The sequence below is a fragment of the Rathayibacter sp. VKM Ac-2929 genome (assembly GCF_022815495.1).
Classification (GTDB): domain Bacteria; phylum Actinomycetota; class Actinomycetes; order Actinomycetales; family Microbacteriaceae; genus Rathayibacter; species Rathayibacter festucae.
Map to the genome: position 1 here is coordinate 890,381 of NZ_JALGRV010000002.1, position 56,116 is coordinate 946,496.

Here is a 56,116-nt window from a genome sequence, read left to right on the forward strand (position 1 = left end):
GCCGAGGATGAGGCAGAGGTCGATGTCCTCCGCGGCGTGCACGACGTCGTCGTCCAGCATCCGCTTCACCTCGTCGGCGAGGCCGGTCTCGACGCGCAGCCGCAGCTCCTCGGCGGTCATCGGGTCGGAGCCGCCCTGGACGATGGCGACGGCGCGCTTGTCCACGCCCTTCACCCGGCCCTTGGCGTCGCGCTCGAAGACGTGGCCGAGCTCCGCCAGGCGGTGCAGGTTCGCGCTGTCGTAGAAGCGGTCCGGGAAGGCGGCGTGGTGGGTGTCGAGCACGTGCGCGCCGACCTTGAGTCCGACGAGCTCGAGCAGCTCGAACGGCGTCATCGGCAGGCCGAACGGCTCGAGCGAGGCCTCGACGACCTCGAACGGGGTGCCGGTGTCGACGGCGTGCATCGCCTCGCCGAGCACCTTCGCCAGGACGCGGTTGACCACGAAGCCCGGGGTGTCGCGGGTGATGACGGCGTTCTTCTTCAGCTTCGCCGCCGTGACCATCGCGGTCGACAGCGTCTCGTCGTCGGTCTGCGGCGTGTTCACGACCTCGATCAGCGGCATCACCGCGACCGGGTTGAAGAAGTGGAAGCCGACGAGGCGCTCCGGGTGCTGCAGCCGCTCGCCGATCCGCTCGACCGAGAGCGACGAGGTGTTCGTCGCGAGGACGGCGGTGGGGGACACGTAGCGCTCGATGTCGGCGAAGACCTCCTGCTTGACGGAGAGCTCCTCGAAGACGGCCTCGATGACCCAGTCGGCGTCGGCGAAGTCGGCGCGGTCGGTGGTGCCGGTGACGAGACCACGGAGGCGGTTCGCGTCGTCCGGCGAGAGGCGGCCCTTGGCGAGCAGGGTGTCGATCTCGCCGACGATGCTCGCGACGCCGCGGTCCACCCGCTCCTGGTCGAGGTCGGTGATGACCACCGGCACCTGGAGGCGGCGGACGAAGAGCAGCGCGAACTGCGTGGCCATGAGACCCGCGCCGATGACGCCGACCTTGGTGACCGGCTTGGCGAGGCTCTTGTCCGGCGCGCCGGCGGGGCGCTTGGCCCGCTTCTGCACCAGGTCGAAGGCGTAGATGCTCGCGCGGAACTGATCCCCGGAGACGAGGTCGGCCAGGGCCTCGTCCTCGGCGGCGAAGCCCTCCTCGCGGGTGCTGCTCTTGGCGGCCTTCAGCAGGTCGAGCGCGCGGTAGGGCGACGCGGCGACGGTGCCGATCTTCGACTCGAGCTGCTTGCGGGCGATCGCGATCGCGGCGTCCCACTTGACCAGCCGCTCGATCTTCCCGGGCACGTTCGGCCGCTTGACCTCGACGGTCCCGCCGAGGACGCCGTCGGCCCAGACCAGCGAGTTCTCGAGGAAGCTCGCGGAGGGGAAGATCGCGTCGGCGATGCCGAGGTCGAAGACGTCCTGGCCCTTGAGGGTCCGGTTGTTCTTCAGCGGGTTCTCGACGATCACCTTGAGCGCGTTCTCGATGCCGATCAGGTTCGGCAGCAGCCAGGCGCCGCCCCAGCCGGGGATGATGCCGAGGAAGACCTCGGGCAGCCCGAGCGCGGGGATCGAGGCGTCGACGGTCCGGTAGTCGGCGTTCAGCGCGATCTCGGTGCCGCCGCCGAGCGCGAGCCCGTTGATGAAGACGAACGAGGGAACGCCGAGCTCGGACAGCAGGCCGAGGGTCGTGTGGCCCAGGCGCGCCAGCTGGCGGCCGATCTCGTGGCTCGGGATGCTGCCGACCTTGCTGAGGTCGGCGCCGGCGGCGAGGATGAACGGCTTGCCCGTCACTCCGACCGCCTGGATCTCACCGGCCTTCGCGCGCGCCTGCTGGGCGAGCAGCACGTCGGCCAGCTCGAACAGCCCGGCGGGGCCGAAGGTGCTCGGCCGGGTGTGGTCGCGGTCGTTGTCGAGCGTGATCAGCGCCAGGACGCGGCCGCTGGGGAGCGGGACGTCGCGGACGTAGGAGTGGGTGACGACCTCGCCCTCGGCGAGTTCGACCAGGTCCTCGAATCCTTCGAGCATGGGTCAGCGTCCCTTCCGTCGTGCGCGCTTGCCGTCGAAGTGCGGGTTCTCCCAGATGACCGAGCCGCCCTGGCCGAGACCGACGCACATCGCGGTCAGGCCGTAGCGGACCTCGGGGTGCGCCTCGAACTGGTGGGCGAGCTGGATCATCAGCCGGACGCCCGACGAGGCGAGCGGGTGGCCGATCGCGATCGCGCCGCCGTACTCGTTGACCCGCGGGTCGTCGTCGTCGATGCCGAAGTGGTCGAGGAAGGAGAGCACCTGCACGGCGAACGCCTCGTTGAGCTCGAAGAGGCCGATGTCCTCGATGCCGAGCCCGGCCTTCTTCAGCGCCTTCTCGGTCGAGGGCACCGGACCGATGCCCATGATCTCGGGCTCGACGCCGGCGAAGGCGAAGCTGACCAGGCGCATCTTCTCGGGCAGGCCCAGCTCCTTCGCGGCGTCGGCGCTGGCGAGCAGCGAGACGGCGGCGCCGTCGTTGAGACCGGAGGAGTTGCCGGCGGTGACCCGGCCGTGCGGGCGGAACGGGGTGCGCAGATTCGCCAGCCCCTCGAGCGTGGTCTCGGGGCGGGGCGCCTCGTCGGCGGTGGCGAGGCCCCAGCCGGCAGCGCTGCGGGTGGCGACCGGGACGAGATCGGGCTGGATGTCGCCGTTGCGGTAGGCCTCGGCCAGCTTCTGCTGGCTGCGCAGGGCGTAGTGGTCGGAGCGGCTCTTGGTGAGCTGCGGGAAGCGGTCGTGGATCTTCTCCGCGGTCTTGCCCATGTTGAGGGCCTCCTCGCCGACCAGGCGCTCGGAGAGGAAGCGCGGGTTGGGGTCGGCGTTGAAGCCCATCGGGTGGCGGCCCATGTGCTCGACGCCGCCGGCGATCACGACGTCGTAGGCGCCGAAGGCGATGCCGCCGGCGGTCGTGGTGACCGAGGTCATCGCTCCCGCGCACATCCGGTCGATCGCGTAGCCGGGGACCGAGCGCGGCAGGCCCGCGAGGAGCGCGGCGGTGCGGCCGAGGGTCAGGCCCTGGTCGCCCTGCTGGGTGGTCGCGGCGATGGCGACCTCGTCCACGCGCTCCTTGGGCAGGGCGGTGTTGCGCTCCAGCAGACCGATCATGGCCTTGACGACGAGGTCGTCGGCCCGGGTCTGCCAGTACATGCCCTTCTCACCGGCTCGCCCGAACGGAGTACGGACTCCGTCGACGAACACGACTTCGGATCTCTCGGCCACAGTGCCTCCTGAAAACGGGACGCCCTCTCGGAAACCGGACGTCGTTCCGATCGTAGGAAGGCGGCGACGGGCGCCGGAATCCTTTGCTTCTTCCTACGAAGCGGGTTCCGTGCCCTCGACGGGTGCTTGCCCGGCTTCCACAAACGCGGTGGCGAGCGAGCCGGCGGTCGCGTCGATCTGCCAGGAGCGGGCACCGGCGCGCTCCAGCTCGGCGGCGACGGAGTCCCGGTCGAGCGGCTCCGGCGGGTTCCAGGCGAGGCGGCGGACCAGCTCGGGCGTGAGCAGGTTCTCGACCGGGAGCGAGAGCAGCTCGGCGATCTCGCCGACGACGGCGCGGGCGGCCTTCAGCCTGGCGTCGGCGGCCGGGTTGCGGTCGCCCCAGGCGCGCGGCGGCGGCAGGGTGTCGGCGGCGGGACGGACGGGGCCGGGCAGGTCCTCGGTGCTCTGACCGCGCTCGATCGCGGCCCACCAGCGCTCGACCTCGCCGCGGCTGGCGCGGCCGGTGAAGTCGCGGCGGCCGGAGAGCTGGCCGAGGCTCGTGGGGACGTTGCGCGACACGGCGATGATCGAGGAGTCGGGGATCAGCCGGCCGGGCGCGATGTCGCGCTCGCGGGCGAAGGCGTCGCGGGTCAGCCAGAGCTCGCGGGCGATGGCGAGGGCGCGGGGCCCGCGCAGGGCGTGCATGCCGGAGAGGCGGCGCCACGGCTCGGCCGGGACCGGCTTGGGCTGCCGTGCCAGGGTCGCCTCGAACTCCTCGCGGGCGATCCGGGTCTTGCGGGCCTCGACGAGCATCTCGGCCATCCGGTCGCGCAGGTCGGGCAGCAGCTCGACGTCCTTCGCGGCGTAGACCAGCCAGCTCTGGGGGAGGGGGCGGGTCGACCAGTCGGCGGCCGAGTGCTCCTTGGCGAGGTGGATGCCGAGCAGGTCCTCGACGACGGCGCCGAGACCGACCTTGGGCAGGCCGAGCAGGCGGGCGGCGAGCTCGGTGTCGAAGATGCGCACCGGGTCGAGGCCGACCTCGCGCAGGCAGGCGAGGTCCTGGCTGGCGGCGTGCAGGATCCACTCCTCCTCGCCGATCACGGCCTGGAGGGCGTCCATCCGGCCGATCGCGGGCGGGTCGAAGAGGAACGCTCCGGCGCCGCGGCGGTAGACCTGGATCAGGTACGCGCGCTGCGAGTAGGTGAAGCCGGAGGCGCGCTCGGCGTCGACGGCGACGGGACCCTCGCCGGCGGCGAGGGCGTCGACCGCGGCGAGGAACTCGTCGGGGGTGGAGAGGACACGGTAATCAGTCACGGTTGTTCCGTCGGAAGGCGAGCGAGGTCACACCGTCGCCCGATACGGGCGGGAGGCCCGCGAGCATGCACAACAGCTCCCCCCAGCCTTCCACGTGGGGAGCGAGCTGCGCATCCTCGGGGCTCCAGGAGGCCCGGATCTCGATCTGCGCGCCGTCGCCCTGGGCGGCCAGCTCGCCGAATCCGGTGGAGAGGACCTTGGTCGCGGTGCCGGAGGCGGCGGTGTAGAAGGCGCCGCGGACCTCGAGCGCGTCCATCAGCCAGGACCACGCGACCTCGGCGAGGAAGGGATCGGTGCCGATCTCGATCTCGAGCGGGGCCTGGGCGAAGCAGACGACGCGGAACGGGCCGCCCCACTGCTCCGGCTCCTCGGGGTCGTAGAGCAGGATGAAGCGCCCGGTGCCCAGCTCGGAGTCGCGGCCGTGGGCGCGCGGCGAGACGTCGCCGGAGAGGGCGACGGCGTAGGGCGCGAGCCCGGCCGGCGAGGCGATCTCGGAGACGGTGAGCTCGGAGCGGGTCGTCGCCCGGCGCAGGGAGTCGACCGCGGCGCGGAACTCCTCCGGGAGCTGGGACGGCGCTGGGAATTCGGGCACGCTCGCAGACTAGAGTTCCCGCATGCTCGAAGCCCGCAGGCACGCCGCGGAGAGCGCGCACACCGGTGTCGTCCTCGCCGCGGTCCTCGCGGCCCCCGCCCTCGCCGCTCTGACGGCCCTCGGCGGCGCCGCGCTCGGGACGGCCTTCCTCCGCGGAGTGGTCACTCCGCCCTCCCGGCGCGCTCAGGACGTGCGGGTCCTCGCCGTGCGACCGGAGGTGCACGAGATCGAGCTGTCGGAGTCGGTCGACACCGCGGTCCGCGGCGGCTTCAGCCTCTGGTTCGACCACGGGCGCGGGCACGCGCGGATCGGGCGGCTGCTCGCGACCGGGCGCGGCCGGGTCGTGCGGGAGCTCGGGCAGGTCGATCGCGGGACGCTGCGGCCCGGTGCCCGCGGGCGGCTGAACGGCTGGCTGCTGCTCTCGCCGCGCGAGACCGGGCTGCCCTTCACGGCGGAGGAGGTGCCGACGCAGTTCGGCGCGGCTCCGGCCTGGCTCTTCCCGGCCGAGGAGGACGGCGGCGTCTGGGCGATCCACGTGCACGGCCGCGCGACGACCCGCGAGGAGACGCTGCGCGGGATGGCCGCGTTCCACCGGGCGGGGCTCACCTCGCTGGTCGTCTCGTACCGCAACGACGGCGACGCTCCGGAGAGCCCGGACCGGCGCTACGCGCTGGGGGAGACGGAGTGGCGCGACGTCGACGCCGCGATCCGGTTCGCCGAGCGGCGCGGCGCGCGCCGGGTCGTGCTCGTCGGCTGGTCGATGGGCGGTGCGATCGTGCTGCAGACCGCGCTGCGCTCGAGCCGCCGCGAGCTGATCGCGGGGCTGGTGCTCGACTCGCCGGTGATCGACTGGCGGGTGACCCTGCGGAAGCAGGCGCGGCTGAACCGGATCCCGGCGCCGATCGCGGCGCTCGCGCTCACGGCGATGCAGCGGCCGTGGTCGGCCGCGCTGACCGGGCAGAGCAGTCACGTCCCGCTGGCCGCGATGGATCTGGTCGAGCGGGCCGCCGAGCTGACCGTGCCGGTCCTCCTGCTGCACAGCGTCGACGACGACTTCGTGCCGAGCGGCCCGTCCGAGGCCCTCGCGGCGGCGCGCCCCGATCTGGTGGACCTCGTGCTCTTCCACGGGGCGGGGCACACCCGGCTCTGGAACGACGACCCGGAGCTCTGGGAGTCGTCGGTCGAGCGCTGGGTGGCGGAGCGGGCGCTCAGCCGATCCGGGTCCAGCGCGCGTAGGTGAAGCCGGCGTCGTCCGCGGCGAGCGACGTCAAGGAGTAGGCGTCGTCGATCCGCTGGCCGGTCGCCGCGACGGGGAGGCCCGGCAGCACGACGCGGGGCGCGGTCGTCAGGCAGAGCTCGTCGACGCGGCCGGAGGCGAGGAACTGGCCCGACAGCGAGGCGCCGCCCTCGCAGACCACGCGCTCCAGCCCGAGGGCGCGCAGGGCCGCGAGGATCGCGTCGACGCTCATCCGCCCGCCGGTCGCGGCCACCGGGACCACCTCGACGCCGCGGGGGAGGTCGCCCGGAGCCTCCAGCCCCTCCGGCAGCAGCAAGAGCACGCGGGCGCCCTCCTGCACCTCGAGGCGGTGGCCGGCCAGGTCGCCGGAGGAGGAGACGACGGCGAGCGGCGCGCGCTTGGGCACGCGGTAGCCCTCCGCGCGGACGCTCGCGGCGCCGACGAGGACGACGTCGGCCTGCGCGCGGATGACACCGAGGATCGTCCGGTCGACGCGGTTGGTCAGCGTCTCGCTCGTACCGTCGGAGCCGATGCTCGAGCCGTTGACGCTCGCGATCATGTTGAGGCGCACGCGGACACCGGCGCCGGGGAGGTAGGCCGCCTCGATCGCCGCTCGCGCGCCGTCGTCACCGAGGCGGATCGGCTCGCCGGCGGGGACGAGCGGCTGCAGGATCACGGTGCCGGGCTCTCGCGCGGGACTCAGGCGGCCAGGTGGGCGCGGATCTGGCGCTTGGTGCGGCCGAGCAGCGCGCTCATCCCGCGCAGCCGCAGCGGCGAGACGGCCTCGGACAGGCCGATGGTCTGCGGGAAGTCGTCGGGAACCGCGAGCACCTGCTCCGGCGTCAGACCGTCCAGGCCCTGGGCGAGGATCGAGGCGAAGCCGCGGGTGGTCGGCGCCTCGCGCGGCGCGGTGGCGTGCAGGTGGATCACGTCGCCGTCGAACTCGACCACGATGAAGACCGGCGACTGGCACTCCTCGACCCGCTCGAACAGGTCGGGGTGGTCGCGGTAGCGCTCGGGCAGCTCGGGGAGGTCGTTGGAGAACTCGAGGAGGAGCTGGAGGCGCTCCGGCTTCTCGAGGGCGAGGAACTCGTCGCGGATCTCGCGGAGCGCGGGGCCGAGCAGGTCGGTGGCGGGGGTGTCGGTGGTCATCGCTTCCATTCTTCCCTACGCGGGGACGACGGGGCAGGACGCCGAGGGCCCCGGCACAGGTGTGCACGGGGCCCTCGGGTCACGGTCGGAGCGGGCCGGTCAGCGGGGCGCGGGGGCCTCGCCGGGCTCGGCGCCCTGGACGATCGGGACGCGGACGGCGCTGCCCCACTCGGTCCAGGAGCCGTCGTAGTTCTTGACGCCCTCGAAGCCGAGGAGGTGGGTGAGCACGAACCAGGTGTGCGAGGAGCGCTCGCCGATGCGGCAGTAGGCGATGACGGTGTCGCCGTCGGCGAGGCCGGCGCCGTCGCGGTAGATGCCGTTCAGCTCGTCGAGGGAGCGGAAGGTGCCGTCCTCCGCCGCGGCCTTGCCCCACGGCACATTCTGCGCGCTGGGGATGTGGCCGGCGCGCAGGGCGCCCTCCTCCGGGTAGGCCGGCGCGGTGGTGCGGGCGCCGGAGAACTCCTCGGGGGAGCGGACGTCGATCAGCGGGTTGCCGAAGTGGGCGAGCACGTCCTCCTTGAAGGCGCGGATGTCGCCGTCGCGGCGCTCGACCGCCGGGTACTCGACCGAGGCCGGGCTCGAGGCGTCGGTCGTGGTCGGCCGGCCGTCGGCGATCCACTTGTCGCGGCCGCCGTCGAGCAGGCGGACGTCCTCGTGGCCGAAGAGCGTGAAGACCCAGAGGGCGTAGGCGGCCCACCAGTTGTTCTTGTCGCCGTAGATGACGACGGTGCTGTCACGGGCGATGCCCTTGGCGCCGACGAGCGCGGCGAAAGCGGCGCCGTCGATGTAGTCGCGCTGCACCGGGTCGTTGAGGTCGGTGTGCCAGTCGATCTTGACCGAGCCGGGGATGTGGCCGGTCTCGTAGAGCAGGACGTCCTCGTCGGACTCCACGACCACGAGGCCGGGGGTGCCGAGGCGCTGCTCGAGCCACTCGCCGCTGACGAGCCGTTCGGGGTGCGCGTAGGCGGCGAACTTCGGCGACGGATCGAGTTCAACGGGCAAGGGGGACCTCCAGGATGGTGCGCGGGGCGCAGACGTGGTTCTCGGATGGGCGGCGGTGCGGGCGGGCTACGCTGGAGACCGCCCTCAGCGACAGTACGCGCCCTCGTGCGCGGGTGCACGGACGGCCCCGTAAGAGTTCGACACAGTGCCGCCGGCGTCCGCCGCCGTGCGGCTCGACACAGTACTGCGACCCTGGATGCGAGACCGCGTGACCCCCGACGACGTCCGTTCGACGAGCAGCCTGACCGCGCGCTCGCCGCAGATCAGCGGCCACGAGATCGCCTCGACCCTGGTGCCGCCGCGGCAGTTCGAGGGCGCGACCTTCGAGAGCTACCGGCCGGACCCGGAGTACCCCTCGCAGGCGGAGGCCGTCGAGGCGCTGCGGGCGTTCGCGGCCGGCGGCGGCTCCAAGGGCGGCGGCGGCGGGTTCCTCGGCTTCGGCCGGAGGAAGGCGCCGGCCGTGAAGCCCGGCGTCTACCTCGACGGCGGCTTCGGCGTCGGCAAGACCCACCTGCTCGCGGCGATCTGGCACGCGGTGCCCGGCCGCACCTACTTCGGCACCTTCATCGAGTACACCGCCCTGGTGGGCGCCCTCGGCTACGCGGCGACCGTGTCCCTGCTCAAGGGCTCGGCGCTGCTCTGCATCGACGAGTTCGAGCTGGACGATCCGGGCGACACGATGCTGATGACCCGGCTGCTGGGCGAGCTGGTCGCCTCCGGCACCCGCATCGCGGCGACCTCGAACACCCCGCCGAACGCACTGGGCGAGGGGCGCTTCGCCGCCGCGGACTTCCTCCGCGAGATCCACGCGATGGCCGAGCACTTCCAGACGATGCGGATCGACGGCACCGACTACCGCCGCCGCGACATCGAGGGGCACGCAGTCACCCGCTCGGACAGCGCGATCGACGAGCTCGTCGCCACGGCCCCCTCCGGCGCCGTCGTCACCGACGACTCCTTCCGCGCCGCGGTCGACCACCTCGGCTCGGTGCACCCCTCGCGCTACATCAAGGTGATCGACGGGGTCGACGCCATCGTTCTGCGCGACGTCGCCACCCTCACCGACCAGACGGACGCCCTGCGCCTCGTCGCCTTCATCGACCGCGTGTACGACGCGCAGATCCCGGTGCTGGCCTCCGGCGTCGCGCTCGACGAGGTCTTCGGCGGCGACATGCTCAGCGGCGGCTACCGCAAGAAGTACCTCCGCTCGATGTCGCGCCTGATCGCGCTGACCTCGATGCGCCCGTTCGCCTGACGACGGACCGGCGCCTGACGACGGACCGGCGCCTGACGACGGACCGGCGCCTGACGACGGACCGGCGCGCGGCGTCGGTCCTCCGCGGCATCTCCCCGGCTCGTGCGCGGGGGATCCGCGGCGCGCTGTAACGCACTGTTCACACGGGAGCCGTGCTCGTAACATCCGCGAAACCTCGTGCCGCACGGGTCGTAACGTCGCGCGGCCAGACTGTCGGCTACCCGAGGTGACCCGACACCCCGCGTCCTCCGAGACGCCGTGTCTTCGGGGTCGTGCAGCGACTGCCGGCCCGCATCGGGCTCTGCACTGCCCTCACTCACGACTCCTGCACGACTCTGCTTACTCACGAGAGGTTCAACAATGGATCAAGGCAATACCGCGTTCCTGCTCCTGGCGGCGGCGCTGGTCCTGCTCATGACCCCCGGGCTCGCCTTCTTCTACGGCGGTCTGGTCCGAGCGAAGAGCGTCATCAGCATGATGATGCTGAGCTTCGGCGCGATGGGCCTGATCGGCGTGCTGTGGGTGCTCTACGGCTACGCGATCACCTTCTCCAACGCCGGTGTGGGCGACTTCGTCGGCATCGACGGCGTCCTCGGCATCGACCTCAGCCAGCTCGGCCTCGCCGGTGCCTACGCCGAGGCCCGCGGTGACGTCGAGTCCGCGTACCCGACGCTCGCCTTCGCGGCCTTCCAGGCCACCTTCGCGATCATCACCGTCGCGCTCATCTCCGGTGCGATCGCCGACCGCGCCAAGTTCGGCGCGTGGATGGTCTTCGCCGGCGTCTGGGCGACCATCGTCTACTTCCCGGTCGCCTCGTGGGTGTTCAACTTCGCCCTCGACCCCGAGACCGGCGCCACCTCGGACGGCGGCTGGATCGCCTACAACGTCGGTGCGATCGACTTCGCCGGCGGCACCGCGGTGCACATCAACGCCGGTGCGGCGGCCCTCGCCCTCGCCCTGGTCCTCGGCAAGCGCGTCAACTTCACCAAGGGCGCGCACCAGCCGCACAACCCGCCGTTCGTCCTCCTCGGCGCCGGCCTGCTCTGGTTCGGCTGGTTCGGCTTCAACGCCGGCTCCGAGCTCGCCGCCGACGGCATCGCCGCGATCGCCTTCCTCAACACCATCGCCGCTCCGGCCGCCGCCATCATCGGCTGGCTGATCATCGAGAAGATCAAGGACGGCAAGCCCACCTCGATCGGCGCCGCCTCCGGTGCCGTCGCGGGCCTCGTCGCGATCACCCCGGCCTGCGCCGTGCTCTCGCCCTTCTGGGCGATCGTGCTCGGCCTGATCACCGGTGCCGTCTGCGCCCTGGCGATCGACCTCAAGTACAAGCTCGGCTACGACGACTCGCTCGACGTGGTCGGCGTGCACCTCGTCGGCGGTCTGATCGGAACGCTCTACATCGGCTTCTTCGGCACCGATGTCGGCCTCTTCCTCACCGGCGACGCCAGCCAGCTCGGCAAGCAGGCCCTCGCGGCCTTCACCGTCCTGATCTACTCCTTCGTCCTCACCTACGCGATCGGCTGGGTCATCCAGAAGACGATCGGCTTCCGGGTGAAGAACGAGGACGAGATCGCCGGCATCGACACCGCCATCCACGGCGAGGCGGGCTACGTCCTCGCGGACTAGTCCTCCCGCTGCCTCGTCGCGCTCGCCGCGACACCCCGGTGGAGCCGGCTCTTCGGAGCCGGCTCCTTCCGTTTCCGGGCTAGGGTTTTCAGGTGCCCTCCTCACGCTCCGTCGTGTCCCTGCTCCTCCGCCTGCTCGGCCGCGCGAGCGCCCCGCGCGCCGACGCCGGCGCCCCCGCGCAGCGGCCGTACCTGAGCACCACGGCGCCCACGCCGGGCGCGAACGGCATCGGCCGGACCTCCGAGGTCGACCCGACCCGGCTGCGCGGCGTCCACCTCGGCTACGCGCCGACGCCGGACGGCGATCCCGACCCGGGCGAGGTCGTCTGGACCTGGGTGCCCTACGAGGAGGACGACGGCCGCGGCAAGGACCGCCCTGTCCTCGTCCTCGCGGTCGAGAAGGCCGGCACGGCGCTGGCGATCCGGCTGAGCTCGAAGGAGCACGACGGCTACCTCGCGGTCGGCGCGGGGCCCTGGGATCCGGAGGGGCGGCCGAGCTTCGCGGATCCGGAGCGGGTCTTCCGCGTGCACCCCGCGGGGATGCGGCGCGAGGGCGCGGCGCTCGAGCGCGCGCGGTTCGACGCGGTCGCGCGGGTCGTCTCGGCGCGGTACGGCTGGCGCTGAGCCGGCTCCGACCTCCGGCTGCTCCGCCTAGGCGCTCGGGGCGATGCGCACGAGCTCCGGGTACTTGGCCGTGCGGCCGTCTCCGGAGGACGTGCCGGTGAGCCGGCGGCGCAGCCACGGCGCGACGTGGGTGCGGTAGTACTGCGCGGAGCCTCCGCTCGCGGCGGTCGGCCGCTCGGGCGCCTCCTGGGCGGCGGGCGGGACGGGGAGGCCGAGGGAGGAGAGCACGCGGGCGCTGACGCGGTGATGACCGCGCGGGCCGAGGTGCAGGCGGTCCTCGGACCAGAGCGACGGGTCGGCGAAGGCCGGATCGGTCCAGTTGTCGGCGACGACGATGTCCGGGCGCTGCCGCGTGCGGCGGAGCACGGCCGAGGTGAGGGCGTCGCCTCGGCGCTTGATCAGCCGGCCGAGCGGAAGCCGCGCGGACGGGTCCGGGGCGGAGAGGGCGATCAGGACGACGCCCTCGGCGTCGCAGCGGGCGAGGACCTCGAGGTAGCGGTCCGCGATGCGCTCGATGTCGGCGCGTGGTCTGAGCATGTCGTTGCCGCCGCCGTTGAAGGAGAGGTGGGTCGGCCGCAGGTCGAGCGCGGGCTCGAGCTGCTCGTCGACGATCGGGTCGATGAGACGGCCGCGGATGGCGAGGTTGGCGTACTCGATCGGCTCGCCGAGCGCATCCGCCCAGCTCTGCGCGGTGAGGTCGGCCCAGCCGCGAGCGGTTCCGTCGGGGAGCTCGTCGCCGACGCCCTCCGAGAAGGAGTCGCCGATCGAGACGAAGCGGACGGCGGTCATCGGCGCGGCGATCGGGGCGGGGTTCCGGTGCGGGGCATCGTCGCACTGTAGCCCGGGAAAGCGTGTACCGTCGGCCGCATGGATCAGGACTCGCCGACCTCCGTCGAACTGCCGGACCGGGTCGGGCGCCTCGTCCTCCTCGATCCGGCCACGCCGCCGCGGGACGCGCCGCGGCCGTATCTGCATCCGCTGCGGACGCCGGCGGGCCGGGTGGTCAGCGATGTGCGGCCCGCCGACCACGACTGGCATCTCGGGCTGTCGCTCGCGGTGTCGAACATCACGATCGGGGACGCCGAGCTCGACACGAACCTCTGGGGCGGGCCGACCTGGCTGACGGGGACCGGCTACCGGCAGGTGGACAACAACGGGTCGCAGCGGCCGGAGGGCGCGGACCCGGGGGACCTCGCGCTCGGGTGGTTCGATGCGCGCGGGCGGCGCTTCCTCGACGAGCGGCGGCGGCTGAGCGTCCGGCGGCTCGGCGACGCGACGGTGCTGCGGATCGAGAGCCGCTGGCGCGCGCTCGGGGAGCGGCTGGTCTTCGGGTCGCCGACCACGGCGGGGCGACCGGACGCGGGCTACGGCGGGCTGTTCCTGCGGCTGGACCCGTCGTTCGAGGGAAGCATGGTGAGCGGGCCGGACGGGGCTGTCGCGGAGCCGATGGGGGTCGCGTCGCGCTGGCTCGCGGTGGCGGACGGGAGCGCGACGGTCGCGCTGCGGGCGGACGAGGGCAGTCCCGTCGATCCGTCGACGTGGTTCGTGCGGACGAGCGGGACGCCGATGCTGTGCGCGGCGCCGTTCTTCGGCGCGACGTGGACGCTGGACGCGGGGGCGGAGGCGAGCTGGAGCTGGCAGCTGCTGCTCGCGGACCGGGTGCTGGGTGCGGAGGAGATCGAGGCGAGCTGGGGGCGGGGGGCCTGAGTGCTCGCGGGGCGGGTCTCGATACGCCGCTGCGCGGCTACTCGACCAGCATGAGGCGGCTGCTCGGTCATCATGAGGCGGCTGCTCGATCATCATGAGGCGGCTGCTCGATCAGCATGAGGGGGCTGCTCGCTCAGCAGGAAGTGAGGGGGTGGTGCCCCCCGGGACGAGGAGGAGGCGGACATGGAGCGGACCGGGAGGCTGGTGCTGCACGGCGCGCGGAAGGTCGACGCGGGCGGGACGGTCGAGGGCTTCTGGCTGGTCGCGGTCGACGGGGTGATCGTCGAGGTCGGGGCCGGGCGGGGCTGGCAGCGGGCGGCGGAGGGTGCTCGGGTGCACGACGCGGGCGGGCTGACCGCGACTCCGGGGTTCGTCGATCTGCACGTGCACGGCGGGGCGGGCCGCAGCTTCGACGAGGGTGCGGACGGGATGCGGGCGGGGCTCGCGCTGCACCGCGCGCAGGGGACGACGCGCTCGCTGGTGAGCCTGGTGTCGGCTCCGCTCGCGCAGCTGGAGGCCTCGCTCGACACGGTCGCCTCGCTGGCGGCGGAGGATCCGCTGGTCCTCGGGGCGCACCTTGAGGGGCCGTTCCTCGCGCCGTCGCGCTGCGGGGCGCACGACCCGGACGCCCTGACGGCGCCGACGGCCGAGGCGGTCGAGCGGCTGCTCGACGCGGCCCGCGGGAGTCTCCGGCAGATCACGATCGCTCCCGAGCTGCCGGGGGGCCTCGCGGCGATCGAGCGGCTCACCGACGCGGGGGTCGTCGTCGCGGTGGGGCACACCGAGGCGGACGCGGCGACGACCCGGGCGGCGATCGAGCGCGGGGCGCGGCTGGTCACCCACGCCTTCAACGCGATGCCGGGCATCGGGCACCGCGCGCCGGGGCCGATCCCGGTGGCGCTGGCCGACCATCGGGTGGTGCTGGAGCTGATCCTGGACGGCGAGCACGTGGACGCTGACGTCGCCCGGATCGCCTTCGCGTCGGCGCCCGGACGGATCGCGCTGGTCACCGACGCGATGGCGGCGGCGGGAGCGGGCGACGGGGCGCACCGGATCGGCCGGCTGCGCGTCGACGTGCGGGGCGGCGTCGCCCGGCTGGAGGGCACGGAGACACTCGCCGGCTCGACACTGACGCTCGACGCGGCGCTCCGGCGCGCGGCCGGGGCGGTCGGCCTGGGGCTCGAGGCAGCGGTCGGCGCGGTCACCGCGACTCCGGCGCGCGTGCTGGGAGCCGAGGGCACGCTCGGCGCGCTCGCGGTGGGCCGGGCGGCGGACGTGGTGCTTCTGGACGACGCGCTGCAGGTGCGGGCCGTCTGGGGCGCGGGCGGGCCGATCGCGACGGCCTAGAGCCTCCGCAGGGCGAGGTGCAGGGGCGCGCCGTCCCGCAGGTCGACCGAGAGGGTGCGCGGGTCGATCTGGAGCGCTCCGGCCGTGCCCTCCTCGAGCTCGACGTCGACCGGCAGCCGCACGAGCACGCGCTCGCCGAGGCGTGCCGCCGCCGCGTCGAGGGGACTGCGGAGCAGGCACTCGACGGACTCCCGATTCCAGGAGAGCGACTCGACCCGGAGGGCGCCGCGCAGGTGCAGGCCGGTGATCCGTCCCTCCGCCCAGCGGTCGGGCAGGGCCGGCAGGAGGTGCAGCGTCGTGCCGTCCGAGCGGGCGAGCATCTGCGCGACGAGGGCGGGCAGTCCGCCCGCGGCGTCGACGTTGATGATCGCGTCGGCGTCGTGGGTCGGCATCATGTTCGGGCGCCAGTGCAGGCGGGCGAGCCAGTCGACGCACTGCAGCGCCGCCTCCGCGTCGCCGAGCGTGGCGGCGGCGACGCCGGCCTGCACGAGTCCGAACGCCATCTCCATCCGGCCGGGCGGGGCGGTCGGCTCCTCGGCGCGCCAGCGCAGCCGGGCTCGGACGGCCTCGAGGGCCGCGGCACCGAGGGCGGGATCGGCGGTCGCCGGGTCGCCCTCGTACCACCACGGGTAGAAGTGGGAGGCGTGCCGGTGCTCCGGCCGGTCGGTGAGTGCCGGGTCCTGCCACTCGGCGAGCTGCCCGTCGGCGCTGATGCGGTAGCCGGGGAGCCGCGAGGCGAGCGCCTCCCACTCGGGGGCGGTGTCCTCCTCGGCGCCGAGCAGTCGCTCGATGCGCGCGGCGATCAGCAGCGCGTCCCGGACCATCGCGACCTCGGAGGTGGCGTCCCGGGTGATCGGCGTCTCCTGGTCGCCCGGGTGGTTCTCGGGGGAGTAGCCGGGGGAGACGTGCGCCGTCCCGTCCAGGTCGATCACCAGGGCGTGCCGGTAGCAGGCGACGACCTCGCGGGCGAAGGGCCGGGCCCAGTCGCGCAGGAACTCCTCGTCGCCGGTGCTCGACCAGTGGTCCCAGGCGAGGCGGAGGATCCAGCCGCCGCCGCCGAGCCAGTACTGCAGCGGGTACTCGGCGGTGAAGTGGTTGGCGCGGCCGTGCCCGGAGATGCGGGTGGGCAGCAGGAAGCCGGGCGCTCCGAGGATCCGCTCGGCGTTCAGCCGGTAGTCGTCCTCGAACTCGGCGACGGCGGTGAAGAACGAGCTCAGCAGCTCGGGCGTGCCGGTCGTGCCGAGCGAGGCGACGCCGCCGTTCTGCACGTTGCCGTTGAGCGTGTAGTCGGAGGACCAGGCCGGCGCCCAGGAGCCGGCCCAGACGCCCTGCAGGCTGGCGGGCAGCTCGCCGGTGGCGGCGATGATCGCGTACCGGCCGGCGGCGAAGGCGCGCTCGACGAGCTCGTCTGTCGCCGCGGGATCGGCCCGCACGTCCTCGATGCTGCGCGGAGTCGCGGCGCCGAGGGAGAAGGAGCAGGCGCCGACGAGCCGCTCGTGCGGGGTGGTCGCGGCGGGGTAGCGGGCGAGGACCGGCGGAGTGACGGGCGCGGGCGCGGTCGAGGTCACCGAGACGCGCAGCTCCAGCTCCAGCTCGCGGGCGCCGGAGACGCGCCAGGCGGGCCAGGTCGCGTCGCGGTCGATCGCGACGGACCCGTGGCCGTGGAGCAGGCGCGCGCTGACGAGGGCGGAGCGGAAGCCGGTCGCGCGGGGGTGCCGGGGCACGGTCTCGAGGGCGAGGGTCTCGCCGCCGTCGACCGCGCGGACGAGGGCGTGCTCGCGGTGGTCCCGCGGCGCGTCGGGGCCGAGGTCAGGCCCGGCCGGCTCGTCGGCCGGGGCGAGCCGGAGCAGGCCGGAGAAGGGCGAGTCCGCGCGCACCGAGACGAGGAGCCGGTCCGCCGCGCGGTCGGCCCGGACGCTGACCGTGAGTCCCGTCGGGAGGGTCAGGGCGGCAGAGCCCGCCGGGTAGTCGACGGAGCGCTCTCGGGTGCCGCCGGACGACCCGGTCGCCAGCTCGAGCCGGAGGACTCCCGCGGGCACCAGCGGGTCGGCGTCGAGGAGCGCGCCGTCGTGCCCCTCCTCGGCCCAGGCACGGGTGTGCCACTCCTCGACCCGCTCCGCGTCCGCGTCGCTCACGGGCGCCCGGTCGAGCAGCGCGCGGATCGCCGGCAGCAGGGGAGCGAGCAGCGGCGGCCCGACCAGCGGATCGACCGGCAGGCGGAGCCGCTCGTGCGAGAGCGAGACGACCGCGCCTCCGCCGCCGCCGTCTCCCTCGCCGCCGCCGCCCTCGCCGTCGGGGCCCTCGTACAGCGCCGCGCCGGTCGTCCCGGTGCCGACCATCAGCCCGGTCTCCCAGGTCCTGGCCTCGGTGCTGCCGTGGAAGCCTCCGGACCCGTCGTCGGTGTCGACCTGGGTGCTCATCGGGGCGCGATCGCGAGTCGCAGGCGGCGCGGCTCGGTCGTCGAGCCGCCGAGCAGGATCCGGGTGCCGGCGACGCGGTCGGCGCCGCCGACGTACGTGAACATCTCGCCGTCGTCGAAGACCGGCGGCACGCCGTCCCCGGGCTCGGTGTCGATCGACAGCACCGCGGCGTCGGTGGCGACGGTCGCGGAGGCTCCGTCGAGCCACCAGCCGTCCTCGAGCGCCTCGGCGCCCGACACGAGTGCGTCGCCGTCGACGACGAGCTCCAGCGCGTAGCGCGTCTCGAGGCCGGTGAAGGAGACCGTGACGTCGATGCCCGTCTCGTCGACCTCGACCGCCACCTCCGTCCGCAGCTCGACGTCGAAGCGCTCGCGCCGGGCGAAGTCCATCACCGAGAAGAAGCGGCCCTCGCTGTCCGGGACGGCGGTGACCGCGGGCGCGTCGGCGCCCAGGGTGTCGTAGTAGCCCGAGACCCGCCGCTCGACGAGCACCGCGCCGCGCTCGGTCGGCTCGAGGGTCTGCGGTCGGGCGCAGCCGAGCGAGAAGAACGCGGGCGAGACGCGCAGCGAGCGGAGGACGAGCCCGTGCGCGCGCGCCCGGAGCAGGGTCGCGGAGTTGGCGAGGCCCGAGCCGATCCGGCCGGTGCTCGCGAAGTCGCTGCCGGCCGAGACGGACACGGAGAGCGCGCCCTCCCGACGGCGGAGCAGCCGGCTGACCGGGTAGCCGCGGGTGACGGACACCGGCGTCGCGGCCGGCTCGGGCAGGAGTCCGCCGATCTCCGGGCGGCGCAGCAGCTCGGCGAGGTGCCGCTCCGGCTCGCGCAGCGTCCGGCCGAGGATCTGCGCGACGATCCGCGCGGCGTCGCGGTCGCCGTCCTCGAGGGCGAGCAGGCGGTAGGGCGAGAGCAGGTTCTCGACGTCGTACGGGATGGTCTGGTCCTGGCGGCGGGAGTGCACGCACTCGATCTCGCCGTCGTCCTCGACCAGGCCGGCGATCGCGCGGAGGTTCCGCCGCACCGGCTCCAGCAGGGACGGCCGGTCGAGGTCGTGCGCGAGCGTCAGCAGGCTCGGGTTGGTGACCTCGGTGGCGTAGACGGCGCTGCGCTCGCTGTACTGCCCGTCGGCGTCGATGTCGACGCCCTCGGCCAGCCAGGCGTCGGCGCGGTCGAGCAGCGCGGCGGCGAGTGCGCCGGACGCGCCGCCCGCCGAGCGCCCGCCGTGCACGTGGACCGCGAGGGCGGCGAGGGCGCTCGCCAGCTCCCAGCGGTGGTTCGGCGTGTGCACGCCGCCCGCCAGCATCGCGGGCGAGGCGGCGACGGCGATGGCGGCGAGTCCTGGTCGGAGCGCCGCGAAGCCCGCGGGCCGGCAGCGGTCGAGCAGCTCGACGCAGCCGCAGAGGTCGTTGATCGTGAACGCCGTGTCGGGCGGGGAGGCGAGGTTGCCGCTGCTCGAGAACAGGCCGCTGTCGAGCTGCTGGGCGGCGAGGTGCCGCAGGTACGCCTCGGCCGCCTTCCGCGCCTCCGGCCCCTCGTCGTCCTCCGCGATCGCCAGGGCGACCAGGGAGGTGATGGCGCGCATGGTCGGGCGCGGGCCGAGCCCGGTCAGCGGCTGCCGGGCGCGCGCGATGAACTCGTCGCGCCGCACGCGGGCGTCCGCGAGCAGCCGGGCGGCGTAGGGGGCGTCGTCGACGGTGATCACGGGGTCTCCACGGGGCAAGGATCGGAAGCGGGGGAAGGAACGGAAGCGGGGGACAGGCGCAGGCTCACGACCTCGAACGGCCGCAGCTCGAGCGCGATCCGGCCGGGGTCGACGCCCAGCAGCGCCGTCCCCTCGGCGTCGCGGTCGAGCAGGTCGACCTCGCGGACGCCGCTGAGCGGATGCGCGACGACCAGCGCCGTGCGGACGCGGCCGCCGAGCGCCTCGTGCAGCCGCACGATCACGTCGCCGCTGCGGTCGGCGGCGAGCGTGACGGTGTCGACGACCACGGCCGGATCCTCGACGACGACGAGCGCCTCCGGGATCGACCCGCCGAGGACGACGCGCGGCGCGGTGCTCGCGGCGAAGCCGGCCCGGACGGCGTCGGCGATGCCGGGCGCGACGGTGATCGTGCTGAGGAACGCGTGCTCGCCCTGGTCCGCCTCCGGATCGGGGAAGGTCGGCGCGCGCAGCAGGGACTGGCGGACCACGGTGCTGACGCGGCCGTCGTCGATCGTGCGCTGCACGTCGTAGCCGTAGACCGCGTCGGAGGCCACGGCGACGCCGAAGCCCGGCTCGCCGACGTGCAGCCAGCGGTGCGCGCAGATCTCGTACCTCGCCGCCTCCCAGCTGGTGTTGGTGTGCACGGGGCGGCGGACGTGGCCGAACTGCGTCTCGGCCGAGGAGTGCTCGGCGTGCACGTCGAGCGGGAAGGCGAGCTTGAGCAGCTTCCGCCGCTCGTGCCAGTCGACGACCGTGCGGATCCGGACCTCGGGCTCGCGCGGATCGAGGGCGATCGTCTGGGTCGCCGTGCTGCCGGTGCGACCGAAGCCCCGGCGGACGACGACGCTCGCGCCGTCCTCGCCGAGCTCGACCCTGCCGTCGACGAGGTCGACGACGGTGTCGCGGTAGGCGGCGTCGAGGTCCCAGGCGTCCCACTGGTTCGGCTCGTCGCGGTGCAGCTGCAGCAGGTTCCCGACCCGCCCTGCGGGCAGCAGCTCGCGCCCGGAGTCGCGGTCGACGATGCTCGACAGCTGCCCGGTGGCGGTGACCACGACGACGAGGCGCGGCGACTCGAGGACGAAGCCCTCGCCCTCGGCGCGCACGGAGAGTCCCTCGGCGGCCGACACCACAGCCTGCGCCGCGGCCCCGCCCCGCGCCGGCACCCCGCCGACGACGACGGGCGCCGCGTTCAGCGCGATCCGCCGCTCGCCCGGCCCGACGAGCACCGCGAGCCGCTCGTCGATCATCCGCTCCAGGGCCGCCGTCACCTCGGCGTGCGTGCGCTCGGCCTCGCGGTGCACCCAGGCGATCGCGGTGCCGGGGAGGATGTCGTGGAACTGCAGGAGCAGCACCCGCCGCCAGAGCGCGTCGAGCTCGTCGAACGGGAACGGCACGCCGTGGCGCAGGAACGCGACGCTCGCCCAGTGCTCCGCCTCGGCCAGCAGCCGCTCGTTGCGGCGGTTGCCCTGCTTGGTGCGGGCCTGCGAGGTGAGGATGCCGCGGTGGAACTCGAGGTACATCTCGCCGGACCAGACCGGCGGGTCGGCGTACTCGGCCTCCGCGGCCTCGAAGAAGTCGTGCGCGGAGGAGAACTCGATCCGCGGCGAGCCCTCGAGGTCGGACTGCAGCCGGGCGAGCGCCATCATCTCGCGGGTGGGTCCGCCGCCGCCGTCGCCGTAGCCGAACGGCATCAGCGAACGAGTCGCCCGCCCGTGCTCCTGGAAGTTGCGGACGATGCGGGCCAGCTCGGTCGGCCGGAGGTCGCCGCTGTAGGTGTTCGAGGGCGGGAAGTGCGTGAAGATCCGCGAGCCGTCGAGCCCCTCCCAGACGAAGGAGTGGTGCGGCATCGCGTTGGTCTCGTTCCAGCACATCTTCTGCGTGAAGAACCACCGCAGCCCCGCCTTCCGCAGCAGCTGCGGCAGCGCGGCCGGGTAGCCGAAGGAGTCCGGGAGCCAGCCGACCTCGCTGATCGCGCCGAACTCCTCCTGGAAGAACCGCGCGCCCTGCTGCAGCTGGCGCACCAGCGACTCGCCGGAGGGCATGGTGACGTCGGACTCGACCCACATGTTGCCGACCGGGACGAAGCGGCCCTCGCGGACCCGCTCGACGATGCGGGCGAAGATCCCGGGGTGGTGCTCCTTCATCCAGGCGAACTGCTGGGCGGAGGAGCAGGTGAAGACGGCGTCCGGGTCGCGGTCCATCAGGTCGAGCACGTTGGAGAAGGTGCGCGCGCACTTGCGGACGGTCTCGCGGGTGGGCCAGAGCCAGGCGGAGTCGATGTGCGCGTGGCCGGTGGCCGAGATCCGGTGCGCGGAGTGCGCGGCCGGGGCGGCGAGCAGCGGCGCGATCACCGCGCACGCGTCGGCGACGGTGCCGGCGAGGTCGTCGGGGTCGAGGACGTTGAGAGCCCCGGTCAGCCCGGCGAGGATCTCGTACCGGCGCGGTTCGGTGGACGGCAGCTCGTCGTGCAGCCCGCGGAGGACGCTCAGCTCGAGGCCGAGGCGCTCGGCGACGGTGTCGACGAGCACGAGCGAGAAGCGGCCCAGCCGGTAGAGCGGCTCGACGGGCGCGGTGGCGCGGTCGCCGAACGGGGTGGGCGAGAAGCCGCCCGGGCCGGCGAAGTCGTTCCCGCCGGTGAGGTCGGGGTTGGACGCGCCCTCCACCCAGACGAGGAACTCCTCGCCGGGGGCCGCGGCGAGCGGCACGTGATGGTTGCGCGGCTCGAGGCCCTTGAGCACCCGGCCGTCCGCGGCGCGCGCCAGGCCCTCGCACTGGAAGCCGGGCTTGGCCCGGTCGAAGCCGAGGTCCAGCGAGAGCTCGATCCGGAACCGGTCGCCCGCGTCGCTCCACAGGGCGGGCACCGTCCCGGTCACCCGGAACCAGGTGGTGTCCCAGGCGGCGCCCCACGGCGCTCCGGGCTCGATCGTCTCGTACGCGTTCCGCGGGGCGGTCGCGGTCTCGAAGCCGACCGGCTCGCCGACCGCCGTCCACGCGGCGACGGCGAGCGGGATCCGCTCGGCCGTCACCGCGTGGGGGAGTCGCTCGGCGAGGAAGCGGTCGACGCGGGCGGCGGCCTTGGTCTCGTCGTGGTGCATCTCTAGTCGCGCAGCCCCGCGTTGATGTCGGACCCGGTGATGTACTTCTGGAACACCAGGTAGATCGCCACCAGCGGCAGCATCGAGAGCACCGAGGCCGAGAGCAGGATCGCCCAGTCGATGTTCTGGGCGCCGATCAGCTGGCGCAGCGCGATCTGCAGGGTGAAGTTCTTCGGGTCGCTGAGGATGATCAGCGGGAAGATGTAGTCGTTCCAGCGCCACTGGAACGAGATGATCGACAGCGTCAGGATGATCGGCTTCGACAGCGGCAGCATGATCCGGAAGAAGATCGACAGCTCGCGCGCCCCGTCGATCCGGGCGGCGTCGAGCAGCTCGTCCGGCACGGTGATGAAGAACTGCCGGAACATGAAGACGCCGGTCGGGGTGAGGATCGACGGCATGATGATGCCCATCAGCGTGTTGTACATCCCGAGGTCGCGGACCACGGTGAAGACCGGGTTGAGGATGACCTCGCCGGGCAGCATCGTCGTCGCGAGGATGCAGAGCGCCAGCACGCTCAGCCACGGCGACTTGTACTTGGCCAGCGCGTAGCCGGTCGTCGCGCTGAAGAAGACGGTGAGCAGCGTGGTCAGCGTCGCGACCACGAAGGTGTTCGAGAAGTAGCGGACGAAGTCGACCCGCTCCAGCGCGCGCTGGTAGCCGTCCAGGGTCCACTCGCGCGGCAGCAGCGAGAGCGGGTAGGTGAAGAGGTCGCCGCCGCCCTTGAAGGAGCTGAGCAGGAACCAGAGCAGCGGGAAGAGCGTGAGGATCGCGATCGCCCAGAGCATCGCGGTCGGGCCGATCGAGCGGCGGAACTCGCCGGTCTTCTTCCGGGTCATCGGCGCGGGTGCCGCCGGCGTGCGCTTCGCGCGGGTGGTGCGGGCGGGGGCGGGGGTCGTGGTCACCATGCCTGGCTCCTCTTGCTGATGGCGAGCTGGACGGCGGCGATGATCAGCAGGATCACCAGCAGCACCATCGAGGCGGCGCTGGCGTAGCCGACGTTCGACTGGGCGAATCCGGTCTGGAAGATGTACTGGACGATGAGCTGGTTCTCGGTCCCCGGGCCGCCGTTGTTGAGGGCCTGGATCATCGCGAACTCCTTCATGTGCCCGAGCGTCGAGAGCAGGACCACGAGCAGCGTGGTCGGCGCGATGCCGGGGAGGGTGATCGAGACGAAGCGCTGCCAGGGGTTCGCGCCGTCGAGCTCGGCCGCCTCGTAGTGCGAGGTCGGCACGTTGTTCAGCGCCGCGATGAACAGCAGCATGTTGAACGCCGCTCCGCCCCACGCGGAGGCGAGGATCACGACGAAGAGCGAGAGGTCGGCGTTCGAGGACCACGGCACGGCGCCGCCGCCGAGCGAGGTGATGGCGAAGTTGACGAAGCCGAAGCTCTCGCCGAACATCCAGCGCCAGATGACGCCCGCGACGATGGGGGAGACCAGCCAGGGCAGGAAGAAGATGATGCGGGCGCCGATCTTGCCCTTGGCCCGCGCGTTGTTCAGCGCCACGGCCATCAGCAGCGAGAGGCCGCAGGCGAACGGCACCGAGAACAGCGCGTAGACGAGCGTGCGGCCGACCGCGGCGTAGAAGACCGGGTCCTGCGCGAGCGCCGTGTAGTTGTCGAGCCCGACGAACTCGATGTCGCCGAAGCCCCGGTAGGAGGTGAAGGAGTACATCACGCCGAGCGCGCCCGGCCAGACGAAGAAGAGGGCGAAGAGGATCGCGACGCCGACCGTCAGCAGCACGGTGCTGACGACGTAGCGGGGGCGGCGCACGGGGCGCTGGCGCGAGCCCTTCGATCCGCGACCCGCGCCGGGGACCGTGAGGACCGCCTCCGGTGGCGAGGACGGCGTGACGAGCGGCTGGACGGTCATGGTGCTCTCCTGATCGGGTGGTCCTGCGAGGGGGAGGGCGGTGCGGGGAGGACCCCGCACCGCCCGGTGGGGGGACCTACTCGCCGAGGGCGGCCTGGGTCGTCGACAGGATGTTGTCGATGGTCTCGTCGACGCTCTGCTGGTCGTTGAGGTACTTGATCGTCTCGTCCTTGAGCGGCTCCGACTGGAGGAACTTGCCCTCGTAGCCGCCGATCAGCTGGTCGACGGTCTGCAGCGAGGAGACGGCGGGCGAGGCCGCGATCTCGGCGTTGTAGAGCGCGAACGCGTCCTGGTTGGCCGGGTAGTTCATCTCGAGACCGGTGACGGCGGGCAGGCAGCCGGCGATCTCGCAGTACGCGGAGTACTGCTCGGGCTGGTAGAGCCAGTCGATGAACTTCTGGGCCTCCTCCTCCTGGCCGGTGCCGTCGAAGGCGACGATCCACGAGGCGGCGCCGTAGTTGGTCGCCTTGACGGGCTGCTGCGGGGTCGGCACCGAGGCCCACTCGAACTGGGTGATGTTGGACTGGAAGTCCGCGATCTGCCAGACGCCGGAGTAGTAGGAGACGACCTGGCCGCTCTTGAAGGTCGCGCTGGCGTCCTCGCCCGCGGTCCAGACCGACTTGGGCATGAAGCCGTCGTCGTTGAGCTTCTTGAAGTACTCCAGCGCCGTCTTGGTCTCGTCGTTGGCGGTGAAGGTGCCGCCGTCGTCGACGATGCCCTCGCTGCCGAACTCGTAGAGGAAGGAGCGGAGGCGGTGCGCGGAGTTGTCCATCACCATGCCGTACTGCGCGCCGGTGGCCGCCTGGACCTCCTCGGACTTGGCGACGAACTCGTCCCAGGTCCAGCTCTGCGTCGCGTCGGTGGGGTACGAGACGCCCGCCTCGTCGAAGAGCGACTTGTTGATGAACATGCCGACCGAGGTGAGGCTGGTGGGCAGCGCCTTGACCTTGCCGTCCTCGGGGTCCGGCACGGCGAGCAGCGGCAGGATGTCCTGGTCCTCGGCGATCTGCGAGAGGTCGAGGATCTGGTCCTTCCACAGCGGGTCGACGTTGGCGGCCGCAGCGAGGGCCGGCAGGTCGTTCGCCTGGGCGCTGTTGCGCAGGCGGGTCGTCAGGTCGTCGCCCGGGACGTCCACGATCTCGACCTCGACACCGGTCTGCTCCTGGTAGAGATCGGCCATCTTCTGGTAGCCGCCGCCCTGGGTGCCGTCGCCGGAGAGGACGAACTGGAGGGGCTCGGAGGCGCCGGCTCCGGAGGAGCCGTTCGCGCACCCGGCGAGAGAAGCGATCAGCACTCCCGTGCCGAGGAGCGCCAGGGTGGCGCGTGCTGTCTTCTTCAACGGAACACCTTTCATGTGTCTGTCAGTCGACGAGGCGCAGGCGCTTCGTCGTCGAGGCGGTAGTGCTTTCTTATCAATACGAGACATATAGGTCAACAGATATCTCCGAGGCGCTTCAAAGCGTGATCGGGCCGTAACTCGCGGAAACAGCGCCGTAACGCGGAGGTGTGCGAGGGGCCGCATCCCGCGCCAGCCGCCTTGTCCCCCGGGCCGAGAGGTGCTTTCATGCCACTGTGACGAATAATCCTCCCCGAGCCGCAGCCCACCTCGTCGGTGTCGACGTGGGCGGGACCAAGACGCACGTCCGCCTGCTCGACACGGCCGGCGCGGAGGAGGACCTGGTCCTCCCCTCGAGCGCCTGGCGCTCGGGCGAGCTCTTCGCCGACCCCGAGAACCTGCCGCGTCTGGCCGGCGTGCTGCTGCGCCTGCGCCCGCTCGCCGGGGACGCCGTGGTGGTCCTCGGCGTGCACGGCTGCGACACCCCCGGGCAGATGCGCGAGGCGACGGCGACTCTGTCGCTCCACCTCGGCCGCACGGTGACGGTCGTCAACGACGCCGAGCTGCTCGGCTTCGCGGAGCAGGAGGAGCCGAGCATCCAGATGATCGTCGGCACCGGCGCCGTGATCTGCGGAACGACCATCGACGGCACGCGGATCACGGTCGACGGCCACGGCTGGCCGCTCGGCGACCGCGGCAGCGCGCACGACCTGGTGTCGACGGCGCTGCGCGAGACGCTGGTGGCCTGCGACCGGGGCATCGCCTCCGACGGCGGGGCGCCGGACCCGCTGATCGGCGCGGTCCTCGCCGCCTTCGGCGCGAGCGACGCGGCCACCCTCGCCGCCGAGGCGACGCGCATCGCGGGCGGCGCGGCCTGGGGGGCGTTCGCCCCGCTCGTCTTCGAGCAGGCGGCCTCCGGCTCGTCGCTCGCCGAGCGGATTCTGGAGGACGCCGCCCGTGCGCTCGCGGCGGGCGTCGCCTCGCTCGTGCGCCGCGGCGCGATCGGCTCGCTCGTCGTCGCGGGCGGCGGCGTGATCGTGAACCAGCCCGCCTACGAGCGGCGGGTCCGCGAACGGCTGGCCGAGGAGGCCCCGCAGCTCGGCTTCGTCGTCGTGCGGCGCCCGCCGGTGGTCGGCGCGATGGCGCACGCCCACGCCCTGGCGGCCGCCGAGCGCACGCTCTCGGAGGTGGCCTCGTGAGCATCATCGGTCCGACGACGGGCAGGACGGGCTTCGCCCCGGGGACCTCGGTCCATGTCGTCGACTCCTTCGCCGAGGCCTCGCGCGCCGCGGCCGACCTGGTCGCCGCGCGGGTCCTCGCCGACCCGCGCGCGGTGCTCGGCGTCGCGACCGGCTCGACGCCCTCGCTGCTCTACCGCGAGCTCGCCGAGCGCGTCGTGGCGGGCAGGCTCGACTTCACCGGGGCGAGCGCCTTCGCGCTCGACGAGTACGTGGGGATCGACCCAGGGCATCCCGAGAGCTACCGCGCGGTCCTCGACCGCGAGGTGCGCGTGCCGCTCGGCGTGGGCGCCGTGCACGTCCCGGACGGCACCCGCGCGGACGGCGAGCAGGCGGGCCGGGACTACGACGCCGCGATCCGGGCGGCCGGTGGCGTCGAGCTGCAGATCCTCGGCATCGGCGGCAACGGCCACATCGGCTTCAACGAGCCCGGCACCCCGCACGACGTCGGCACGCACGTCGTGCGGCTCGAGCGCAGCACCCGGGAGGCGAACGCGCGGTTCTTCGACGGGCGGATCGATCTGGTCCCGGAGTCGGCGATCACGCAGGGGATCGCGACGATCCTCGCCGCGCGCTCGCTGGTGCTGCTCGCTTCGGGCGCGGCCAAGGCGGACGCCGTCGCGCGCGCGCTGCTCGGCCCGGTCGACGTCGACTGCCCGGCCTCGGCGCTGCAGGGCCATCCGGACGTCACGGTGCTGCTCGACCGCGAGGCGGCCGCGGTGCTGGAGCGGGAGCTCGGCTGAACCGGGCCCTCAGCTGAGGTAGGTCGCCGTGCGCGAGCGGGCGATGATCAGCTGCGCGACGCCGACCAGCGCCGCATCGGCGCCCAGCTCGGCGGTGACGATGCGCGGCGGGATGGTGATCCGGCCGACGAGGCGACGGGTCACCTCCTGCACCGCGTACTCGGGCTGGCGCGAGAGGTGGCCGGCCAGCACGATCAGCTCGGGATCGAGCACCGTGCAGAGCGCGATGCAGGACAGGCCGATGTAGTCGAAGATCTCGCCCGCCGGCACGAGGGCCGCCTCGTCGCCCGCCGCGGCCGCGTCGAGCAGGGCCTCGAGCGGGTTCGTCGCGTCCGCGGCGTGCTCGCGCGCGTAGCTCCGGGAGATCCCGGCGATCCGCGACTCCAGGTCGCCCTGGGTCGTGTACGGCCGCTCCAGGTGCGAGCGCTCGGTGACCAGGTAGCCGATCTCTCCCGCGGCCGAGCGCGAGCCGCGCAGCAGCGCGCCGTCGTGCACGATGCCGGCGCCGACTCCGACGCCGAGGACGTAGGTGGCCAGGCTCTGCGCGCCGCGGCCGGCGCCGCGGGACCACTCGCCGAAGCCGATGGCGTTCGCGTCGTTCTCGACCAGCACCGGCACGCCGACGCGGGCCTTGAGGATGCTGCCGAGCATGACGTCGCTCCAGCCGAGCTCGATCGTGTTGGTGACCCGGCCCTCCGGACCGTGCACGATGCCCGGGATGGTGACGCCGACGCCGGCGCAGGGCTTGCGGATCCGCTTCGACGCGGCCATCAGCAGGTCGACCGTCTCGATGGTGCCGGCGAGGCGGCGGTCCGCGTCGGAGCCGTCGCCGGAGAGGTCGAAGGCGAGGACCTCGTCGCGCACGGTCTTACCGTCGAAGTCGACGAGGCGGCCGTGCGCCTGCGCCTCGGACACCTCGATCGCGGCGACCACCCGGGCGTCGCCGGCGTAGCGGTAGAGCGAGGACGGCCGGCCGCCGGAGGAGCGCTCGCGGCCGTCGAGGACGATGACGCCCTCGCCGAGCAGCGCTGAGCAGAGCCGCTCGACGGTCGCGGGGCTGAGGCCGGTGTGGCGCGCGATGGCGCTGCGGGAGGAGGGGCCGTGCAGGCGGAGGGCGTCGACGATCGCCGTCCGGTTGATCTCGGTGACGACGCGGGTCGTCGCGGTGCGCGGAACCTTCATCCGACCCTCCCTCGCGGAGTTTCCCAGCATAGTGATGCGGATCGGCGCGCTCGTGCGCGGTGCGGTCAGCGCCGGTGCCACCACCGGCGGCGCGGCGGCACGGGATCCTGCGCCTCGGCGGCTGCGAACCGCGCGCTCCGGCGCTCGGTCCAGGCGGAGACCTCCGCGTCGATGTCGCGGAGCGGCGTGACCACCGGCGGGCCGCCCAAGAGCTGCCGGCGCGCCTCGACGACCCGCTTGTTGAAGTCGGCGAGCACCGCCCGCACCTCGGACTCGCGGATCAGCCGGTCGAGCTGCTCGTCGAGCCGCCGGTCCTCGGCGCGGAGCAGGAAGGCGGCGGGACCGATGCCGGTGAGGTTCTCGCGCTCGATCTTGCGGCGGATCCACCAGTCCGGGTCGTGGTGCTCGCCGAGTCCCTCGAGCGGCTTGCCCGCGCCCGGCAGGCCGTCGAACTCGCCCCGGCGGATCGCCTGCTGGATCGACGTCTCGATGAACGCGGCGCGGTCCTCGGCGTTCTCGGGAAGGGAGCCGGTGCGCTCGTCGCCGGTCTCCGGGCGGCCGCCGGTCGCGCGCTCCGCGGCGTAGCGAGCGGCGCGATCCCTGGCTTCGGACATGGGGACCTCCTCTCCCTCCAGGCTAGAAGACCCCCGCCGAGGAGGGGTACCGTGCGGTGGCATGCGCGACCTCGTCTACTACATCGCCACCTCGCTCGACGGCTTCCTCGCGGATCCTGAGGGGGACGTCTCCGCGTTGCCGACCGCGCCGGAGACCCTCGCCGACCTCTTCGAGCGCTACCCGGAGACCTGCCCGGCGCACCTGCGGGCGGCGCTCGGCGTCACGGCGTCGCCTCGCCGGTTCGACACCGTGCTGCTCGGCCGCCGCAGCCACGCCCCCGCGGTCGACGCCGGGCTCGTCGACGGTGCGTACCCGCACCTGCGCCAGATCGTGGTGACCCACGGCGAACTGCCCGCCTCCGACCGGGTGGAGACGATGGCGGGCGACGTGCGCGCGCAGGTCGCGGCGCTCAAGCGGGAGCCCGGGCGCGATGTCTGGCTCTGCGGCGGCGGCGACCTCGCCGCGCAGCTGATCGAGGAGATCGACGAGATCCAGGTGAAGATCTCGCCGGTGCTGCTGGGCGCGGGGATCCCGCTGCTCGGCGGGCTCGCGCAGCCGGTGGCGCTCGAGGCCGTCGACCTGCGCGCGCTGCCCGGCGGAGTGGCTCTGGCGACCTACCGCAGGCGCGACAGCGGTCAGTTGTAGGACCGCACCGACACGTTCTGGCCGAGGGCCGTCCAGTCGAGACCGGGAACGTCTTCCGGCTCGACGCCGTCGGGATGCACCTGCACCACCACCGAGGTGCGCTGCGACACCTCCAGGTCGCCCCCTCCGCCGCAGCCGCTCACGGGCCCGTCGTCACCGTCGATGATCACGCAGTGGTCGTCGCCGCGGATCGACGAGCCGAGATAGACGTCGACGCCCTCGGCCGTGCCGACGAAGCGCACGGAGTCCGGTTCGATCTGCTCGCTCACGTCGCCGAGATCCGGCAGCACGTCGCGGTCGTCCCGCGTCCGGTCGAAGTCCGAGTAGGGCGTCGGTCCCGCGCACCCCGCGAGCAGCGGCAGGGCGAGCAGCGCGATCGCGGCGGCGGTGGCGCCTCTGTGCTGGTTCCGTGGCATCGCGTCCCCCTCGTGCTCCGGTGTGCTCACCCTAGGCGCGCCGCACGGTGAACAGCCAGCCGGAGAGCTCCTCGTCACCCTCGCTCCGCCGCGCGAAGCCCATCGCGTAGGCGTGCCCGTCGGCGTCGGGCTCCGAGTGCGGACCCCAGTCGATCTCGGGGACCGGCCTGCGCGTGTCCGCGGTGGAGCGCAACGGCTCGAGCACCGCGGAGCCGGGCAGGACCGTCCAAACGCCGTCGTCGCGCCGGGTCATGCGGGTCCGGATCGCCGCGACGGATGTCACGAGGCCCTCGATCCACACCGTGTCGGCGGCTCCTGTCGCGTCGCCGTAGCGGTCGAGCATCCACGGCGTCTCGTCGAGGTCGCCGCCGATGTAGCCGCCGCGGTGGGGGACGGCGAGCCGCCGGATCCGGTCGCCGACGGCGACGACCTCCCCGTCCTCGTCCAGCTCGGAGGTCGTGCAGAGCGCCTGCAGCAGGGCGTCGCCGTCTCCAGCGTTCTCGGATGCGGCTGGGGAGGTGGAGTCCATCCGACCACCGGACCACACGGCCCGGTTCCCGCGCAAGAGCCGCCGCTCAGCCCTCGACCAGGGGGTCGCAGTCGCCGGTGCCGAGCAGGTCGGACGGATCGTCGCAGGCGTGGCCGGTCCAGCTCTCGCCGGGACTGAGCGGCTCCTCGAGTCCGCTGTGCCGGTCGAAGGCGTGCGTCGTGAAGACGAGCAGACGAGTGGCGGTGCCGCCGACGAAGGCGAAGGAGACGATCGGATCGCCCTCGGAGGTCGGGGTGCTCCAGGCGAGCTCGGCGGCCTCCCCGCGGGCGGACAGGTCCACGAGGCAGGCGCCTGCCTCGCGGGGGAGCTCCTCGCCCTGATCCAGGACGTACTCGCCGCACGTGCCCGTCGCGTCGCCGATCCTCACGATGCCGCCCGCATCGGGGAGTGCGCGGGCCGCGGTGATCGGATCGCCCTCGGGCGCCCTCGACGCCGGTGTGGACGCGCACCCGGACAGGAGCAGTGCGGTGGCGACCGCCGCGGCGAGAAGCTGATATCGCCGGTTCACGGGCCGCCGAGCCAGTGGTCGATGCGGTGGTGGTCGGGGGTGAAGCCGTGCTCGACGCCCCAGAGGACGGCCTGGGTGCGGCTGGAGGCGCCGATCTTGCCGTAGACGCTGCGGATGTAGGACTTGACCGTGTTGGGGCTGAGGTAGGTGAGGGCGGCGACGTCGGCGTTGCTCTTGCCCTGGGTGATCAGGGCGAGGATCTCGGACTCGCGGTCGGTGATGCCCTCATGGCGGCCGGGCCAGTCGAGGCCGGGGGCGGTGCCGGCGCGGCGGGGCGGCTCGCTGACGACGAGCTCGCCGGAGCGCACGGCCTCGAGGGCGGCGACGAGCTCGCGGGCGGGCAGGGTCTTGGAGAGGTAGCCGCGCACGCCCTGGTCGAGGGCGTCGGCGACGAGGTCGGGGTGGAAGTTCCAGGTGTAGACGACGACGTGCTCGGCGCGCGGGTTGCGGACGAGGTCGGCGAGCTCCTGCAGGTCCGACTCCGGCTGGGCGAACGAGTCGTACAGCACGATGTCGATGCGGTCGGAGAGCGCGGCGTTCGCGTCGATCTCAGCGACGACGACGCGGTCGCGGTAGTGGTCGAACATGTGCGCGAGGCCCTTGAGGACGACGTCGTAGTCGTCGACCAGGGCGACGGTCAGGGGCGCGGGCATGCTCTGTCCATCCACGGACCGTACCGCGCGACCGGGCACCGTGACTACACCCCCAGGGGTGTACCGGCCACCCCTCCGCGACTGCTTGGGTTGCTCATCGGCTCAGCGACCGCAGAGCCCCACCGCACGGTCCGCCGTGCTCGACAGGAAGGTGACGCCCGTGCTCGGACTCATCATCAGCCTCATCGTCGTCGGCCTCATCGCCGGCGCTCTCGCCCGCCTCATCGTCCCGGGACGCCAGAACATCAGCATCCTGATGACCATCGTGCTGGGGATCGTCGGATCCTTCGTCGGCGGCTTCCTCGGCTTCCTGATCTTCCAGCACGACCCGATGGAGGGCTTCCTCCAGCCGGCCGGGATCATCGGCTCCATCATCGGCGCGATCATCGTGCTGTTCCTCTACACCCGCTTCGGCGGACGCGCCCGCAGCCGCGCCTGATCGATGCGGAACGACACGACGCCGGCCCGGGAACACTCCCGGGCCGGCGTCGTCGTGCGTGCGGAGCGCGCGCGGTGCCGCTACTCGAGCAGCTTGCCCGCGGTGGCGACCTCGCGGATCAGCGCCTGGATCTCCTCCGGGACCGCGGGGATCTCCTCGCGGGCGATGCCGGTGGAGGGCGACCACACCAGGTTCACCTGCAGCGCCGGGTCGATGTCCGGGTAGTCGCTGCGGTTGTGGCAGCCGCGGCTCTCGCGGCGCTCCAGCGCGGCCTCGAGGGTGGCCCGCGCGGCCATCGCCGCCGACTTCAGGTCGAAGGCGTGCGCCAGGTCCTGGAAGCCCGCGATGTCCGGGTGGATGCCGATGCCGGCGATGCGCGCCTCGATGGCGTCCAGCTCGGCGAGTCCGGCCAGCAGGCCCGCCTCGTCGCGGACGACGCCGGCGTGCTCGGTCATGGTGTTGCGGATCGCGCGCTGCAGGGCACGCACGTTCTCCTCGCCGTCGGCGGCGAGCAGGTCCGCGATCTCGTCGCGGGCGACCTGCACCGACTCGGCGGAGCGGGTCTGCGCGGTCAGTGACGCGGAGTACTCCGCGGCCGCCTGCCCGACGATGCGGCCGAAGACGAGCAGCTCGATCAGCGAGTTGCCGCCGAGGCGGTTCGCGCCGTGCAGTCCGCTGGACGCCTCGCCGATGGCGTAGAGGCCGGGGACGTCGGTGCTGTGGTCGTCCGAGCGGACCCAGACGCCGCCCATCGAGTAGTGCGCCGTCGGCGCGATCTCGATCGGGTCCTTCGTGATGTCGAGCATCTGCAGCTCGAGCATCGTCTGGTAGACGCGGGGGAGGCGGGTCATGATCGTCTCGCGCGGGAGATGCGAGACGTCGAGCCAGACGCCGCCGTTCGGCGTGCCGCGGCCCTCCTTGATCTCGGTGTAGCAGGCGAGCGCGACGCGGTCGCGGGTCGAGAGCTCCATCCGCTCGGGGTCGTACTTGCCCATGAAGCGCTCGCCGAGGCCGTTGCGGAGGATGCCGCCCTCGCCGCGCGCCGCCTCGGAGATCAGCGTGCCGGCCGCGTTCTCGGGCTCGATGATGCCCGAGGGGTGGAACTGCACCAGCTCGGGGTCGCGCAGGCGCCCGCCGGCCTCGACGGCCAGGCGGAACGAGTCGCCGGTGTTCTCGTCGCGGCGCGAGGAGGTCCGGCGCCAGATGCGGTTGTGACCGCCGGCGGCGAGGATGACCGCATCGGCGTGGATGAGGTAGCGGGTGCCGTCGACGAGGTCGAAGCCGTACGCGCCGAAGACGGCGCCGTCCTCATTGACCAGGATCCGCGTCACGTAGACGGTGTCCAGGATCGGGATGTCGAGCTGCGCGGCCCGGTTGACCAGCGTGCGCTGGATCTCGAGGCCGGTGTAGTCCCCGGCGAACGCGGTGCGGCGGTAGGTGTGCGCGCCGAAGAAGCGCTGCGAGATGCGGCCGTCGTCCTCGCGGGCGAACGGCATGCCGTAGCGCTCGAGGTCCTGGATGCCGCGGGCGGCGTTCGAGGTGACGATCTCGACCGTGTGCGGGTTGGCGAGCTGGTAGGACTCGGTGATGGTGTCGGCCGCGTGCTGCTGCCAGCTGTCGTCGGGGTCCATCGTCGCGAGGGCGGCGTTGATGCCGCCGGCGGCGAGCGAGGTGTGGGCGTCCGACTTCGAGCGCTTGCCCAGCGCGAGGACGTCGACGCCGGCCTCGGCCAGCTCGATCGCGGCGCGGAGTCCCGAGCCGCCGGTGCCGATGACGAGGACGGAGGTGGAGATCCGGCGCTCCGCCGTGGCAGTGGGTGCTGAAGTGGTCATGACTCCACGCTAGGCAGGGCGCTTCGATTACTCCAATGCATAATGCTGGGGCCGGGCATGCGCTTACGCTATGGCGATGAACTTCGAGCAGCTGTCCGGATTCGTCGAGGTCGCGCGCCTCGGCAGCTTCACCCGTGCCGCGGAGGAGCTGCACCTCGCGCAGCCGTCGCTGAGCCGCCAGATCTCCGCGCTCGAGCAGGACCTCGGCTCCGAGCTGTTCCAGCGGGCGCGCTCCGGCAGCACGCTCACCCCGGCCGGTGAGCTGCTGCTGCCGCTCGCGCGGCGCATGCTCGCCGACGCCGAGTCGGTGCGCCGCGAGCTGGCCGAGCTCGCCGGGCTCGAGCGCGGGCGGGTCCGCTTCGGCGCGACGCCCACGCTCTGCATCAGCCTCGTGGCGGAGGTGCTGCACGCCTTCCACGCGGCGCACCCGGCGATCGAGCTGCACCTGGCCGAGGACGGCTCGCGCAGCCTGCTCGACCGGCTCGCGCGCGGCGAGCTCGACCTCGCGCTGGTGACGACCTCGACGGCGGCGGCCGTCGGCGCGTTCACGGTGACGCCGCTGCTCGTCGAGGAGCTGGTGGTGGTCTCCTCCGCGGCCGAGCCCGCGCTCGCCGACGGCGACGCCCTCGGCCTGGCGGCCGTGGCGGGACTCCCGCAGATCGTCTTCAACTCCAGCTACGACCTGCGCCGGACGACCGACGCGGCCTTCTCGTCCGCCGGTCTCGTGCCCGACGTGGTGCTCGAGGGCGCCGAGATGGACGCGGTGCTGCGCTTCGCCGAGCGCGGTCTCGGCGTCGCGATCGTGCCGGCGATGGTGCTGCAGGGTCGCCCGGGCCTGCGCTCGATCCGGCTCGAGGAGCCCACGCTCAGCCGCACCATCAGCCTCGCCCGCCCGGCGGACCTCGCGCCGACGGCGGCGGTCAGGGTGATGCAGCGCACGATCGCGGCGACGGCGCGCGCGTTCGCCGCCCGGGCGGGCGGCACGATGCGGCTGGCCGAGGGTCAGTCCGAGACGACCGGCTCCTCCGCCGCGATCTCGTTGAGGTAGTTGTAGATCGTGAACCGGGTCACCGCGAGCGACTCGGAGATCATGTCGACCGCGTCGCGGAGCATGAAGAAGCCGCGGTGCTTCAGCTCGAGCACGACGCCGACCTTGTGCTTCTTCTTCATCGCGGAGACCGGCACGCCGGCCGCCGCGATCGCCTGGCTGACCAGCAGCGCGGCCAGCTCGTCCACGTCCTTCACGAAGGTCTCGCCGCGGTCGGGCGCCGCGGCGGGCGCTCCTGATCCGGCCACCATCTGCGTCACGAGCGACTGGATCGACAGCCAGGCCGAGATGTCGGTGTGCACGCACAGCGCGGCGACCGGGTGGCCGGCGATGTCGCGGATGATCAGCGTCGAGGAGCGCATGCGATTGCCGTTGGGCAGCGTCGACTCGTAGTTCAGGTTGTAGTCGTCGAAGCCGCGGGCGGCCTGCTCGAGCAGCACGTCGGTCGGCGGATCGCCGATGCGACGGCCGGTGACGTCGCCGTGGATCGCGACGATCGAGTTCGGCACCAGGCTGAGGTCGTGCAGCACCACCTCGGTCGAGGTAGGCAGCGCTCGCGCGAGCGGCTCGACCAGCGAGGTGAAGAGCGCGACCAGGCGCTCGCCGTCTACCGTCCTCGGCACGGAGAACCCTGCTCCGAGCGTCGGGGGCTCGGTGCTCGCGGGCCGTTCGACGGCGGTCATCGTGCTGCTGCTGTCATCGGGATGTCCTTCGTCGACGTCGTCGTCCTCGCCGGGCGGCCGGAGGCGGTCGCCCGGGCGGGGATCAGAGTATCCGGGCCGCCTAGGACAGCTCGGCGCGCACGACGACCGCGATGTCGCTGTCGCCGTCGCCGTCGCGCTGCACCCGGGTCAGCGTCTCCAGCATCGCGGTCACCGCGGGCAGCGGGTCGGGCGACGAGTGCAGCATCAGCCGCGAGTCCTTGGCGAGCAGGTCCGCCGAGAACTGGGTGTCGGCGAAGCCGTCGGCGAGGATCATCGGCCCTTTCATCCCGGCCATGAAGCCGAGACCGGTCTTGTCCAGCATCGCCAGCACCTCCTCGGCGTCGACCCCGTTCGCGCGCCCGAGCCGGAACGACTCGACGAGCCCCTGCAGGCTGACGGCGATGGCGAGATTGGCGATCAGCTTGCCGACCGCGGCCTTCGCCGCTGAGCCGGTCACGCGGATCCGCTCGGGATCGCTCCAGAGCCGAACGAGCGGCAGCACCCGCTCGACGTCCGCCTCTGCACCGCCGACCAGCACGCCGAGCGTGCCCGCGCGAGCGGGGGCGAGGGTGCCGACCACCGGGCTGTGCACGTAGCGGGTGCCTCGGGCGTCGGCCCAGGCCTGGAACTCGTCGGCGTCGGCCGGGGCGACGGTCGTGACGTCGAGCCAGACGGCCTCGGCGGGGATCGGCAGATCCGCCGCGGTCACGACCTCGCGCACGGTGTCGGGTCCGAAGAGCACCGTCATCACGACGTCCGCGCCCTCGACGGCGCCGACGAGGTCGTCGGCCCGCGCTGCGCCGGCGGCGACGATCCGATCGGCACCCCCGGGTGTGCGGTTCCAGACGGTGAGCTCGTGACCGTCGGTCAGGAGGTGGACGGCGAGCTCGCGGCCCATGCGGCCGACGCCGAGCAGGGAGATCTTCATGACGGGGTCCTCAGGATCGGGGTGGAACGGATGGTGCGGCGGGTCACTGCTGGCCGGGCAGGCGCGGCACCGGGGCGGTGAACTGCGCGGCAGGGTCGAGCAGCCGGGACGGCCGGAAGGTGCGGAGGGCGTCCTGCTCCTCGCCGTCGATCTCCCGCGCCACCCAGTCTCCCAGCGCGAGCGAGAGCGTCACTCCGCTGTGGGTGGCGACGACGTAGAGCGGAGACTCGGGTGCGAGGCGGCCGACAGCGGGCCAGCCGTCCGCGGGCATCGCCCGCTGCCCGACCACGAAGGACTCGATCTCGGCGCCGCCGGCGTGCCGGAACAGCGCGCGGAAGCGGTCGCGGAGGGTGGTCGCGACCACGGAGTCGAGCCCGTAGGCGCGGGCGGAGTCGGCGTCGGCGTCCAGCACGGTCGACTGCAGCAGGAACCGGCCGCCGCCGGCCGGGCGGACGTTGAGCCCGGTGTGGCTGAGCAGCGGGGCGAAGTCGACGGGGACCGGGGTGGTGACGGCGAGATAGCCGACCCCCGCGCCGCCGACCTCGGCGGTCGAGACCATCGGCAGGGGAGTGCCGAGCATTCCGGTGAGCTGCTCGGTCCAGCGGCCGACGCAGCTGATCACGGTGTCCACCTCGAGGGACGCACCGTCCGCCGTCCGCACCGTCGCGCCGTCGCCGCGGGGCTCGAGAGCGGTGACCGCTGTGCGCTCGCGCACCTCCACTCCGGCCCGCTCGCAGCGGCGGAACAGCTCGACCAGCAGCAGGGCCGGATGCACGTACCCCTCGCTCGGGAAGAACGCGACGCGCTGGTCGTCAGGCATCCGCAGTCCGGGTGCCCGACGGCGGGCCTCGGCGGAGTCGAGCCACTCGACCGGGTAGCCGTAGCCCTCCAGCCGCGCCACACGTGTCTCGAGGTCGCGGGCGTGCGCGGCGTCGACAGGCCACTCCAGGTGCCCCGAGCCGACGAACCAGTCGGAGCCGTGGCCCTGCTCGTGCATCAGCGCGAGGCCGCGCAGGTTCAGGTCGTAGTACTCGCGCGGCGACTTGCCGTTCGAGTTGATCCAGGCGTAGGAGGTGCTCGACGTCCCCGAGCCGACGGTGCCGGCCTCGAGCACGACCACCTCGTGGCCGCGGCGGCCGAGCTCGGCGGCGACGGACAGGCCGACCACTCCGGCTCCGATGACGGCGATCCTGCTGCGGGTGCTGCTCATGCGCGTGCTCCTTCGTCGATCTCGTTCTCCTCCAGCAGGACGCCGCGCAGGAAGGCCCGGGTGCGGGCCTGCTTCGGCCGCACCAGGACCTGCTCCGGCGGGCCCTGCTCGACCACGACGCCGCCGTCCATGAAGACGACGTGGTCGGCGACCTCGCGGGCGAAGGCGATCTCGTGGGTGACCACGATCATCGTCATGCCGCTGTCGGCCAGGTCGCGCATCACCTCGAGCACCTCGCCGACCAGCTCGGGGTCGAGCGCGGAGGTCGGCTCGTCGAAGAGCATCACCTTCGGCTGCATGGCCAGCGCCCGGGCGATCGCCACCCGCTGCTTCTGGCCGCCGGAGAGCTGGTTCGGGTACGCCGTCGCCTTCTCGCGCAGGCCCACCCGCTCCAGCAGCGCGTGCGCCTCGGCTCGGGCCTGTGCGGGGGCGACGCGCTGGATGCCGACCCGCCCCTCCATGATGTTCTGCTCCACCGTCAGGTGCGGGAAGAGGTTGAAGCCCTGGAAGACCATGCCGATCTCCTGGCGCTGCCGAGTGACCAGGCGCTCCTTCATCTCGAAGAAGCGGCCGTCGCGCTCGGTGTAGCCGATCAGCTGGTCGTCGACGAAGACGCGACCGCTGTCGATCCGCTCGATGTGGTTGATGCAGCGCAGCAGCGTGGACTTGCCCGAACCCGACGGGCCGAGCAGGCAGGTGACCTTCTCGCGCTCCATCGTCAGGTCGATGCCCTTGAGCACCTCGAGCGAGCCGAACGACTTGTGCACGCCCTCGAGGCGCACCATCGGAAGCGACTGGGTGCTCACGGCTGTCCTCCTGTGATCGTGGGTCCTGCGACGGCGGGGGTGGAGGCTCCGGTGCTCCGTCGCTGCAGGCGCAGCGCGGTGCTCCAGAATCCGGTCCGGCCGGTGCCGGTGGGCCCGTGGCCCTGGCCGAAGTGGCGCTCGAGCACGTGCTGACCGGCGGTGAGCACCGTGGTGACGAGCAGGTACCAGATCGACGCCACGATCAGCAGCGGCACGGTGAGGTAGTTGACCGCGTAGATCAGCTGCGCGGAGTAGAGCAGTTCTGGGAAGGCGACGACGCTCACGATCGAGGTCGTCTTCAGCATGGAGATCACGTTGTTGCCCGTCGGCGGCAGGATCACCCGCATCGCCTGCGGCAGGATGATCCGGCGCAGGATCCTCGCGCGGCTCATGCCCATCGCCTGGCCGGCCTCGCGCTGACCCTGATCGATGGAGGCGAGTCCGCCCCGCACGATCTCGGCCATGTAGGCGCCCTCGTTCAGGCTGAGACCGAGCACGGCCGCGAGCCACGGCGTCATCAGCTCGCGCATCTCGGCCTCGACGAGCGGGCCGTCGGCGAAGGGCAGTCCGATCGAGACGGTCGGGTACAGCGCCGCGATGTAGCCCCAGAACAGCAGCTGCACGAAGAGCGGCGTGCCGCGGAAGAACCAGATGTAGAGCCAGGCGATCTTCGAGAAGACCGGGTTGGTCGACTCCCGCATGATCGCGACGAGCACACCCAGCGCGATGCCGACGATCATCGAGATCGCGGTGAGCTCGAGCGTGTGCCAGAGCCCGGTCAGGATGCGGGACGAGAAGAGGTACTGCCCGACGACGTCCCAGTGGTAGTTCTCGTTCGTGACGACCGTCGAGGCGAAGCCGGCCAGCAGCAGCAGGAGGATCCCCGCGACGATCCGCCGGCCCCAGTGGCGCACGGGCACCACGGTCATCGTCGGCGGTGCCGTCCGCTCCTCGGTGCGAGCGAGCACGTCGGTCATCAGCTGTTCGCCCCGTTGATGACGGACTCCTCGATGGCGATGTCCTCGAGGCCGTACTTCGCGATCAGCTCGTCGTAGGTGCCGTTCGCCATCAGCTCCGTCATCGCGGCGTGCACGGCCTCGGTGAAGGCGCCGTCCTTGGGCAGCGCGACGCCGCCGGGGTTCGGGTTCTTCGTCGCGGGGCCGGCGATCTCGAAGGCGTCGTTCGCCTGCTGCGCGAGCACGAGCGGCGGCACGTCGGCGAGGACGGCGTCGACCTGGCCGGCGGTGAGGGCGAGCAGGGCCTCCGGGGTGCCGGCGAAGACCGCCTCGGTCGGAGCCTCCTCGCCCTCCGCGGCGCAGGTCTCGGCCTGCGGCGGGAGCATCGTCGACTGCTGGAGGGAGCCGCGATTCACGGCGACGGTGGCGCCGCAGAGCGCGGTCGCGGTGAGGTCCATCGGGTTCCCCGCCTCCACGAGTGCGACCGTGCCGTTGTGGTAGTAGGTGACGAAGTCGACGACCTCCTCGCGCTCCTTGGTGTCGCCGATCGAGTTCATCGCCATGTCGTTCGTGCCGGACTGCAGCGAGGGGATGAGACCGTCGAAGGAGGTGATCGAGAACTCGACCTCGAGGCCCATCAGCGCCGCCATCTCGCGGGCGAGGTCGGCGTCGAGCCCGACGAGGGTCTCACCGTCCTCCTCGGAGATCGAGCCGAACGGGGGATACGCGCCGTCGAGGCCCATGCGGATGACGCCGGCCTCGGCGATGACGTCGGGGACCAGCGCCTGCACGGCAGGGTCCGCCTCCGAGGCGACGCCGGACGCGGAGTCGGCGGAGGACGTGTCGTCACCCGCGCTGCACGCCGTCAGCGTCAGCAGGAGGGCGGCCGTTCCAGCGGCGGCGGACAGGCGGAGCAGGGAGCGAGAGGACATGGTGACCTTCCAGGGCGCACGGGGGAGGAATTGGTGCTGCTGTTGAGAGTGCAGCAATTCTTACCCGCGACGTTGAAGGAATGCGCGCCGATCCCGGTCGAAAGAGCGGTCTTTTACACAGCAGTAACAAAAAGAGTCTCCACGAAACATAAAGACGCTTCTGCTGTCTCGGGCCCGGCGGTCTGCGGGAGGGTCGGGATCAGCGCAGGCGCGCGTAGCGCCGGCTCCGCGCCGACAGCACCGACGCTCCGAGCACCGCCGCGATCACCGAGCCGGCCAGCACGCCGACCTTCACGTGCTCGTCGGCCTCGCTCCCGACGCCGAAGGACAGCTCGCCGACGAGCAGCGAGACGGTGAAGCCGATGCCGGCGAGCATCGACATGCCGACCAGGTCCGGCCAGCGCAGCGCGGGGTCCAGGCGGAGGCCGGGCAGGCGGGTGATCAGGAAGGTGGTCGCGAGGATGCCGAGCGGCTTGCCGACCACCAGGCCGACGACGATGCCGAGGGCGATGCTGTCCTGGAACGACTCGACGAGGCCGGTGAGGCCGCCGATCGTCACTCCGGCCGAGAAGAAGGCGAAGACCGGGACGGCGACGCCGGCCGAGACGCCGCTCCAGCGGTCGGCGAAGTGAGCGGCGAGTCCGTCGTACTCGGGCTCGCCGTCGCTGCCGGTTCCGGTGCGGACCCGGGCGCGGGCGGTCGCGACGACCGGGACCGCGAAGCCGAGCAGCACGCCGGCGACGGTCGCGTGGATGCCGGAGGCGTGCACGAGCGCCCAGGTGGCGACGCCGAGCGGGATCAGGATCCACCAGGTGCGGACGCCGCGCTGGACGAGGACGGCGAAGATCCCGAGCGGGACGAGCGCGAGCAGCAGCGGCAGGAAGGCGATGGCCGAGGTGTAGAAGACGGCGATGATCGTGATGGCGAGCAGGTCGTCGACGACGGCGAGGGTGAGCAGGAAGGTGCGCAGGGCGACCGGGAGGCTCTTGCCGACGACCGCGATCACGGCGACCGCGAAGGCGATGTCGGTGGCGACCGGGATCGCCCAGCCCTGCAGGGCGTCGGGGCCGGCGGTCGCGTTGATCGCGACGTAGATCAGGGCGGGGACGGCGACACCGCCGAACGCCGCCGCGACCGGGAGGGCGGCGGTGCGCGGGTCGCGGAGCTTGCCGACGACGAACTCCTCCTTGAGCTCGAGGCCCACGACGAAGAAGAAGATCGCGAGCAGTCCGTCGGCCGCCCAGGCGCCGACGCTGAGGTTCAGGTGGAGCGCCTCGGGGCCGAACTCGAAGTCGCGGACGGTCTCGTAGAAGCCCGCCGCGGGCGAGTTGGCGAGGACCAGTGCGAGGACGGTCGCGCCGAGCAGCAGGGCGCCGCCGACGGCGTCGGAGCGCAGCGTCTGGCGCAGGCCCCGCCAGATCGCGTGCGGCGCCTGGTGGGTGGGCTCGGAGGCAGGAGTGTGGGGCACGGAGGGGCTTCCTTCGGGAGGTCGTCGGATCGCGTGGGAACGCGGCAGAGGGCCGCGTCCGCCGACCAGACTTCCCGGCACACCGCCGACCATCGTACCGGTGCGGTTCCTCCCTGCACTCGGACCCTCCCTACACTCGGACGATGCGACACGGCATCGTCATCCTCCCGCAGGAGCCCTGGTCCACCGCCCGCCGCAAGTGGCAGTCCGCGGAGGGGCTCGGCTTCGACCACGCCTGGACCTACGACCACCTCTCCTGGCGCTCGCTCGCCGACCAGGTCTGGCACGCGACGATTCCGACGTTGACGGCCGCCGCTATCGTCACCGAGACGCTGCGGCTGGGCACCTTCGTCGCCTCGCCGAACTTCCGCCACCCGGTGCCGTTCGCGAAGGAGATCGCGACGGTCGACGAGATCTCGGGCGGCCGCTTCGTCCTCGGGGTCGGCTCGGGCGGGACGGGCTTCGACGCGACGGTGCTGGGGCAGGAGCTGCACTCGCCGCGGGAGCGGCACGAGCGCTACGTCGAGTTCGTCGCGGCGCTCGACGTGCTGCTCCGGCACGAGGCTCCGGGCTCGGGCGGCATCGATCTCGACGGCGCGTGGTTCACCGCGCGCGGCGCCCGGATGGTGGGGGAGCCGGCGCAGTCGCCGCGCGTGCCGTTCGTGCTCGCGGCGAACGGGCCGAAGGGCCTCGCGCTCGTGGCCGAGCGGGCGCAGGGCTGGGTGACGACGGGTCCGGAGGGCCGCAGCACCGACGAGTGGTGGGCGGCGGTCGCCGAGCTCTCGCAGCGCCTCGACGACGCGCTCGAGGCCGCCGGGCGCGATCCGCGCTCGATCGAGCGGCACCTCTCGCTCGACTCCGGGCCGGACTACTCCCTCGAGAGCGTCGACCGCTACGCCGACTCGTCGGGCCGCGCCGAGGCGCTGGGCTTCACCGACGTGATCGCGCACTGGCCGCGCGCCGACGGGCTGTACGCCGGCGACGAGGACGTGCTCTACGAGGTCGCGGCGCGGTTCTGAGGCGCGGGCGGGCGTCGCAGTCCACGGGCCGCGAGCGCGACGCAGGCGAGGATCGCGAGCGCGGTCGCCGCGAGCAGCAGCGGCATCGGCAGGGCGACGGCCAGCGCCGCGAGGATCGCCGGCACGAGGAAGCCGGCGTAGGTGACGGAGTAGTAGACGGCGGTGACACTCGCCAGGTCGCGCGTCTCGACGAGGGCCTGCGAGGCGGTCAGTCCGGAGACCATCGCGAGGCCGTAGCCGCAGCCGAAGACCGGTGCGGCGACGAGGACCGGCCAGAGCTGCTGGCCGACGGCGGCGGGGATCAGCAGCAGAGCGCCGAGGGCGGTGAGCGCACCGCCGACGAGGGCTCCGCGGCCGCGCAGCAGCGCGAGAAGCGGGCCGGAGAAGAGCTGGGTGACCCAGCCGCAGCCGAGGGTGATCACGGTGACGAGGGTCGCGAAGCCGACGGTGAGACCCGGCAGCCGATCGGCGACCAGGCTCGGTCCGACCGCGAAGGACAGGGCGGGTGCCGCGAAGACCCAGGGGGCGAGCGGCAGGACGACGGTGGCGAAGCGGGCGCGGGCGGGTCGCGGAATGCTGAGCTCGCCGGTCAGGCGTCCGGCGGAGGGGTCGTAGGCCCGGGTCTCCGGTGCGCGGAGGAGCACGAGGACGGCCGCGACGCAGGCGGCGGACTGGACGATGTAGGGGAGCACGGTCGGCCAGGGGCCGAACTGCGCGAGCGCGCCGCCGACTCCCGCGCCGCCGCCGAAGCCGATGGTGAGCATCGCGGAGGCGCGGCGGGCACCGGCCGAGGACGCTCCGGTCGCGATCGAGAGCTCCTTGATCCAGGCCGTGCCGACGACCATCCCCGCCGCGACGCTCAGCCCGCTGATGAAGCGGCCGACGCCGAGCCCGAGCACCGAGGCGGGGGAGCAGGCGAGCACGACGCTGCCGAGGATCCCCAGCACGAGGCCCGCGAGCAGCACCGGCCGCCGGCCGAAGCGGTCGGACCAGCCGCCCGCGAGCGCGAAGCCGGGCACGATGCCGAGGACGTAGGCGGCGAGCAGGATCGTGACCTGCGTCTGCGTGTAGCCCTCGAGCTGGCGGTAGAGCTGCATCAGCGGCAGGAACTGGTTGCCGCCCCAGCCGAGGACGACGAGCGACGGCGCGACGAGGAGCCAGGAGCGCGCGGAGGGAGCGGACGGTCCGGCGGGGGAGGGGAGCGGCACGGTCCATAGTGGCGCACCCGAGCGGCTCGCGGTCAGAGCCGCACGACGAGCTTCCGCGCGGACACGCCCCCGTGCAGCCGGTCGAGCGCGCCCTGCACGGCGCCGAGACCGGTGCCGACGACGTCGGGCTCGGGCGCGCAGCGGTGGCGGCCGTCGGCGAGCGCGCTCGGCAGGTGGTCGCGCCAGAGCATCGGCCCGACCTCGTTGCTCATCAGCGTCGCGCCCCAGACGTAGCGGGCGCGGATGCCGCGACGGCGGGCGGCGAGCTGGAGGCGGAGGTTCGCGCCGACCAGCCGCGACATCGTCCGCACGAACGGGAGCGAGAGCCCCGCCCTGCGCGGCAGGGAGCCGAAGGAGACCGAGGGGCTGGCGAGGGCGACCCGGCGGGCTCCGGTGGCGGCCGCGACGGCGACGCAGGGCTCGGCGGAGCCGGTGCCGACCGCGAGGATGCCGGCCACCTCCGCGCCGCCGATCGCGGCGACGACATCGGCGACCGCGCTCGGGCCGCGGTAGTCGACGACCACGTCGGCGCCGAGCTCGCGCAGGCGGGCGTGGTTGCCGGGCGAGGCGGTGGCGACGACGCGGTGGCCGGAGGCGACGGCGAGCTGGATCGCATTGCTGCCGACGCTGGTGGCGCCGCCCCAGACCACGACCGTCCGGCCGGTGGGGACCGGCTCGGTCGAGGGGTGGGGCAGCGCCAGGTGGTCCTTCTGGAAGAGCGCGGTCGCGGCGGTGGAGACCGCGAGCGGCAGCACCACGGCCTGCTCGTGCGCCAGCTGCGGTGGGATCGGCGCGGCGAGGTCCGCGCGGACGACGGTGTACTCCTGGAAGCCGCCCTCGGCGTCGTGCCGGCGGCCGCGCTCCATGCCGACCGCGTAGGCGACGACGCGGTCGCCGACGGCGAAGCGGTCGACGCCGGGCCCGACGGCCGCGACCTCGCCGGCGACGTCCTCGCCGAGGATCGAGGGGTAGGGGAGCCAGCGGTACATCAGGTCGCCGGTCCACTGCTTCAGCTCGTCGAGCGGGTTCACGGCGACGGCGCGGTTGCGCACCAGCAGCTCGCCGGGCCCGGGCTCGTGCAGCGCGGCGGGACCGACGACCAGGTCGGCGCGGGGCGAGGGGAGTCGCGCGGCGGTGTTCGTGAGTGCGGCGGTGTTCGAGGGCAAGGGTTCTCCAGTGCTCGACGGCATGACGTGTCATCACTGTAGCCCTGATGGCACGACGTGTCATCGGCTAGCCTGGCTGCATGTCACGCTGGGCCCCCGACGCCGCACTGCGCCTCGAGCGCGCCGCGATGGAGCTGTTCACCGAGCACGGCTACTCCGCGACGACGGTGCCGTCGATCGCCGAGCGGGCCGGGCTCACGACCCGCACCTTCTTCCGGCACTTCGCCGACAAGCGCGACGTGCTGTTCCTCCGCGAGCGGGAGTTCCCGGAGGTGGTGGCCCGGCTTCTCGCCGGGGCACCCGCGGGCCTGGATCCGCTCGGGCTGCTGATGCACGGGCTCGAGACGGTCGCGGCGGGGGACCTCGAGGGCTGGCGCGGCGAGATCGCGGCACGGCGGGCGGTCGTGCTGTCCGAGCCGGCGCTGCGCGAGCGCGAGCTGCTGAAGTCGGCGGTGCTCACCGACGCGATGCGCGACGCGCTGGTCGAGCGGAGTGTCCCGGCGGAGGACGCGGCGCTCGCGGCCCGTACGGCGGCCGTGCTCTTCGACGCGTCGCTGGAGCAGTGGCTCGGGGAGCGAGACAGCACGCTGGTCGTGGTGCTCCACGAGCAGTGCCTGCGGCTCCGGAGACTGGTGAGCGCGGCGGAGCAGGCGGGCTCGCCCGAGTAGGCGAGCCCGCGCGCGCCCTACGCCTTCGAGGTGGCCGTCGCGTTGCCGACGACGCCCTGCGGGTTCGAGGTGGTGTCGGTCAGCACGAAGCGGATCTCCTGCGGGAAGGCGGTCGGCTTGACCCGCACCCAGGTCGTCTCCGCCGCGCGGGTCAGGGTCCAGGAGTAGGTGTAGAGGCCGTCGGTCAGGACGCCCTGCACGCCCGGGGCGAGGCTGGTGGTGTCGTAGGTGATCGTCGATACCGGCTTCGCGGAGCTGATGACGTACGTCCAACCGGTCTTGTACGAGGCGTAGTCGCCGTCGTCGGGGACGGCGGTGAAGTCGGTGCGCGCGTAGCCGGTGTTGTTGGTCGCCTTGAGGCTCGGGTCGCCGACCGACTGGCGCGTCGCCGAGAAGGTCGGGTTCGGGTAGGTGTCCGGCTGGCCGGGGACGACCTCCACGGTGGAGGCGCTCGCGAGCGGCGCCGCGGCGGCGACGGCGATCACGGGCAGCGACCAGGCCGCGGCGACGGCGACGGAGCGGCGAGAGGGGGAGAGCGGGGAGATCGGGGAGGAGGTGGGCACGGGGTCCTTTCGGGGCCGGGAGGGGGGAGTTCCGTCCAGAAAGTAGCGACAGCCGCCCCGTCCTTCCGCGCCAGCGCCCGCCCGGCCACGGCCCCTCTCAGGGGGAGGAGGCACGCCGTTCCTGGGCTCGGGCTGACACGACCACGTAGAACCACCTAGTCCGGAAGAGGTCCTCGTTAGCCTGGTCCGCATGGCCAGAACCGTCTCCACCACCACCGCCGTCGACCGCGACGGCATGCTCGACTTCGTGCGACCGCGGCACCGGATGCTCGTCGCCACCACCCGCGCGGACGGCCGGCCGCAGATGTCGCCGGTGTCCGGCGGCGTCGACGCCGAGGGCCGCCTGGTGATCTCGACCTACCCCGGCCGGGCGAAGACGCGCAACGCCGAGCGCCGTTCCGCGGCCTCGGTCCTCGTGCTGTCCGACGACTGGAACGACGCGTGGATCCAAGTCGACGGCGACGCCGAGGTGCTGCACATGCCCGAGGCGGAGGACGCGCTCGTCGACTACTACCGCAGCATCTCGGGGGAGCACCCGGACTGGGACGAGTACCGCGCGGCGATGCGGCTGCAGGACAAGTCGCTGCTGCGCATCACGCCGACGCGCTGGAGCCCGATCGCGACCGGCGGCTTCCCGGCCGACGTCGCGGCGCGGCTCGACGCCCCGCGCCCCGACGTCCTGAACCCCGACGACCGGGCGTGATCCGCCCCCGCCTCACCCGGGCCGGCCGGGCCTGGCGCGACGCGGTGGCCGGCCCGCGGCTGCTGCTCGCGCTGAAGACCGCGGTGGCGGTGGGCATCGCCTGGGCCGTCGCGCCGCACGTGCCCGGAGTCGCCGAGCAGTACCCGTACTACGCGCCGCTCGGCGCGCTGGTCAGCATGTACCCGACGCTGATGGGCTCGGCGAAGACCGGGCTGCAGACGCTCCTCGGGCTCGCGGCCGGCATCGGGCTGGCGGTGCTGGTCGTGGTGACGGTCGGCCCGACCTGGTGGACGATCCCGTTGATCGTGGGCATCGGCGTGGTGCTCTCGGGCACCGGCTGGTTCGGCGCGGGCCGCGAGTACGTGCCGATGGCGGCGCTCTTCGTCCTGATCATCGGCGGCGCGAAGGCGGAGGACTACTCGCTCGGCTACCTCGTGCAGATGGCGGTCGGCGTGGTCGTCGGGCTGCTGGTCAACCTCCTCGTCGCTCCGGGGCTGACCTCCGAGGCGGCGACCGCCCGGGTCGACGAGTTCGAGCGCCAGCTCGGGCGCCACCTGCACGACATGGCGACGGCCCTCGAGGAGACCTGGCCGCCCGAGCACGAGGCCTGGTCGACCAACGGCGAGCAGCTCGCGGCGACCGCGACCGAGGTGCGGCGGGCGCTGGTCGACGGCGACGAGAGCCGCAAGGGCAATCCGCGCGCGCTGCTGCACCGGCACAGCTCGCAGACCGACCACCTCCGGCTGGCGACCCTGGACGGGACGCTCTTCCACGTCCGCGACATGACGGCCGCGCTGGCGGACACGATCTGGAACCGCCCGGGCGCGCTGCCCTTCGACGCCGAGCTCGCGGCGCCGCTGAGCGCGGCCTGCCACGCGGTCGGCGACGCGGTGGTGACGGGCGGCTCGCCCGAGGACCGCTCCCTGGAGCCGGCGGAGAGGGCGGTCGACGACCTCGCGCGCGCCGTCGACGCCCGCGCTGCGGCGACCGGAACGAGCATGGGCCCGGGTGTGCTGGTCGCGATCCATCTGCGCCGCATCCTCGTGGAGCTGCACCGGGACGACCCGCTGCGTACTCCAGCGGCGAGTGCGGAGGGATCGCGTGCGGAAGGATGAGCGGATGACTCCGGAGCTCCTCGACCGATTCGCGCACTGGTTCGACGAGGGGGCGCCGGTCGCGCCGACGCTGAGCTGGGCGCTGTTCGACCGCGACGGGCTGATCGCCCGGCACGGTCGCGGGGAGCACCGGCTCGACGGCGCCGCGCCGGACGCCGGCACCGTGCACCGCATCGCCTCGATGTCGAAGAGCTTCGAGGCGGCGGCGGTGCTGATCCTCCGCGACCGCGGGCTGCTCGACCTCGACGACCGGGTGAGCGCGCACGTGCCCGAGTTCGCGGATCCGGTCGACGCCGCTGGCCGGGAGCTGCCGGTGACGCTCCGGATGCTGCTCAGCAACTGCTCGGGGCTGCCCGAGGACAACGGCTGGGCCGACCACGTGATGGCGATGCCGCAAGCCGAGTTCCTCGCGCTGATCGCGCGCGGGCTGACCTTCACCGAGCGGCCGGGCGAGGTCTACCAGTACTCGAACATCGGCTTCTGGCTGCTCGGGGTGATCGTCGAGAACGTCTCCGGCGAGGACTTCGTCGCCTTCGCGAGCCGGACGATCCTGGAGCCGCTCGGCCTCGCGAGCACGCGCTACGACGTGGGCGCCTACCCCGAGGGCACCGACCTCGCGCAGGGCTTCAGCAGCTTCGACGAGGGCGCCACTTGGACCGCCCGCCCGTACACCGGCACCGGCGTGGGCGCCTGCGCTGCGAGCATGTACAGCACCGTCGGCGACATCGCGCGCTGGAGCGGCTGGCTGTCATCGGCGTTCGAGGGCGCCGACGGCGGCATCGAGGACGGGGACGCCGACGAGGCCGTGCTCAGCCGCGCCTCCCGCCGCGAGATGCAGCGCGGCTGGACCCCGGTCCCTGCGCTCAGCCCCCGCGCTGGCGAGAGCACCCTCGACGGCTCCGCCTACGGGCTCGGCCTCGTGATCGAGCAGGACGTCCGCTTCGGCGCGATCGCGCACCACTCCGGCGGGCTGCCCGGCTGGTCCTCGAACATGCGCTGGCACCTCGAGTCGGGCCTGGGCGTCGTGGTCTTCGCGACCACGAACGGCGCCAAGCTCGCCGCGGCGGCCACGGGCCTGCTGCGCGCGGCGCTCGAGGACGCGGAGCCGCCGGCCCGCACCATCGCGGTGCACCCGTCGACGCTGGCGGCCGCCGTGGCCGTCGAGGCGGCGATCGTCGGCTCCGGCGATCCCGCGCGGGCCGAGGAGCTCTCGGGCGGCGTGCTGTTCAGCCCGAACCTCCTGAGCGACGTGCCCGCCGAGGTGCGCGCCCGCCGCCTCGCCGCGGTGCTGGCGGAGGTCGGCGGGCTCGCGGAGGAGCCGACCGCCCGGCCCCTGCGCGAGCGGCTGCTCTGGAGCGCCTCCGCGGCGCAGGTCGCCTTCACGCTGCCCGGCCGGGACGGCGAACTCGAGGTCCGGCTGGAGATGACGCCGACCCTCCCCGCGCTGCTGCAGCGCTTGGATGTCGTGAAGCGGGAGGCGCTCGAGTCGCCGCCGGTGGTCCGCTCCTACCGCCCCACCCTGGACTAGGCGCACATCGGGACAGCGCACATCGGAACAGGGCAGGCTGGTCGGATGACTGCGCGCACTCCCGACGACCACCGCCTCGACCGGGTCCGCGTCCGCGGCGCCCGCGAGAACAATCTGCGCGACGTGGACGTGGACATCCCGCGCGACGCGCTGGTCGCCTTCACCGGCGTCTCCGGCTCCGGCAAGAGCTCGCTCGCGTTCGGCACGCTCTACGCGGAGGCGCAGCGCCGCTACTTCGAGTCGGTCGCGCCGTACGCGCGGCGGCTGATCGATCAGGTCGGGGTGCCGGACGTCGACGCGATCGACGGACTCCCGCCCGCCGTCGCGCTGCCGCAGCGCCGGTCCGGTGGCTCGGCGCGCTCGACCCTGGGCAGCGCGACCACGCTCTCGTCCGTGGTGCGGATGGTCTTCTCCCGGGTCGGCACCTACCCCGAGGGCGCGCCGATGCTCCTCGCGGAGGACTTCTCCGCGAACACCGTCCAGGGCGCCTGCCCCGCCTGCCACGGGATCGGCCGCGTCTACGACGTGCCCGAGGAGCTGATGGTGCCGGACGACTCGCTCTCGATCCGCGACGGCGCGCTCGCGGCCTGGCCGACCGCCTGGCACGGCAAGCAGCTGCGCGACAGCCTGATCTCGCTCGGCTACGACATCGACGTGCCCTGGCGGACCCTTCCGGCGGAGGAGCGCGAGTGGATCCTTCACACCCAGGAGTCGCCGCAGGTGCCGGTCTGGACGGATCGCGGACCGGCGGAGGTGCGGGCGGCCGTGGCGGCGGGGGCCGAGCCGCGGTACATGAGCACGTTCCTCGGGGTGAAGCGCTACGTGATGGACACCTTCGCGGGGTCCAAGAGCGCCCGGATGCGCGAGCGCGCGGCCACGTTCCTGGTCAGCGTCGCCTGCCCGGACTGCCACGGCAAGCGGGTGAAGCCCGAGGCGCTGGCGGTGAGCTTCGAGGGGTTCGACATCACGGAGCTCTCGGCGCTGCCGCTCGAGGAGCTCGCGGCGCTGCTGGCCCGCGTGCTCGAGCGGGACTGGGTGCCGGTGGGCGGTGGCCCGCTCGCCCCGGAGATCCGGCTCGCCGCCCAGCGCCTCGTCTCGGATCTGCTCGGCCGGATGGCGCCGATCGTCGACCTCGGCCTGGGCTACCTGTCGCTGGACCGCTCGACGCCGACGCTGTCCTCGGGCGAGCTGCAGCGGATGCGCCTCGCGACCCAGGTGCTCTCGCGGCTGTTCGGCGTGGTCTTCGTGCTCGACGAGCCGTCGACGGGGCTGCACCCGGCCGACACGGAGGCGCTGCTCGGCATCCTGCGCTCGCTGAAGGACAGCGGCAACACGGTCTTCTTCGTCGAGCACTCGCTCGACGTGATCCGCGAGGCCGACTGGATCGTCGACATCGGCCCGGCGGCCGGCTCGGGCGGCGGCACCGTCGTCTACTCGGGCGAGCTCGACGGGCTGCGCGAGGTGGACCACTCGATCACCCGGCGCTACCTCTTCCCCGAGACCGCGGAGCCGACGCCGCCGCTGCCCGCCCGGCGGACGCCCGACGCGCAGGTCCGGCTGGTCGACGTGGCGCGCAACAACCTCCGCGGGCTCGACGTGTCGTTCCCGCTCGGCGCGCTGACCGCGGTGACGGGGGTGTCCGGGTCGGGGAAGTCCACGCTGGTCAATCGGGCACTGCCCGATCTGCTGCGCGCGAGTCTGCAGGCGGATCTGGCGGGGGAGAGCCCGGAGCCGGACGAGTCCTCCTCCGACGACCCGCTGCTCGACGCGGACACCGCCGTCACCACCGGCAGCGCGACCGGTCCGGCGGAGCGGCTGCGCCGGGTCGTGCAGGTCGGCCAGACGCCGATCGGGCGCACCTCCCGCTCCAACGTCGCGACCTACACCGGGCTCTTCGACCGCGTCCGCGCGCTGTTCGCGGCGACTCCGGAGGCGAAGCGGCGCCGCTACGGGGCCGGCCGCTTCTCCTTCAACATGCCCAGCGGCCGCTGCCCGGTCTGCAAGGGCGAGGGGACCATGGAGGTCGAGCTGCTCTTCCTGCCGACGGTGCAGGCGCCGTGCACGGAGTGCGGCGGGACGCGCTACAACGCCGAGACGCTCGAGGTGACCTGGGGCGGGCGCTCGATCGCCGAGGTGCTCGCGCTGAGCGTGACCGAGGCCCGCGAGGTCTTCGCCGAGGAGACGGAGATCGGCCGGCACCTCGACGCGCTGCTCGACGTGGGCCTCGGCTACGTCGCGCTCGGGCAGCCCGCGCCGGAGCTGTCCGGCGGCGAGGCGCAGCGGGTGAAGCTCGCGTCGGAGCTGCGGCGGGCGCAGCGCGGCGACACGCTCTACCTGCTCGACGAGCCGACGTCGGGACTGCACCCGGCCGACGCGGACCGGCTGCTCGGCCACCTGCAGCACCTCGTCGACGCGGGCAACACGGTGATCGTCGTCGAGCACGACATGCGGATCGTCGCCGACGCGGACTGGGTGATCGACCTCGGGCCCGGCGCCGGAGACGCCGGCGGCGCGATCGTCGCGACCGGCACGCCGGAGCAGGTCGCGCGGGCGGAGGGCAGCCGGACGGCGCCGTACCTGCTGGCCGCGCTGGAGCGGCGCTCGTAGGGCATCGGCGTCGCGCGGAGGGGGAGTGCCCGGCGGGTGGCCGAGGGGCTAGCGTGTGCCGCATGCCCGCCTCCTCCCGCCGTGTCGTCCCGGCGCTCCTCGCCTCCGCCCTCGTCGCAGGGGCTCTCGCCCTCCCGGCGCCCGCCCTCGCCGACACCGCTGTGAAAGCGGGGACGAGCGGAGGCACCAGCTCCGGCGACCCGTACTTCCCCGGCCTCGGCAGCTCGGGCTTCGACGCGCTCAGCTACAGCCTGTTCCTCACCTACGACCCGGCGCCGCGGGCGCTCACCGGCCGGGCCGTCGTGACTCTCGCGCCGACGCAGGAGCTGAGCTCGTTCTCCTTCGACCTGCGCGGACTGACGGTCTCGAAGGTGTCGGTGAACACCCGGGGCGCCGCCTTCACGCAGGTCGGCGACGAGCTGACGATCACGCCATCCCGCTCGCTGAAGAAGGGCGCGCCGACCCTGGTCGACATCCGCTACGCCGGCACGACCGGCAACCCGGTCGACGGCACCGGCGCCCCGTACGGCTGGTGGTCGACCGACGACGGCGCGCTGGTCGCGAGCGAGCCCGACGGCGCCTCGACCTGGTACCCGGTGAACGACTCGCCGGCCGACAAGGCCCGCTACTCCTTCACCCTCACGGTCCCGGAGGGGCGCACCGCCGTCGCCAACGGGGTGCCGGTGGGCTCGCCGGTCACCCGCAACGGCTGGACCACGTCGAGCTGGGTCGAGACCAGTCCGATGGCGAGCTACCTCGCGATGGTGAACATCGGCGATTACGACCTCGTCCGCTCCCGGGCGGGCGGCGTCGTCAGCATCGACGCGGTCGATCGCGACATCTCCGGCGAGGCGCGGGCGAGCACCGAGGCCGCCCTCGCGCGCCAGGGCGAGATCATCGACTACTTCACGGGCGTCTTCGGCGCCTACCCGTTCCGCTCGGGCGGGGCCGTCGTCGACGACGAGGAGATCGGCTACGCGCTCGAGACGCAGGGACGCTCGTTCTACTCGGGCAGCGCCGACACCTCGACCGTCGCGCACGAGATCTCGCACCAGTGGTTCGGCGACAGCGTCACCCCGCGGCTCTGGTCGGACATCTGGCTGAACGAGGGCTTCGCCACCTACGCCGAGTGGCTGTGGGCGGAGCACGACGGCGGCCCGACCGTCGAGGAGTCGGCCGCGGAGGTCGCGTCGATCCCCGCCGACGACCCGTTCTGGGCGACGAAGGTCGCGGATCCCGGCGCGCTCGGCCTCTTCGACAGCCCGATCTATGCACGCGGCGGACTCACCCTGGTCGAGCTGCGCTCCACCATCGGCGACGAGGCCTTTGGCACGCTGCTGCAGCGCTGGGCCGCCGAGAACCGCTACGGCACCGTCACGACGGCCGACCTCCAGGACCTCGCCGAGTCGGTCTCCGGCCAGGACCTGACCGCCTTCTTCGACACCTGGCTCCGGACCCCGTCGAAGCCCGCGGGCCTGTAGGCGTCTGCTGGTCGAGCAGGGCGGCGCACGTCTCAAGACCCACCCATCGGGTGACGGTGGATCTCGATACGCCCTCTGCGAGGGCTACTCGATCGGCATGAATCGGTACCGGCGTGCTGGGCAGGCGTGACGGACCCATGTTGGTCGAGTAGCGCGCAGTGCGTATCGAGACCCACCCGCGGGGTGACGGTGGATCTACTTGGAAAGGGATGGTGACCTTTCACGCGGTTCTGGGGGTGAGGGTGATGTCGTAGCCGAGGGTCGCGAGGGTTCGGAGGGCGTTGTCTCGGGTGCGTTCAGGGTGGCGGGGGCGGTAGTAGTCGGATCCGAGTTCGTCGTAGGGAACGCCGTTGCGGAGCATGTTCCAGATGATGGTGAGGAGTGTGTGTTCGATGGCGACCACGGCTTTGAGTCCGCCGGTTCGGTAGCTCACTCGCCGGTATTTCGCGTAGAGGCGTCCGTTCTTGGAGCGGATGATGGTGAAGACGACGATTCCGAGAGCGGCTTTGAGGTAGGCGTCGCCGGGATTGATGTGCGCTGATTTGGTGCGGCCTGCTGATTGATGGAGACCTGGTGCGACTCCTGCCCAGGAGGCGAGGTGTCCTGCGGTGGGGAAGACGCTCATATCCGCGCCGATCTCGGCGATGATCGTGTCTGCTGCGTTTTCTTTGATGCCCGGGATCGTCATCAGGAGTTCCCGGGTTCCTCGAAAGGGTTCGATCACCTTCTCGATTTGATCGGTGATCGCTGCGATATCTTCGGTGATCGCGTCGATGCGGCGCAGGTGTAATCGCACCATGAAAGCGTGATGATCCCGGAATCTGCCTCGCAGGGATTCGATCAACGCCGGCGTCTTCTTCGCTAAGGAAGCGTGCGCGAGCGCGGCCAAGGCTTCCGGGTCGCGTTCCCCGGCGACCAGGGCGTCGAGGATCCGCCGGCCTGTTTGGCTGCCCAGCGTGGAGAGGACGGAGCTGATCTTGATGCCGGAGTCCTCGAGGTTCTTCTCCAGTCGAGCCCACTCGCGGTGCTGCTCCTGCCCGAGGTGGCGGCGGGTGCGGGTCAGATCACAGAGCTCCCGGATCCGTTCCGGGGGCACGAACGAGCTGCGAAGCATGTTGTGAGCGGCGAGTTCCGCGAGCCATTGCGCATCCAGGACATCCGTTTTCCGGCCCGGCATGTTCTTCACCTGCCGGGCGTTCACGAGTTCCACGTTCAATGTCTCCGCGAGCGTGAAGAAGAACGGCTTCCAGTAATCACCCGTCGCTTCCATCACGACGACCTCGACCTCGGCCGCTTCCAAGTCCTGCCGCAGTCGCTCTATCTCGGAGACCGTGGACCCATACGTCGTCACCGTCTTCGTGAACTGATTCCGCCGCCCTGCCGGGAGCCGCAGACAGACCTTCGCATCTCTCTTAGAGATATCCAAGCCCGCGGCACGTTCGTAAACGACATCCATGACACCCTCCGATCGACTTCATCGGCGCCGGCCGGCATCGACGAGCGTCGCGGGGAGAGCAGGGATCAGAGTGATGAATCTACTTGTCGGGCTCCACCGGCACGAGAACCGGATAGGCACCAATCCGCGGTTCCCGCGGACGCCCTCCAGGCCACGCTCGATAACAAGCTCGAAGCATCAAGATACATCGGCCTCGACCGCAACCCCTCCATCGTCCAACCACAACGAGCCAGCCACAAGATC

At 72.8% G+C, this 56,116-nt stretch carries 50 protein-coding genes (1 of these 50 only partly in view); 18 read left to right on the forward strand and 32 right to left on the reverse strand.

Features of this window, described 5'->3' with window-relative positions; all coding sequences use genetic code 11:
• The 4 genes from MT355_RS08695 to MT355_RS08710 all read right to left on the reverse strand — a co-directional run.
• A protein-coding gene (locus MT355_RS08695) for a 3-hydroxyacyl-CoA dehydrogenase NAD-binding domain-containing protein (RefSeq protein WP_243599194.1) crosses the window boundary here: on the reverse strand, positions 1-2,010 show its 5' portion. Its footprint begins 114 nt before the window's first position; only the first 2,010 of its 2,124 coding nucleotides appear in the window; it begins with the start codon at positions 2,008-2,010; its stop codon lies off the left edge, out of view.
• Between the two features lie 3 nt (positions 2,011-2,013).
• Complete coding sequence (locus tag MT355_RS08700; protein WP_243599195.1) at positions 2,014-3,228, reverse strand: thiolase family protein; 1,215 nt, start codon at positions 3,226-3,228, stop codon at positions 2,014-2,016.
• 93 nt (positions 3,229-3,321) lie between these two features.
• Positions 3,322-4,521, reverse strand: coding sequence for a ribonuclease D (locus MT355_RS08705; protein WP_123445864.1), 1,200 nt, complete (start codon positions 4,519-4,521; stop codon positions 3,322-3,324).
• Positions 4,514-5,113, reverse strand: coding sequence for a DUF3000 domain-containing protein (locus tag MT355_RS08710; RefSeq protein ID WP_123445865.1), 600 nt, complete (start codon positions 5,111-5,113; stop codon positions 4,514-4,516). The genes MT355_RS08705 and MT355_RS08710 overlap by 8 nt, the downstream gene beginning before the upstream one ends.
• A gap of 22 nt (positions 5,114-5,135) precedes the next feature.
• On the opposite strand from MT355_RS08710, the gene MT355_RS08715 reads away from it, so the two are divergent.
• Entirely contained in the window at positions 5,136-6,353 is a 1,218-nt protein-coding gene (locus MT355_RS08715; RefSeq protein ID WP_243599196.1) for a S9 family peptidase, read from the forward strand.
• Here the strand turns inward: MT355_RS08715 and MT355_RS08720 are convergent.
• From MT355_RS08720 to MT355_RS08730, 3 genes are all read right to left on the reverse strand, one after another.
• Positions 6,322-7,026: a dihydrofolate reductase family protein gene (locus tag MT355_RS08720; RefSeq protein WP_243599197.1), complete on the reverse strand. Its 705-nt coding sequence runs from the start codon at positions 7,024-7,026 to the stop codon at positions 6,322-6,324. The genes MT355_RS08715 and MT355_RS08720 overlap by 32 nt on opposite strands.
• A 23-nt stretch (positions 7,027-7,049) precedes the next feature.
• Positions 7,050-7,502 carry a SufE family protein gene (locus MT355_RS08725; protein WP_123445868.1) on the reverse strand — a complete coding sequence of 151 codons (453 nt, stop codon included), beginning with the start codon at positions 7,500-7,502 and terminating at the stop codon, positions 7,050-7,052.
• Positions 7,503-7,601: 99 nt separating this feature from the next.
• Positions 7,602-8,504: a sulfurtransferase gene (locus MT355_RS08730; protein WP_243599198.1), complete on the reverse strand. Its 903-nt coding sequence runs from the start codon at positions 8,502-8,504 to the stop codon at positions 7,602-7,604.
• Between the two features lie 208 nt (positions 8,505-8,712).
• Between MT355_RS08730 and zapE the strand changes: the two genes are divergently transcribed.
• The 3 genes from zapE to MT355_RS08745 all read left to right on the forward strand — a co-directional run bounded on the left by zapE (position 8,713) and on the right by MT355_RS08745 (position 12,011).
• A complete protein-coding gene (gene zapE / locus MT355_RS08735; RefSeq protein ID WP_243586756.1) occupies positions 8,713-9,759 on the forward strand; it encodes a cell division protein ZapE in 1,047 nt (348 codons plus the stop codon).
• Positions 9,760-10,119: 360 nt separating this feature from the next.
• Positions 10,120-11,388: an ammonium transporter gene (locus MT355_RS08740; RefSeq protein WP_243599199.1), complete on the forward strand. Its 1,269-nt coding sequence runs from the start codon at positions 10,120-10,122 to the stop codon at positions 11,386-11,388.
• A 92-nt stretch (positions 11,389-11,480) separates the two neighbouring features.
• Positions 11,481-12,011, forward strand: coding sequence for a type II toxin-antitoxin system PemK/MazF family toxin (locus tag MT355_RS08745; protein ID WP_166649619.1), 531 nt, complete (start codon positions 11,481-11,483; stop codon positions 12,009-12,011).
• 27 nt (positions 12,012-12,038) lie between these two features.
• On the opposite strand, the gene MT355_RS08750 is transcribed toward MT355_RS08745, so the two are convergent.
• Positions 12,039-12,800 (reverse strand): SGNH/GDSL hydrolase family protein, encoded by a 762-nt coding sequence (locus MT355_RS08750; RefSeq protein ID WP_243599200.1) that lies wholly within the window; start codon positions 12,798-12,800, stop codon positions 12,039-12,041.
• Positions 12,801-12,878: 78 nt separating this feature from the next.
• Between MT355_RS08750 and MT355_RS08755 the strand changes: the two genes are divergently transcribed.
• Positions 12,879-13,718 carry a DUF6807 family protein gene (locus MT355_RS08755; RefSeq protein ID WP_243599201.1) on the forward strand — a complete coding sequence of 280 codons (840 nt, stop codon included), beginning with the start codon at positions 12,879-12,881 and terminating at the stop codon, positions 13,716-13,718.
• 183 nt (positions 13,719-13,901) lie between these two features.
• The gene (locus tag MT355_RS08760) at positions 13,902-15,065 is read left to right on the forward strand and encodes an N-acetylglucosamine-6-phosphate deacetylase (RefSeq protein ID WP_243599202.1); all 1,164 of its coding nucleotides are present in this window, start codon (positions 13,902-13,904) and stop codon (positions 15,063-15,065) included.
• Here MT355_RS08760 and MT355_RS08765 read toward each other — a convergent pair.
• From MT355_RS08765 to MT355_RS08790, 6 genes are all read right to left on the reverse strand, one after another.
• Positions 15,062-17,485, reverse strand: a complete 2,424-nt coding sequence (locus tag MT355_RS08765) for a glycoside hydrolase family 95-like protein (RefSeq protein ID WP_243599203.1) — start codon at positions 17,483-17,485, stop codon at positions 15,062-15,064. The two genes, MT355_RS08760 and MT355_RS08765, sit on opposite strands and share 4 nt — an antisense overlap.
• The gene (locus tag MT355_RS08770; RefSeq protein WP_243599204.1) at positions 17,482-19,182 is read right to left on the reverse strand and encodes a hypothetical protein; all 1,701 of its coding nucleotides are present in this window, start codon (positions 19,180-19,182) and stop codon (positions 17,482-17,484) included. Before MT355_RS08770 ends, MT355_RS08765 begins: the two co-directional genes overlap by 4 nt.
• Positions 19,179-22,277 carry a glycoside hydrolase family 38 C-terminal domain-containing protein gene (locus tag MT355_RS08775; protein ID WP_243599205.1) on the reverse strand — a complete coding sequence of 1,033 codons (3,099 nt, stop codon included), beginning with the start codon at positions 22,275-22,277 and terminating at the stop codon, positions 19,179-19,181. The genes MT355_RS08770 and MT355_RS08775 overlap by 4 nt, the downstream gene beginning before the upstream one ends.
• Before the next feature lie 2 nt (positions 22,278-22,279).
• Positions 22,280-23,185 (reverse strand): carbohydrate ABC transporter permease, encoded by a 906-nt coding sequence (locus MT355_RS08780; RefSeq protein ID WP_243599206.1) that lies wholly within the window; start codon positions 23,183-23,185, stop codon positions 22,280-22,282.
• Entirely contained in the window at positions 23,179-24,150 is a 972-nt protein-coding gene (locus MT355_RS08785; protein WP_132437069.1) for a carbohydrate ABC transporter permease, read from the reverse strand. The genes MT355_RS08780 and MT355_RS08785 overlap by 7 nt, the downstream gene beginning before the upstream one ends.
• 76 nt (positions 24,151-24,226) lie before the next feature.
• On the reverse strand, positions 24,227-25,489 hold the full coding sequence (locus tag MT355_RS08790; protein WP_243582014.1) for an ABC transporter substrate-binding protein: 1,263 nt from the start codon (positions 25,487-25,489) through the stop codon (positions 24,227-24,229).
• Between the two features lie 233 nt (positions 25,490-25,722).
• On the opposite strand from MT355_RS08790, the gene MT355_RS08795 reads away from it, so the two are divergent.
• Both MT355_RS08795 and MT355_RS08800 read left to right on the forward strand, forming a co-directional pair.
• The gene (locus MT355_RS08795; RefSeq protein ID WP_243599207.1) at positions 25,723-26,685 is read left to right on the forward strand and encodes a BadF/BadG/BcrA/BcrD ATPase family protein; all 963 of its coding nucleotides are present in this window, start codon (positions 25,723-25,725) and stop codon (positions 26,683-26,685) included.
• Complete coding sequence (locus MT355_RS08800) at positions 26,682-27,467, forward strand: glucosamine-6-phosphate deaminase (RefSeq protein ID WP_243599208.1); 786 nt, start codon at positions 26,682-26,684, stop codon at positions 27,465-27,467. Before MT355_RS08795 ends, MT355_RS08800 begins: the two co-directional genes overlap by 4 nt.
• A gap of 9 nt (positions 27,468-27,476) precedes the next feature.
• Here MT355_RS08800 and MT355_RS08805 read toward each other — a convergent pair whose 3' ends face one another.
• Together MT355_RS08805 and MT355_RS08810 are read right to left on the reverse strand one after the other, a co-directional pair.
• Positions 27,477-28,649: an ROK family transcriptional regulator gene (locus MT355_RS08805; RefSeq protein ID WP_243599209.1), complete on the reverse strand. Its 1,173-nt coding sequence runs from the start codon at positions 28,647-28,649 to the stop codon at positions 27,477-27,479.
• A 65-nt stretch (positions 28,650-28,714) separates the two neighbouring features.
• Positions 28,715-29,263 carry a DUF1992 domain-containing protein gene (locus MT355_RS08810; protein WP_243599210.1) on the reverse strand — a complete coding sequence of 183 codons (549 nt, stop codon included), beginning with the start codon at positions 29,261-29,263 and terminating at the stop codon, positions 28,715-28,717.
• Between the two features lie 61 nt (positions 29,264-29,324).
• On the opposite strand from MT355_RS08810, the gene MT355_RS08815 reads away from it, so the two are divergent.
• Positions 29,325-29,909 (forward strand): dihydrofolate reductase family protein, encoded by a 585-nt coding sequence (locus MT355_RS08815; RefSeq protein ID WP_243599211.1) that lies wholly within the window; start codon positions 29,325-29,327, stop codon positions 29,907-29,909.
• Here the strand turns inward: MT355_RS08815 and MT355_RS08820 are convergent.
• From MT355_RS08820 to MT355_RS08835, 4 genes are read right to left on the reverse strand one after another with little or no spacing between them, the layout of a single operon-like run.
• Positions 29,900-30,325 carry a hypothetical protein gene (locus MT355_RS08820; protein ID WP_243599212.1) on the reverse strand — a complete coding sequence of 142 codons (426 nt, stop codon included), beginning with the start codon at positions 30,323-30,325 and terminating at the stop codon, positions 29,900-29,902. The two genes, MT355_RS08815 and MT355_RS08820, sit on opposite strands and share 10 nt — an antisense overlap.
• A 31-nt stretch (positions 30,326-30,356) precedes the next feature.
• The gene (locus MT355_RS08825; RefSeq protein WP_243599213.1) at positions 30,357-30,854 is read right to left on the reverse strand and encodes a hypothetical protein; all 498 of its coding nucleotides are present in this window, start codon (positions 30,852-30,854) and stop codon (positions 30,357-30,359) included.
• 46 nt (positions 30,855-30,900) lie between these two features.
• Positions 30,901-31,383, reverse strand: a complete 483-nt coding sequence (locus MT355_RS08830; protein ID WP_243599214.1) for a hypothetical protein — start codon at positions 31,381-31,383, stop codon at positions 30,901-30,903.
• Positions 31,380-32,036, reverse strand: coding sequence for a response regulator transcription factor (locus tag MT355_RS08835; protein WP_123445882.1), 657 nt, complete (start codon positions 32,034-32,036; stop codon positions 31,380-31,382). Before MT355_RS08835 ends, MT355_RS08830 begins: the two co-directional genes overlap by 4 nt.
• 160 nt (positions 32,037-32,196) lie before the next feature.
• Here MT355_RS08835 and MT355_RS08840 point away from each other — a divergent pair, with 160 nt between their 5' ends.
• Positions 32,197-32,475 (forward strand): GlsB/YeaQ/YmgE family stress response membrane protein, encoded by a 279-nt coding sequence (locus MT355_RS08840; protein WP_123445883.1) that lies wholly within the window; start codon positions 32,197-32,199, stop codon positions 32,473-32,475.
• Positions 32,476-32,555: 80 nt separating this feature from the next.
• On the opposite strand, the gene MT355_RS08845 is transcribed toward MT355_RS08840, so the two are convergent.
• Positions 32,556-34,307, reverse strand: coding sequence for an L-aspartate oxidase (locus MT355_RS08845; RefSeq protein WP_243599215.1), 1,752 nt, complete (start codon positions 34,305-34,307; stop codon positions 32,556-32,558).
• 76 nt (positions 34,308-34,383) lie between these two features.
• On the opposite strand from MT355_RS08845, the gene MT355_RS08850 reads away from it, so the two are divergent.
• Entirely contained in the window at positions 34,384-35,355 is a 972-nt protein-coding gene (locus tag MT355_RS08850; protein WP_243599216.1) for a LysR family transcriptional regulator, read from the forward strand.
• Here the strand turns inward: MT355_RS08850 and MT355_RS08855 are convergent.
• The 7 genes from MT355_RS08855 to nhaA form a co-directional block, all read right to left on the reverse strand.
• Positions 35,310-35,978, reverse strand: a complete 669-nt coding sequence (locus MT355_RS08855; protein WP_243599217.1) for a transcriptional regulator — start codon at positions 35,976-35,978, stop codon at positions 35,310-35,312. The two genes, MT355_RS08850 and MT355_RS08855, sit on opposite strands and share 46 nt — an antisense overlap.
• A gap of 160 nt (positions 35,979-36,138) precedes the next feature.
• Positions 36,139-36,987, reverse strand: a complete 849-nt coding sequence (locus tag MT355_RS08860) for an NAD(P)-dependent oxidoreductase (RefSeq protein ID WP_243599218.1) — start codon at positions 36,985-36,987, stop codon at positions 36,139-36,141.
• Between the two features lie 43 nt (positions 36,988-37,030).
• On the reverse strand, positions 37,031-38,197 hold the full coding sequence (locus tag MT355_RS08865; RefSeq protein WP_243599219.1) for an FAD-binding oxidoreductase: 1,167 nt from the start codon (positions 38,195-38,197) through the stop codon (positions 37,031-37,033).
• On the reverse strand, positions 38,194-38,982 hold the full coding sequence (locus MT355_RS08870; protein WP_243599301.1) for an amino acid ABC transporter ATP-binding protein: 789 nt from the start codon (positions 38,980-38,982) through the stop codon (positions 38,194-38,196). Before MT355_RS08870 ends, MT355_RS08865 begins: the two co-directional genes overlap by 4 nt.
• A gap of 17 nt (positions 38,983-38,999) precedes the next feature.
• Positions 39,000-39,980 carry an amino acid ABC transporter permease gene (locus MT355_RS08875; RefSeq protein ID WP_243599220.1) on the reverse strand — a complete coding sequence of 327 codons (981 nt, stop codon included), beginning with the start codon at positions 39,978-39,980 and terminating at the stop codon, positions 39,000-39,002.
• Positions 39,980-40,891 carry an ABC transporter substrate-binding protein gene (locus tag MT355_RS08880; RefSeq protein WP_243599221.1) on the reverse strand — a complete coding sequence of 304 codons (912 nt, stop codon included), beginning with the start codon at positions 40,889-40,891 and terminating at the stop codon, positions 39,980-39,982. Before MT355_RS08880 ends, MT355_RS08875 begins: the two co-directional genes overlap by 1 nt.
• A gap of 199 nt (positions 40,892-41,090) precedes the next feature.
• On the reverse strand, positions 41,091-42,359 hold the full coding sequence (gene nhaA / locus MT355_RS08885) for a Na+/H+ antiporter NhaA (RefSeq protein ID WP_374204649.1): 1,269 nt from the start codon (positions 42,357-42,359) through the stop codon (positions 41,091-41,093).
• A gap of 143 nt (positions 42,360-42,502) precedes the next feature.
• Between nhaA and MT355_RS08890 the strand changes: the two genes are divergently transcribed.
• Positions 42,503-43,378 carry an LLM class flavin-dependent oxidoreductase gene (locus tag MT355_RS08890; protein ID WP_243599222.1) on the forward strand — a complete coding sequence of 292 codons (876 nt, stop codon included), beginning with the start codon at positions 42,503-42,505 and terminating at the stop codon, positions 43,376-43,378.
• Here the strand turns inward: MT355_RS08890 and MT355_RS08895 are convergent.
• Positions 43,354-44,586, reverse strand: coding sequence for an MFS transporter (locus tag MT355_RS08895; RefSeq protein ID WP_243599223.1), 1,233 nt, complete (start codon positions 44,584-44,586; stop codon positions 43,354-43,356). The two genes, MT355_RS08890 and MT355_RS08895, sit on opposite strands and share 25 nt — an antisense overlap.
• A gap of 32 nt (positions 44,587-44,618) precedes the next feature.
• Positions 44,619-45,752, reverse strand: coding sequence for a zinc-binding alcohol dehydrogenase family protein (locus tag MT355_RS08900; RefSeq protein WP_243599224.1), 1,134 nt, complete (start codon positions 45,750-45,752; stop codon positions 44,619-44,621).
• 80 nt (positions 45,753-45,832) lie between these two features.
• Between MT355_RS08900 and MT355_RS08905 the strand changes: the two genes are divergently transcribed.
• Positions 45,833-46,420 carry a TetR/AcrR family transcriptional regulator gene (locus tag MT355_RS08905; RefSeq protein ID WP_243599225.1) on the forward strand — a complete coding sequence of 196 codons (588 nt, stop codon included), beginning with the start codon at positions 45,833-45,835 and terminating at the stop codon, positions 46,418-46,420.
• A 17-nt stretch (positions 46,421-46,437) separates the two neighbouring features.
• Here the strand turns inward: MT355_RS08905 and MT355_RS08910 are convergent, their stop codons facing one another.
• Positions 46,438-46,983 carry a hypothetical protein gene (locus tag MT355_RS08910; RefSeq protein ID WP_243599226.1) on the reverse strand — a complete coding sequence of 182 codons (546 nt, stop codon included), beginning with the start codon at positions 46,981-46,983 and terminating at the stop codon, positions 46,438-46,440.
• A 190-nt stretch (positions 46,984-47,173) separates the two neighbouring features.
• Between MT355_RS08910 and MT355_RS08915 the strand changes: the two genes are divergently transcribed.
• From MT355_RS08915 to MT355_RS08935, 5 genes are all read left to right on the forward strand, one after another.
• Positions 47,174-47,686, forward strand: a complete 513-nt coding sequence (locus MT355_RS08915; protein WP_243599227.1) for a PPOX class F420-dependent oxidoreductase — start codon at positions 47,174-47,176, stop codon at positions 47,684-47,686.
• The gene (locus MT355_RS08920; RefSeq protein ID WP_243599228.1) at positions 47,683-48,801 is read left to right on the forward strand and encodes an aromatic acid exporter family protein; all 1,119 of its coding nucleotides are present in this window, start codon (positions 47,683-47,685) and stop codon (positions 48,799-48,801) included. The genes MT355_RS08915 and MT355_RS08920 overlap by 4 nt, the downstream gene beginning before the upstream one ends.
• A 4-nt stretch (positions 48,802-48,805) precedes the next feature.
• Positions 48,806-50,329 (forward strand): serine hydrolase, encoded by a 1,524-nt coding sequence (locus tag MT355_RS08925; RefSeq protein WP_243599229.1) that lies wholly within the window; start codon positions 48,806-48,808, stop codon positions 50,327-50,329.
• Between the two features lie 45 nt (positions 50,330-50,374).
• Complete coding sequence (locus MT355_RS08930) at positions 50,375-52,936, forward strand: excinuclease ABC subunit UvrA (protein WP_243599230.1); 2,562 nt, start codon at positions 50,375-50,377, stop codon at positions 52,934-52,936.
• Positions 52,937-52,998: 62 nt separating this feature from the next.
• Positions 52,999-54,417, forward strand: a complete 1,419-nt coding sequence (locus tag MT355_RS08935; RefSeq protein WP_243599231.1) for a M1 family metallopeptidase — start codon at positions 52,999-53,001, stop codon at positions 54,415-54,417.
• A gap of 220 nt (positions 54,418-54,637) precedes the next feature.
• Here MT355_RS08935 and MT355_RS08940 read toward each other — a convergent pair whose 3' ends face one another.
• The gene (locus MT355_RS08940) at positions 54,638-55,873 is read right to left on the reverse strand and encodes an IS110 family transposase (protein ID WP_243599232.1); all 1,236 of its coding nucleotides are present in this window, start codon (positions 55,871-55,873) and stop codon (positions 54,638-54,640) included.
• Between the last annotated feature and the right edge of the window lie 243 nt (positions 55,874-56,116).

What these genes read in the sequence shown, in the direction of transcription:
- MT355_RS08715 (WP_243599196.1), top strand. Translation starts at nt 5,136, where the DNA reads ATGCTCGAAGCCCGCAGGCACGCCGCGGAGAGCGCGCACACCGGTGTC.
- MT355_RS08725 (WP_123445868.1), bottom strand. Translation starts at nt 7,502, where the DNA reads ATGACCACCGACACCCCCGCCACCGACCTGCTCGGCCCCGCGCTCCGC.
- MT355_RS08740 (WP_243599199.1), top strand. Translation starts at nt 10,120, where the DNA reads ATGGATCAAGGCAATACCGCGTTCCTGCTCCTGGCGGCGGCGCTGGTC.
- MT355_RS08750 (WP_243599200.1), bottom strand. Translation starts at nt 12,800, where the DNA reads ATGACCGCCGTCCGCTTCGTCTCGATCGGCGACTCCTTCTCGGAGGGC.
- MT355_RS08755 (WP_243599201.1), top strand. Translation starts at nt 12,879, where the DNA reads ATGGATCAGGACTCGCCGACCTCCGTCGAACTGCCGGACCGGGTCGGG.
- MT355_RS08760 (WP_243599202.1), top strand. Translation starts at nt 13,902, where the DNA reads ATGGAGCGGACCGGGAGGCTGGTGCTGCACGGCGCGCGGAAGGTCGAC.
- MT355_RS08765 (WP_243599203.1), bottom strand. Translation starts at nt 17,485, where the DNA reads ATGAGCACCCAGGTCGACACCGACGACGGGTCCGGAGGCTTCCACGGC.
- MT355_RS08775 (WP_243599205.1), bottom strand. Translation starts at nt 22,277, where the DNA reads ATGCACCACGACGAGACCAAGGCCGCCGCCCGCGTCGACCGCTTCCTC.
- MT355_RS08780 (WP_243599206.1), bottom strand. Translation starts at nt 23,185, where the DNA reads ATGGTGACCACGACCCCCGCCCCCGCCCGCACCACCCGCGCGAAGCGC.
- MT355_RS08785 (WP_132437069.1), bottom strand. Translation starts at nt 24,150, where the DNA reads ATGACCGTCCAGCCGCTCGTCACGCCGTCCTCGCCACCGGAGGCGGTC.
- MT355_RS08805 (WP_243599209.1), bottom strand. Translation starts at nt 28,649, where the DNA reads ATGAAGGTTCCGCGCACCGCGACGACCCGCGTCGTCACCGAGATCAAC.
- MT355_RS08810 (WP_243599210.1), bottom strand. Translation starts at nt 29,263, where the DNA reads ATGTCCGAAGCCAGGGATCGCGCCGCTCGCTACGCCGCGGAGCGCGCG.
- MT355_RS08815 (WP_243599211.1), top strand. Translation starts at nt 29,325, where the DNA reads ATGCGCGACCTCGTCTACTACATCGCCACCTCGCTCGACGGCTTCCTC.
- MT355_RS08820 (WP_243599212.1), bottom strand. Translation starts at nt 30,325, where the DNA reads ATGCCACGGAACCAGCACAGAGGCGCCACCGCCGCCGCGATCGCGCTG.
- MT355_RS08825 (WP_243599213.1), bottom strand. Translation starts at nt 30,854, where the DNA reads ATGGACTCCACCTCCCCAGCCGCATCCGAGAACGCTGGAGACGGCGAC.
- MT355_RS08835 (WP_123445882.1), bottom strand. Translation starts at nt 32,036, where the DNA reads ATGCCCGCGCCCCTGACCGTCGCCCTGGTCGACGACTACGACGTCGTC.
- MT355_RS08845 (WP_243599215.1), bottom strand. Translation starts at nt 34,307, where the DNA reads ATGACCACTTCAGCACCCACTGCCACGGCGGAGCGCCGGATCTCCACC.
- MT355_RS08850 (WP_243599216.1), top strand. Translation starts at nt 34,384, where the DNA reads ATGAACTTCGAGCAGCTGTCCGGATTCGTCGAGGTCGCGCGCCTCGGC.
- MT355_RS08860 (WP_243599218.1), bottom strand. Translation starts at nt 36,987, where the DNA reads ATGAAGATCTCCCTGCTCGGCGTCGGCCGCATGGGCCGCGAGCTCGCC.
- MT355_RS08865 (WP_243599219.1), bottom strand. Translation starts at nt 38,197, where the DNA reads ATGAGCAGCACCCGCAGCAGGATCGCCGTCATCGGAGCCGGAGTGGTC.
- MT355_RS08870 (WP_243599301.1), bottom strand. Translation starts at nt 38,982, where the DNA reads ATGGTGCGCCTCGAGGGCGTGCACAAGTCGTTCGGCTCGCTCGAGGTG.
- MT355_RS08875 (WP_243599220.1), bottom strand. Translation starts at nt 39,980, where the DNA reads ATGACCGACGTGCTCGCTCGCACCGAGGAGCGGACGGCACCGCCGACG.
- MT355_RS08880 (WP_243599221.1), bottom strand. Translation starts at nt 40,891, where the DNA reads ATGTCCTCTCGCTCCCTGCTCCGCCTGTCCGCCGCCGCTGGAACGGCC.
- MT355_RS08890 (WP_243599222.1), top strand. Translation starts at nt 42,503, where the DNA reads ATGCGACACGGCATCGTCATCCTCCCGCAGGAGCCCTGGTCCACCGCC.
- MT355_RS08905 (WP_243599225.1), top strand. Translation starts at nt 45,833, where the DNA reads ATGTCACGCTGGGCCCCCGACGCCGCACTGCGCCTCGAGCGCGCCGCG.
- MT355_RS08915 (WP_243599227.1), top strand. Translation starts at nt 47,174, where the DNA reads ATGGCCAGAACCGTCTCCACCACCACCGCCGTCGACCGCGACGGCATG.
- MT355_RS08925 (WP_243599229.1), top strand. Translation starts at nt 48,806, where the DNA reads ATGACTCCGGAGCTCCTCGACCGATTCGCGCACTGGTTCGACGAGGGG.
- MT355_RS08930 (WP_243599230.1), top strand. Translation starts at nt 50,375, where the DNA reads ATGACTGCGCGCACTCCCGACGACCACCGCCTCGACCGGGTCCGCGTC.
- MT355_RS08935 (WP_243599231.1), top strand. Translation starts at nt 52,999, where the DNA reads ATGCCCGCCTCCTCCCGCCGTGTCGTCCCGGCGCTCCTCGCCTCCGCC.
- MT355_RS08940 (WP_243599232.1), bottom strand. Translation starts at nt 55,873, where the DNA reads ATGGATGTCGTTTACGAACGTGCCGCGGGCTTGGATATCTCTAAGAGA.